This is a genomic window from Gluconobacter morbifer G707 (assembly GCF_000234355.1).
Classification (GTDB): domain Bacteria; phylum Pseudomonadota; class Alphaproteobacteria; order Acetobacterales; family Acetobacteraceae; genus Gluconobacter; species Gluconobacter morbifer.
Window position 1 is genome coordinate 229,799 of sequence record NZ_AGQV01000005.1, and the last position, 56,529, is coordinate 286,327.

Sequence of the window (56,529 nt, forward strand, 5' to 3'; positions counted from 1 at the left end):
GCCAGCCGCCCCTGTGACTGGGGACTTCAGCATTTTGCGGTCTATGTCGATGACATTCATGCCGCCTGCCACCGTTTCCGGGAAGCGGGAGGCACCCTTCTGACGGAACCACAGAAACAGCCTTCGCTGGAGGCCGGACCAGGAAACATGTTCTGCTATGGCCGTACCCCCTGGGGCATGATCATCGAACTCCTGTCCACCCCCAGCCAGGAACGGTTCAACGACATTTCCCCTATCGACCGGTACCAGCCGCCCCCACGGACAGGAGAAAACACATGAAACGGTTCATCCTGACGGGAGCATTCGCCCTCGGGCTTGCTTCCGTCACGGCGCACGCCGCCGATCCCACACCTCCGACCGCCTGGTACTGGCACAACTGGACGGACCATAATGGCGTCAGTCACATGACACGCTGTCCGTTCCATAACTACGTTCTGAAAACCATGTCCAAGCCAGCCGGCCCGCAATGGCAGGACCGGCTGAAAGAAGGGAAGGCGCAGGTCATTTCCACGGTGCAGCCCGCGCACTGGGACGGAAGCTGGCATCCTGACCCCAAGGTCCAGTGGATCATCCCCCTTCAAGGCACATGGTATGTGACAGCCATGGACGGCAAGAAAGCCGTCATGGGACCAGGTGAGGTCTCTTTGGGAGAAGATCAGCGCAGCCGCCGGGACGCACAGGGCCACATTGGCCATTTTGCAGGAAATGTCGGGGACGGGCCCGTCACGCTGATGGTGATCCAGACGGATGAGACGCCCACCGTCGATCAGCCCTGCCGCTTCAAATAAGGATCGCCTGACATAAAAAAAGCCGGGGTGAAACGCCCCGGCTTTTTTCGTTCGCAGAACAGGAAGTCGGTCAGGCGTCCTTGCGGACCTTGTGCTCGACCTTGATGTTGTATCCCTTGAGCATGCCGTACCAGTACAGACGCGGGAAGACCTCCGTCTTCAGGAACCAGGCGAAACGGCTCGGCTTGCGCTCATCATAGGGGAAGCTGGGCGCGACCTTGCCACCGTAAAGGAATTCCGCCAGTATGACCTTTCCGTAGGATACCGTCAGCGGGCAGGCACCATACCCGTCGTAGCTGCCCATCTGTGGCCGGCCATCTAGAGAGGCCAGGAGATTCTCGACCACAACCGGCGCCTGCTCACGCGCGGCCGCAGCAGTCTTGGCGTTGCTGGTCCCGATGACGTCTCCCGCGCCAAAGACCGTATCATAGGTCTTGTGACGCAGGGTTGTCGGGTCCACGTCCAGCCAGCCTGCCGGATTGGCCAGCGGGCTTTTCTTCACGAAATCGGGCGCGCTCTGGGGCGGGACGACATGCAGCATGTCGAATTTGCGCGTCACGGTCTCTTCCGTTCCGACAATCTGGAAAGTGGCCTCGCGTTTTGCGCCGTCCACCTTGATCAGGTTTTCCTTCTTGTGGACATCCACACCGTAGTAATCCATCTGGCGCTGGAGGGACGGTACGAAATAAGGCACGCCAAACAGGGCGTCTCCGGCCAGACAGAAATCGACCTTCGTGCGGTGCAGCGAGCCTTCCTTCCGCCAGTGATCACAGGCCAGATAGACGATCTTCTGCGGCGCGCCCGCGCATTTGATCGGCATGGGCGGCTGCGTGAACAGGGCCGTCCCGCCATCAAGATGACGGATGCATTCCCATGTATAGGGCGCGGTCTCGCGAGAGTAGTTGGACGTGACGCCATTGCGGCCGAGCGTCTCGGACAGACCCTCGATCTTGTCCCAGTCAAGCTGGATGCCAGGGGCCACGACCAGGCGGCGATATTCCACCACGCGGCCACTATCGAGCGTCACCGTGTTGGCGTCAGGCTGGAAGGACGCCACAGCCGCGCGCAGCCAGGTCACGTTCGGCGGGATCAAACCGCCTTCCTGCCGCAGCGTTTCAGGCAGCGTCATGACACCGGCGCCCACAAGGGTCCAGCCGGGCTGATATCCATGAACCGTGGACGGCTCAATGATGGCGATGGACAGATTGGCGCGTTTCCGTCTCAACTGGGCCGCAATGGTAATGCCAGCGGCACCGCCGCCAACGATGACAACGGAGAAGCGATCCTCATAGGTGGGTTCTGCCATGTGTGATGCTCCAAAGTCATGACCGGCGGAAGAAGGCTAGGCCAGACGGGCCAGCCTTTCCGTCAGAAGTGAATAGAATACGTCCGGTTCAACGTCATTGATCCACAACGCATTGGGCGTGCGATCGGTTACTTTCCACAGATCAACAACACTCTGCCCCATGCATAGCGGCGCGTCGACCTCGATCTCCACATTACACGCAACCCCATGGAAAAGTTCCGGCCACAGCAGCCAGCCGACTGTCAGCGGATCATGAAGAGCGCCGCCTTCCCAGCCGTATTTCAGCTTTTCGAACCGGTCTTCCGCCCCGATCATCCGCAGGACCATCTCCGAAACAGGCGTTTTCAGATCACGCAGACCAGCCAGACGCGATGGCGTGGCGATGGCACGATGCGTGACATCCAAGGGCAGGAGCGTCAGGGGGACGCCTGCTTCCATGACGATCTGCGCCGCGTGGGGATCGACGTAGAAATTGAATTCGGCGGTCGGGGTGATGTTGCCCCCTTCCCGCTGCGCGCCACCCATCGCCACGATATGCCGGATGCGGGGTGCGATGTCGGGGGCATGGGTCAGCGCGGTGGCGATATTGGTCAGGGGACCAAGACAGACGAGCGTGATGTCACCTGCCGCCCGGGCGCGCAGCACGTCCACGAGATGCGTTGCGGCGTCCATGGCCTGCGCCCGCAGTTTCGGTGCGGGAAGGTTCGCCCCTTCCATGCCGCTCTGACCATGCACATGCTCGGCGCTGACAGGCGGACGATGCAGCGGCCGCGCCGCGCCGGGGAAGACGGGAATATCCGCTCGTCCGGCCAGTTCCAGCAGGGCGCAGGCGTTTTTCGTGGTCTGGGCAACAGGGACATTGCCCGCCACGGTCGTGATGGCTTCGACCTTCAGTTCCGAAGAGGCGAGCGCCAGCAGGATCGCGACCGCATCATCCTGACCGGGGTCCGTGTCGATGATGATGGATCGGGGTGTGCGGCTGGCGTTCATCATCGTCAGGCGTCCTTCTGGTCATCCTTGAACCAGACCTCGACAGGGCCGGAAACCTTCAGCGTCATCGGCCGTCCCTTGCGGTCCAGGGATTTGCCAACCGCCAGACGCACCCATCCTTCACTGATGCAGTATTCCTCGACGGTGGTCCGTTCCTCTCCCTTGAAGCGAACGCCGATGCCGCGCATCAACGCTTCTTCATTGTAATACGGGCTGGTCGGGCTGGCGCAGAGGCGGTCGGGAGGAGTATCGCTCATGGAATCAGTTCCTTCATCTCGTTTGTGCCCCTTCTGTAGCGCCGGAAGCCCCGCGCTCCAAGCCATGCCGCCGGAGACAGCCCCCTGATGCGTTCTCTTTCCACCCGCTTTTCGGGCATTGCCCTTCTGGGCCTTTGCGCCCTGACCGTTCTCCTGACAGGATGCGCCTCGCAGGATGAGGATGATTCCTGGTCCGTCAGCGCGCCTGTGGCAGCGGGACAGGCCATCCGCCTCGATACGGTACCGTCGCATGAACCGGCCCGCGTCTATCGCCTGACCTATCGCAGCACGGACGCCCGCAACGCCCATCAGCTCGTGCGTGTCTCGGCGCAGGTTCTGGTCCCGCGCGGACGCGCGCCAGCCGGGGGCTGGCCGGTCATGGCCTGGGCACACGGGGAAAGCGGCCTTCATCTGACCTGCGCGCCCTCCGTCATGGGCATCGGCACGGTGCAGGCCCGCTTCTATGATGGCTGGCTGCGGCAGGGCTTCGCCATTGTCGCCACGGACTATCCGGGACTGGGTGAGCCGGGCGCGCCTCTCCAGCTCAATGCCCGTTCGGAAGGAATGAGTGTTCTGGACGCCGTGCGGGCGGCCCATGAACGCCTGCCCGAACTGTCCGAAACCGTGCTTCTGAACGGCCACTCACAGGGCGCACAGGCCGTTCTGGCCGCGGCGGGTCTGGCGTCGTCCTACGCACCACAGCTTCATATCATGGGCACGATCGCCGCAGCGCCGCCCTATCTGGACGAAACAGGAATCCAGACTCTTCTGCACCCCCGCAACCCGCACGTCTTCTCGCCTGCGGTTCCCGAACTGCTGACGCTCGGGGCTTCGCTGGCGACGGCCGATCCCTCCTTCAATCCGTCATCCGCCTTCACGCCGCGCGCGCAGAAAATGCTTCAGGACGCCCGCACGAGTTGCAGTTCCGATTTCTTCCCCCTTGTCCGCCGCTCCGGACTGACGCCCGCCACCACACTCCAGCCTGATGCGGAAACAGCGCTGGCCCCCGCCCTGGACTGGACCCATTATCCAACCTTTACCCTGCCAGCCCCCGTCCTGATCGCGACCAGCGGTCAGGATCTGCATACATCGCCCGCGGAACAGAAGCGCCTGACGGCACAGCTCTGCGCAGCGGGAACGAATGTCACGACGTGCTATTATTCCTCCATCTCCCATAACGGAACCCTGACCGCCATGACATCGGACGCCCATGCGTTCGCACAGAAGCTCCTTTCCGGAACCACACCCGTTTCGGAATGCAACCGCTGACAGGAAAAATCCCTTGTTTTCAGCGATTTTTCCCATAGGGGAAACGATCTGATACCGTCCCCGCCATGAAAATCCTCATCACTGGCGCAGCCTCCGGCATTGGCCGCGGGCTGGCCCTGAAACTGTCACGTTCCGGCGTGACCCTCCATCTCGCTGACCGGCATCAGGACGGACTGACGGAAACCGGACAGCAGTGCAGGACGCAGGGCGCCACCGTCATGACACGCTGTCTCGACGTGCGTGACCGCGCTGGCATGGCGGACTGGATCGGGGAAGCAGGCTGGGAGCGGCTGGATCTGGCCTTCCTCTGCGCCGGCATTACCGGCGGTTTGCCCCCTGCCGCCCCGAACGGCACCGCCATCGAACGGGAAGAACACGCCCGCGAGATGATAGACACAAACCTGATCGGCGCGCTCAACACGCTTTTCCCGCTTCTGCAGGTCATGCGGGATCAGACGCCTAAAGGCCCGGAAAATCTCCGGGGCCGCATCTGCGCCATCGCATCGGTCGCGGGGTTTGTCTCCTATCCGGGAACCCCGTCCTATTCCGCCTCCAAGGCGGCGCTGGACCGTTTCGTCGTCGCCCATGCCCGCCAGCTCGAACGCATCGGCATCACCCTGACAAGCGTCTGCTGCGGGTTTGTCGATACGCCCATGGTGCGGGGAAACGGCTTTCCGATGCCGGGGCTGATCTCCACCGAGGACGCCGTCCGTCGCATCCTGTCAGGCACGCTGCGCGCCCGGCGGCGGGTCATATTCCCGCGCTGGCTGGTCATGGGGTCCCGGATGATGGACCTCCTGCCGCCCCGTGTGGCTGAACTCTACTATTGCCGTCAGCCTTCCGCCCAGCCTGCCGGAATGCCGGATTTCTGACGTATCCCGCGGACGGGGCATGACTTTGCGTGTCATAACGGTAATGACAGAAATGGCGAAAAAACGGATAAGCTCGCGTCATGAATTTCTGTCGTCTGTTCATCGACCGCCCCGTTGCAACAACACTGATGTCCGTTGCCATCTTCATGGCAGGGGTCATCTGCTACCCGCTGCTGCCGGTGGCCACGATGCCGGACGCCACGACGACAGACATCATGGTGGTCGCCAGCCAGCCGGGTGCCGATCCACAGCAGATGGCCAGTTCCGTCACGACGCCACTGGAGCGGCGGCTTGGATCCATCGCCGATCTCCAGAGCATTGAATCCGACACCAGTTCGGGACAGGCGCAGATCTTCATGGAGTTCTCGTCTTCCCGCAATATCGACGGCGCCCTGCGCGATACACAGGCGGCCCTGCGCGCGGCACGCAGCGACCTGCCGACCGGGACGCTGGATTCCGATCCACAGGCCTTCAAGCTCGATGGGGGTGGTTTTCCGGTCTATCTCATGAGCCTGACCAGCGATAACGCCTCACAGGCGGAGCTGTATGACGTGGCCAATATCCGCGTCAAACCGCTGCTGGCGCAGGTCAAGGGCGTCGGCCGTGTGGAGGTTGTCGGTTCCAGCGAGCCGGCCGTCCGGGTAGAGATGAATCCCGGTCCACTCTATAAATGGGGCATCGGCTTCGAGGATATCCGCACGGCGCTGGCTTCTGCCAATGCGTTCACACCCAAAGGCTTCATCGACAGCCACGGCACGCGGATGATGCTTTCCACCAATGATCAGGCCATCAATGCCGCCCAGTACCGGGACCTGATCGTCGGATACCGCAACAACATGTATCCCGTCCGCCTCAGTGACGTCGCAACCGTCATCGACAGCGTACAGGACGTTTACCAGACCAGCTACATCAACGGCCATCGGGCCATTACGCTCGTCGTCACGGCGCAGCCCCATGCCAATACGGTGGCGATCGTCGATGGCATCAACGCCAATCTGAGCCATCTGCGGGAAGCTCTCCCCGCCAGAATCAATCTCGTGGTGGGACTCGATACGTCCCGCTCGGTCCGGGCGGCGCTGGAGGATGCGAAGATGACGCTTGTCATTTCCGTCATCCTCGTCGTCCTCGTGATCCTGATGTTCTTCCGGCGCATGATCACGACCCTCATCCCTGCCGTGACCGTCCCCATCGCCCTGTCCGGCACACTGGCGGCCATGGCGGCCTTCAATTTCACACTAGACGTCCTGTCCCTGATGTCCCTGACGATCGCGGTGGGGTTCGTGGTCGATGACGCCATCGTGGTTCTTGAAAACATCGCCCGGCACATCGAGGAAGGCAAAGACCGCTACGAGGCCAGCCTGATCGGATCTGCCGAAATCGGCTTTACGGTCGTGTCCATCAGCGCATCCCTGATCGCGGTGTTCATTCCGCTCCTGTTCCTGCCCGGAACGGCCGGGTCGATCATGTTCGAATTCTGCATGACGATGATTTCCGCCATCGTCATCTCCATGTGGCTGTCCCTGACCCTGACACCCATGATGTGCGCACGCCTGCTTGAGGTCGATCACCCGGATGCACCCCGCCGGGGCCTGACCGGGAAAATCGCCAGCCTCACGGAAATCATCCTGGACCAGACAGGCGAACTCTATGCCCGCTCCATGCGACACTGTCTGCGCCACCCGATCCTGATGGGCCTGACCCTGCCCCTCAGCTTCGTGGTGCTGGTCGGGTCCGTTGTGCTGATGCCCAAGGAATTCATTCCCGAACAGGACATTTCCCTGCTGGAAGCACGCGTCAAGGGTGACGCCACGATGTCCTTTCAGGAAACCGACCGCCGTCTGCGTGAAATCGGTGGGATCGCCCAAACGGACCCGGACGTGATCTCGACCACGATCTTCAGCAATGACAAGCGCTCGGGTCAGATCTTCCTGCACCTGAAGGACAAGGACCAGCGCCCGGCCGCCAGCGTGATCCTTCAGCGCATCCGCAACCGCCTGCCGCATGAAGCCGGCGCGGACGTGTCCTTCTGGAGCGTTGGCGGCAACAGCCAGGGCGGCAACAGTTCCAACAATACGGGCAGTTACCGTTACGTCCTGCGTGGTGAGAATATCGAGGACCTCTACGCCTACATGCCCAGGCTGCTCAGCGCGCTGCGGGCATCGGGAAAGCTGGTGAACATCTCCTCAACGACGGAAGGTCAGTCTCTCGCGGCCTATGTGACTGTGCGCCGTGATACCGAAGCACGTTACGGCGTCACGCCGCAGCTGATCCAGAATACCCTGTATGACGCCTACGGACAGGCCATCGCCTCCACCATCCACCTTCCCACAACGGATCACCGCGTGGTCATGGTCGTGGCGCCGCAGTATCGTGAAAGCGCGGAAATGCTGAAGCAGATGTGGATTTCCACTGCTGCCGGAACCGCCGCTGGCGGTGTGGCCTCCAACCTCATCCGCGCCAGAAGCGATGCCACGACCTCCACCAGTACCTTCACGTCCCTTGCCACGGCATCAATCCAGAATTCCCTCGCCAACCAGATTTCTGGCAATACGTCGAGCGGCTCCGCTGTTTCATCCTCGACCGAAACCATGATCCCGCTGGCAAATGTGGCCTCCGTTCTCTGGAAACCACAGCCGCTCGATATCTCGCATCGCAACGGCTATTATTCTTCCGATATTTCCTTCGATGTCGCCTCGGGCGTGTCTTACAACCAGGCCGTCCAGCTCATCCAGCAGACCATGGCCGACACCCATCCGCCCGATGGCATTCTGGGCGAATTCACTGGAACAGCCGGTAACACAGCCGAAGTCATGAAGAACGGTCTGATCGCTTTCGCGGCGGCCATTGCAGTCATGTATATCGTGCTCGGCATCCTCTATGAGAGCCTGATCCACCCGATCACCATTCTCTCCACCCTCCCGTCCGCCGGGATCGGTGCCGTGCTGGGGCTTTGGATCTGTGGCGAATCCTTCAGCATCATCGCGATCATCGGCATCATCCTGCTGACCGGTATCGTCAAGAAAAACGCCATTCTGGTCATTGATTTCGCCATACAGGCCGAACGCGAACTGAGCATGTCCCCAAAAGACGCCGTTTTCCATGCTTCCGTCACCCGTTTCCGCCCGATCCTGATGACGTCTCTCGCCGCTGCGCTCGGCGCCGTGCCACTCATCTTCAATCACGGTTATGGCAGCGAAATGCGCAAGCCGCTTGGCGTCTCCATCCTCGGAGGCATGATCGTCAGCCAACTTCTGACTCTTTATACGACGCCCGTCGTCTATCTCTGGATGGATGCCATCGGCGCTTGGACGCGTCGAACCATCCAGCGCGCCCTGACGGTCTTCCATCGTCGGGATCGGTCCTCCTCCCTGCCTGAGCAGATCTGACGGTTCTGATCCCGCGCCTGAATGAAGACGGGATGGCTTTCCCGTCAGAGCGTGGGCAGACTGGGCGTCGATGGTCGCTGGCGGCTATCGGCGGAGAGCGGCATGATCCCCGGGATGACGTCCACCTCCGTCCGGTCGAGAACCCGCGCCGTCAGAATCATGCGGCTGTTCGGGTTGTAGACATGCACAGTGTCTCCTTTTCCCGCCGCCTCAAGCACCGTTCCAGACACCGTCAGATGCAGTCCGCCTGAAGTAAAGGAAGCCACGACGGGGCTTCCGCGATGGACAATCTGCGGGTGAACCAGCATGGACGCACCAAGCGCCTGCCCTTCCAGCAGGCCCGTCCGGGCTTCCAGACCCACTCCGTCTTCCGGAGACTGAAGAGCATCTTCCGGAAGCTGCGATGCCCGGATCAATCCCGTCGTAATATCATCCGGCAGGATGAGCTGTCCCGAATGCAGGGCATGACGCAGCACGACGGCACGGACCTCCATCGTCACGGTTCCGTTCACATTGAAAACCGTTGGCTGTCCACCATGCGCGGACGGAATTTCGAGCCGCGCACTGAAATGCTCCGCTCCCCGCTTTGGGGCTTCAAGATGTAGCAGCACAGGAGCGGCCCTGTCCTCCAGAGGAGCGGCAACAGGCCTGAAGCCTGAAAGAGAAATTTCGACATGACCTCCCGGCGGCAGATCCAGCTCCTGCCGGATGACAGGCAGGACATCTTCCTCCGTCACCAAACGGGTCGCGCGCGTCAGAGTTATGGAAACGAGAGGGGAGGCGTCCGGCCAGTCCACGCCAAACTGGGCAGCGATGGCCGTCAGTTGCGGACCACCCACCGCGTAATTTGCGCCCAGCGCCGGGGCATCTCCGATTTCCATATCCTGTCCAGCGCCGAGGCCGGAAAACAGATCGGACAACCGGACGCGGGCATGATCGACCGTGACACCAGTGCGCAGTGTTGCCGCATAGGTGAAAACAGGAAGGCCGGACACCGCCAGCAGGACCACCAGCCCCCCTGCTCCCAGAGTCCGGCGCATGTTCAGCGGCCTGCCAGATTGGTCAGGGTCTGCATCATGTCGTCAGCCGAAGTGATGACCTTGCTGTTCATCTCATAGGCGCGCTGGGCCGTAATGAGGTCGGTGATTTCCGTCACCACATTGACGTTGGAACTCTCGACGAAGCCCTGTTCGATACTGCCATATCCCGTACTCTCCGGCGTGCCCATCATGGCATCACCCGATGCAGTCGTCTGGGTGAAGAGATTCTGCCCCATCGCCGCCAGTCCGTTCTCATTGGTGAACGTCGCAAGCTGAAGCTGTCCCACGATGGTTGAATTGTTCTGCCCCGCGATCGTGACGCTCACCTCTCCGGACTGGTCAATGCTGATGCTCTGGGCGTTGTTGGGGATCGTGATGGTCGGGCTGAGACGATAGCCATCCGCCGTAACGAGCGAGCCGTTATTGTCTATGGAAAACGTGCCATCGCGTGTGTAGGCCAGCTGACCGGAAGGAAGCTGGATCTGGAAATACCCCCGCCCCTGTACGGCGAGATCAAGGGCATTGCTGGTCTGTTCCAGACTGCCCTGCTCGTTGATGCGGTAAATAGCGGCCGTCTTCACACCGAGACCGATCTGCGCGCCGGATGGAACCGTCGTGCCGGTATCGGATGAACTCGTCCCGACGCGGCGCATGTCCTGATACATCAGGTCCTGGAATTCGGCGCGGGAGCGCTTGTATCCCGTCGTGCTCATGTTCGCGATGTTGTTGGATATGGTTTCGACGTTGGTCTGCTGGGCCTGCATGCCCGTTCCGGCGATGTCGAGTGCGCGCATGGGAATTTATCCTTGTGTCCCGTCAGGCGGAGACCTGAACGATCTTGTCTATGGCGTTCTGCTGGCGTGTCGCCTCGGCATCGACGAACTGGGCCATGAACTGGAAGTTTCTCTGGATATCCAGCATCTTCGTGACCTCGGTCATGGTCTGGACATTGCTGCTTTCGATCATGCCCTGCACGATGTTGGGACGTTCGACCGCACTGGTGGGCTGATCCGATTTCAGGAGACGGCTGCCCTCGGCGTGCAACTGGTTATCGTCCTGTGCCGTCACGATCCCGATCTGTCCCTGTTCCCCCGTTTCGGTGGAAATGACGCCATCCGAGGAAATGGTGATCCGGTGATCGTTCGGAGGCAGGACGAGAGGCTGGCCATCCTGCCCCAGAAGCGGGTTTCCGGCTTCATCGACAATGGTGCCGTCCCGTTCCTCCGCAAAAGTGCCGGCCCGTGTCAGGCGGACACCACCAGCCGTGCGGACCTGAAAATATCCCGCCCCGCCCAGAGCCAGATCGAGCGGATTGCCCGTCTGCTGCATGTCGCCCTGGTCATAGTTGCGATAGGTGGCACGATCCTGCGTGTAGGATTCCGTCTCCGCCCCATCCGGCTGCTGACTGCCATGCTGATGGGACAGATAGTCCGTGAAGAGGACATTCTCGCGCTTGTAACCGGCTGTCGAACTGTTGGCCATGTTGTTGGCCACGACGTCCATGGCGCGCTGCTGCGCGTCCATGCGCGAAAGGGCGATATAGGTGCTGTTCTCCACGGCCAGGGCTCCGGTCCATCCCGATTTCGGATGGCATCCTACCCGTTCAACACTTTCCCAATCGTTAACCTGCCCGGATCATACCACTGGCAGTCATTCCGATTCATCCCTGCGATAGGGCGACAGGGTGGACAGGGCGTCCGCTTCCTGTTCCATCGCCCTGCGTTCTTCATCCAGGAAACCGGAGACGGCCCGTCGCAGCCCCGGATCGAGCAGGGCATGGGCCGAATGCGTGAAGGACGGCAGGTAGCCGCGCTGGATCTTGTGTTCACCCTGCGCGCCCGCCTCCACCCGTGAGAGACCATGCGCAATGGCGAAATCGATGGCCTGATAATAGCAGAGTTCGAAATGCAGGAAGGGCCAGTTCCCCTCACACCCCCAGTTACGGCCATATAAAGTATCGGCACCCATCAGGTTCAGCGCGCCAGCGACTAACCTGCCGTCCTGCTCCGCCAGCATCAGGACAACGCGGTCTCCCAGTCTCTCCGAAAGAAGCGGGAAAAAGGCGGGTGTCAGATAGGCGCTGCCCCATTTCCGGTCCACCGTGGACTGATAGAAACGGTAAAATGCCTCCCAGTCCGCAGCGGAAATATCCCTACCGCGACGAGTCACGAATGACAGCCCACTGTCCTGCGCCGCGCGGCGTTCCTTTCGGATAGCCTTGCGCTTGCGGGATGCCAGTGCGTTCAGAAAATCATCGAAAGAGCAGTATCCGTGATTGTGCCAGTGGTACTGGATGCCCGTGCGGTGCAGATAACCCGCGGCCTCGAAGGCTCTCAGGGACGGTGCGTCACAGAAATTGGCATGGAGGGAAGACAGATCCATCTGGGCAGTGGCCTGAACCAGTGCCTCCGCTAGAGCCACGGCGGTTGCCGCCGGATCAGGCAGACCGGGCCGCAGCAGGAGACGCGGTCCCGGAACCGGAGAAAACGGAACAGCACAGACGAATTTGGGATAATACCGTCCGCCTGCCGCCTCATAGGCACGGGCCCAGGACTGATCGAACACGTATTCGCCCCAGGAATGGGCTTTTCCGTAAAGCGGTGCCAGCGCGGCGATCCGGCCTTCCGGATCGCGCAGGGCGGCGTGGCGGACCAGCCAGCCCGTCCCGTCCGCCACGGAGCCGCTGTCTTCCAGTGCGGACAGAAACCCGAAGGAGACGAACGGGTTGCCATCTCCCGCGCACTGATCCCATGCCTCAGGTCCGATTTCATGGATCGAGGCATGGAGGGTCAGGGTCCAGTCGGAAGAGGGCGGGGATGTATCGATCTCTTCCATCTGAGTCTTTATTCCACTTCGAACAGGGCTTCGACCTCGACCGGCGCATTCACCGGCAGGCTCGGAACGCCGATCGTGGAGCGGGCATGACGTCCGGCATCACCAAACACCTCGACGGCCAGATCGGATGCGCCGTTCATGACGACGGCATGGTTTGTGAATTCCGGTGTACAGGCAATGAAGCCCCCAAGACGAACGACACGCCTGATCCGCGACAGATCACCACCCAGAGCGGCCTTTGCCTGTGCCAGCACATTGATCAGGCAGGCGCGCGCGCAGGCAACGCCCGCATGTTCGGACACATCTTCACCCAGCTTGCCGCTGATGAGCAGCTTTCCATCCACGAGGGGAAGCTGACCGGAGACGACAAGCTGGTTTCCAGTACGGACCGTCGTAACGTAATTGGCGACCGGAGCCGCGGCTTCCGGCAGAGTGATTTCAAGCTCGGCAAGACGGGTTTCGGGGGTATTGGCCACGGAAAATCTCCAGTCACTGAAACGGAAAGGTCAGGAAAGGGACGTTACCGCGCCAGGCGGGGAATGTCATGTCGGGAAGCTCTCCTCACCCGCCAGGGTCCGACGGCTCCGTTCCAGTTCCTCGGCATAGCGCCGGAGGGCATGCTGTTCCGTCAGCGTGCCGACCACCTGCCGGGATTCACGGTCTTCCACCACCACCAAAGCATCAGCTTCGGCCTTTGCGAACAGTTCGATCGCCTCGCGGATGCTCATGAGCGGGGTCAGCATCGCATTCTGGAAATGGGCAAGCGCCGTGACCGGCGTTGCCGTGGCGGGAGCGGCATGAAGATCCGCGAGTTGAACCATGCCGGCATAACGCCCGTCACGGTCCAGCAGGACCAGACGCTGCGCCGAGCCGAGTGGAAAAAGACGCTGCGCCCGGTTGACCGGCGTGTCGAACGGTAACGTCCGGACCTGTTCGCGCATCATGCGGCGGACATTGAGGGAGCGCATCCACCCGATATCGACAGCCGACCGGATGGATTCCCCGCGCAGATGGAAACGCCATGTCGCGAAGCTGTATCCGAAGAGACGACGGACCGTCAGGAGCGACAGAACCGCCGCCGCCAGTGTTGCGCCACTCATGGAAACGCTGCCCGTCAGTTCCAGCAGCAGACAGATCATGGTCATGGGACTGCCGATGATGGCGACGGCCATGGCGGTCATGCCGATCAGGGCACAGGCCGTGCTGGAATCCGGCGCAAGGCCCATTGGCTCCAGCATTGCGCCATACAGGATCCCCGCCAGCGTCCCGAGATAGAGCGAGGCGAAAAAAAGTCCTCCGCGAAACCCTGCCCCGATGGAAACAGTGGAGGCCAGTGCCTTGAGCAGCAACAGCCCGAAGGCAACGCGGGGCAGGATTTTGCCCGCGAAAACGGCCCGCATGGCGTCATGCCCGGCGGAAAGGGCGGAGGGATGGATCATGGCCAGCCCACCAACCAGCAGCCCCCCGACAGCGGGCCGGAGCCATGCCGGCCCCGGCAGCCGACGGAAAAGACCTTCTGTCTGGGTGACGGCATACATGAGGCCGATGGCGGTCAGCGCCGTCAGGATTCCGATAATCATGGCGCCTGCCGTTCCTTCCCAGGACAGCAGACCTGGATTCGGAATCACGAGCGGTATCGGTGCGCATCCCAGAAAGCGCGTGGTTCCCACCCCTGCCAGCGCCGCCACGGCGACAGGAGAAAGGCTGCACAGCGAGTAGGATCCGATCACCAGTTCGAAGGCATAGAACGCGCCCGCAACCGGCGCATCAAAAGCCGCGCCGATGGCTGCACCCGCCGCAGCGCCTACCAGAACCCGCAGGTCTTCCCGCCGGACCCGGAAAGACCGTCCGATCTGCGAACCGAAAGCAGAAGCGATCTGCGTGAAACCGGCCTCCAGCCCGATGGAGGCGCCCACGCCATTGGACAGGATATTCTGTGTGACCAGCACCACACTGTCCGCAACGGACATGCGCCCGCCATGCAGGGCGTTTGCCTCGATCGGATCAACCGGGCGGCGCGGAGACAGTCTGGCCGCCAGTATCCCGAACAATCCGACAGCCACGCCCCCCAGTGTCAGGACCAGCATGGTCCGGACAGGCGGAAGGGTGGACAGGCCCGAAAGGCGGCCATCGCGTGTGGTTGCCTGCCCGAACAGGAGAAGATGCAGATCAAGGGTCAGCCAGGTGACCGCCACCACACACAGTCCGGACAGCACACCGACCAGCGCCGCCAGGACCGTCAGCCAGATCTCATCACTCCGGACCATGGCGCGCAGGCTGCCGGGCGCCTGTCTCCGGTCATGGAACAGACGATTCAGGAACCGGACGGGAGCATCGAAGCGGTCAGGACGGGTGGACAAGTCATCTCCCGGGCACGCAGGTATAGTCCTGTTTGGCGGGAAGACCGCTTCCGATCAACTACCGTCACGGAAGGATCACGCATGAAACTGAACGTCATCGAGCGCGGACATGGCGCGCAAACCGTCATCTTCCTGCATGGACTGTTCGGACGGGCCCGTAATCTGGGGTTCCTTCAGCGTGAAGCGGCAACCCGGTTCCATACCGTGGCGATCGACCTGCGCAACCATGGGGCCAGCCCGCACGGTCCGGTCAGCTATCCCGCCATGACACAGGATGTTCTGGAGACGCTTGACGGACTGGGGATAAAAAAATTCGCGGTCGTGGGCCATTCCATGGGCGGCAAGGTCGCGATGATGCTGGCGCTCCGTGCACCTGATCGGGTGACGAAGCTTCTCGTGGCGGACATGGCCCCCGCTGCGATGCAGCATGGACATGCAGACATGATTGCACAGCTTGAAAGCGTTGTTTTTCCACCATCCCTGAACCGTCGGGGTGGACTTGACCTGCTGGAGCCGGTGACGAAGAACCGGGCCGTGGCGGAGCTTCTGCTTCAGAATGTCCGGATGGACGGAGTGCCTGGCTGGTCCATCGGACTGGAACCGCTCTCACAGGGCATCCGCATGATCGAAGGATGGCCCGACCTTCGGTTTGCCCCCTATGAAGGTCCGGCACTGTTCCTGCGCGGCGGCGATTCTCCCTATGTGCGACCGGAGCATCATGAGACGATTCGGCGCCTTTTCCCGCAGGCCCGCATCCATGCCCTTCCGGGCGCCGGTCACTGGCTCCATGCCGAACAGCCAAAACTTTTTCTTTCCGAAATGATGGCGTTTCTCGAAGAAAAACCCTGAGATTTCATTTTCACGCAAACCGGTCCGGCGCTTCCGAACTGGAAAGAACTGTCTTCTTACCCCATAATAATTACGATACAAAAACATAATAAAAACAAACATATTAATATTTCGTTAATATAATAAAACTCAATTATAATTAAAGTAAAAAGCTTATGTTTCCAAGAATTTAACGAATAAAAAGGAATTGCCATGCGGCAAAAACACAAACCAGCCTCAGGATTACGCGAATGTACGCCCTACTTTTTTCGGAACCACTGGTAAACAGATCCGAGATGCGCGTCTTTACACGCGAAAAAATCTATTCTTCAGCATTGGCCCGTGGCGCTGCGCATGGAGACAAGGAGACTATTCGTTCCATGATGATCGGATGGTGGCCTTTTATTCAGGCATTTGAACGCGCTATTGACGTGCGCGTCGGTCACCTGCCGATCAAGCCGCTCGTCCAGCGTTTCGGCCAGAGCCGCGTCAAAGCGTTCTTCTCGGAAGCACGGGAAGCCGTTCGCGAAATGAAGGAAGAGGAAGGATCACACGCCGTTCTGTGGGCCGATGGTGCGCGCGAATTCGGTGTGGACCTCTATAAAGACCACTACCCCGTTCTCCCCAGCGTCCAGACCCTGATTGCCAATGCGGACAGCGAAGACCCGGTCCTGTTCTTCTCTTGGCTGGCAGCCGTGGAATACATTGCAGAAGAACTGGCGGCCTATCTGTGCCATGCGCCGGAATTCACCAGTCTTTTCGCCAAAAAGAAATGGACCTGGGGTCTGGCGCATGACGAGCATGAGCATGACGGCCCGTCCCATCTGGAAATCGACGAGGATCTGGCCCGCGCCTATTTCCCCTCGACCGATCCGGACATCACGCGCGCAGCTCTGACCGCCAACATGCATGAGTGCATCCGGCTTTTCGAGAAAGCCAGTCAGGACATCTACGCCATGACACCCGAAGTCGCCCACTGAGGGGACGCCACCGCTCCTGAATGCAAAACCATTCGGGAGCGGCCCCGACCGGTAAACTTTTTATTCTCCGGCAAGAACTGGTTCAGAAAATCCTGTCATCGTTGAACCCTGATCCTGTATGAGACAAGGGTTCATGATCACTTCATCCGTCCCTTCATCCGCATCAGCAGAACAGATCCTTCTGAAGAAGGGTTCGTGACACGATGCCTCTGACGCGATGGCAGAAACTTCTTCACAGGGTCCGGATGATCCGCCAGGCGGTGTCCAATCAGGATTTCCCGCCGGACGCCCGGGAGACCATTCAGGCATCCCGCGCACAGGCGCTGCGGTGGCTCAATCTTTTCCATATCGTGGCACAGGGAAGCGCGGCACCGATCGCCCTGCTCTGCCTCAAGGGCAATTATCCCTTCTATGGTCCCCTGCTAGGCGGCACGGTCCTGTTCCTTCTGGCGGTCTACAACCTTCTTTTCTACAGTATCCCCGCGCAGAAACGCATCGTCCGTCCGTATGCCTGTCTCCTCAAAACCCTGAACATCTGTTTCGGACTGTGCTGGAGCAGCCTGCCCATCATCGTTTTCCCGCAGGGTGATGCGAATGACAGGGTTGTGGTGGCGGGCCTTCTCGTCGGACTGACGTCTACGACGATCACCCTCCTGCCACTGATTGGCGTTGGCGAATTCATCGCCACCATGCTGATCGGGTCCTGTTTCGTGGCGCTCTGGATATCATGGAACCAGAATCATGACCTGTTCTATGTCTATGTCGGGCTGGAACTCGCGATCTATCTGTTTTTTGTCCTGACCCTGTGCCTGACCGTCCGGCTGCTGTTCACGGCCTTCCTTCTGAACCGCCAGTCCCTTGAGCAACGGAACAGCATTGTCAGCCTGCTGCTGCGCAATGCCGACGATGAAGCCGGTGACTGGCTGTGGGAAACCACCATGGATGGCCGTCTTCAGCATGTTTCAGCCACCCTCGCCTCCGCGCTTGGGCAGAGCAGGGAACAGCTTGAGCAGAGCCGCCTGACCGATATTCTGTCCGAGCGGTCTTCTTCCCACGGCCTGTCCATCGATGAGGCCGGACTTGACCGCTTGAGGCAGTGCCTCGATCACCGCATCTTCTTTCGCGATGTCGTGATCCGGGGTGACCTGCATGGTGAGCAGCGCTTCTGGTCCCTGAGCGGACGACCCATTTTCAGAAACCGGATTTTTATTGGCTACAAGGGCGTCGGGACGGATGTAACCCGCACCCATGAAGCTCAGGAAAGCGCCTCGTTCAGGGCGCGCCACGATCTCCTGACCAGCCTACCCAACCGGGCAGCTTTTCTGGAGGACATGGAACGCTATCTGATCGAGGCCGAGGAAAAGAGCGAGCCTTTTGCCCTGCTGAATCTCGATCTTGACGGGTTCAAGCAGATCAATGACCGCTTCGGCCACCATTGTGGCGACCAGATGCTGAAGAAAGTAGCCATTACGCTGAGCCATACGCTGGAAGCACAGCAGCGGCTCTATCGCTTCGGAGGCGATGAATTCATTCTTCTTGAGCGTGGCGCTTCCATGACGGAAGCCGCCAGAACGGCCGATCATCTGGTCAACCTTCTCACACAGGCCCCGATCCGGCTTTCGGAAGGCATGGTCTGCCCGATCGGGCTGAGCGTGGGGATTGTCGTGTCCTGCGGTGGCGTGGAGCGGGTCAGCAGCCTTCTGGAAGCCAGTGACCTGGCTCTTTACGAAGCCAAGAGCCTCGGGGGCCATACATTCCGTTTCTACAATCCAGAGCTTCTGACCGTCGCCCGGCGCAACCGCGACCTGATCCGCGCCCTGCCCACGGCCCTTGAGAAAGGCCAGCTGGATATTGTCTATCAGCCTTTCTTCAATGCCCAGAGCCAGAAGCTCTGCGGGTTCGAAGCGCTGATCCGCTGGACACATCCGGAATATGGCCGCGTTCCGGCCGAGCGGATCATCCAGCTTGCGGAAGAGGCCGGACTGATCCACCGGCTGGGAGTGTATGTCATGGAGCGGGCATGCCGGGAAGCGCACGGCTGGGGCGGGGATCTTGTCCTATCCGTCAATGTCTCGGTCGGTCAGCTGGAAGCGCCGGCGTTCCTTGAAGACACGTTCCGCATTCTCAGGGAGACCGGACTGTCCCCCACCCGTCTTCAGATTGAAATGACGGAAAGCATCTTCATGGAGCCGGATGCCGCCACGTTCAGTCTGCTGCACAAGCTCCAGACGGCGGGCATTTCCATTGCGCTGGATGATTTCGGAAAGGGCTTTTCCTCCCTAGGCTATCTGCGCTTCTTTCCCTTCTCCAAAATCAAGCTGGACAGCCTGTTCGTCCGGGACATGCTGCGCGAGCCCCGGGCCGCATCCATCGTGCGCGCCGTCATCGAACTGGCCATTGATCTCGGTGTAGCCGTCACGGCAGAAGGGGTGGAAAACAGGGAGCAGCTGGCTTATCTGCGGCGCCTCGGCTGCACGGAAATTCAGGGATACCTGCTCTCACGTCCCCTGACACCGGAAGCCACCAGCCATTTCCTGAAGGTGGACCATTCACTCCTGAGCCAGACCTGACCGGACCGGTCAGCCTGTCAGCGGATTGGGACCACTCTTCTTCCCTTCTTCGGAAACACGCCAGCAATACCAGGCCAGCGTGGAGCGCCATGGCGCGAAACACTCCGTTTCGGCTTTCAGAAGCCGTGGTTTCGGCGCATCCACTCGCCCCTTGATCCGCCGCCATCCTTCACGCGCCCCGAAATCATCCACCGGCATGACATCGGGCCGGTTTAGCGTGAAGATCAGCAGCATTTCCACCGTCCATCGCCCGATCCCGCGCAGGGTGGTCAGACGTGCAATCAGATCCGCATCCGACAGCAGCGCGGCTTCATCCCGGCTGGGTACAAGGCCGTCCAGACGCGCCCGGGCCACACCGCGCATGGCAGTCTGTTTGCTGGCCGAGAGGCCACAGGCCCGAAGTGTCTCCTCCGGCAGGGCCAGCAGCGTTTCGGGCGCGGGTGGAGGACCATCCTGCAGGCCCGAGGGACCCAGCGCCCGGACACGGCCGAAGATCTTCCGAGCCGCGGCGCCATGAAGCTGCTGCCCCGCGATGGCCCGCAACAGAGCATCATAAGGCTCCTGCCCGTCATCGCCACGCAGACCACACGGGCCAATCCGCGCAATGGCAGCGGCAACATCGGGATCAGCACAAAGACAGGCGGCAGCCTCCCTGCTCACCATCGGGCACTCCGTTCTCTTCTGCCGGCATCGGGAAACATTGCGGTTTTCATCTTTCGTGAATAGCCCATTACTGCCATGATACGCGAAGAAACGCCCACCCCCAGCCCCGGATACCAGCCCGCCGGATGACAACCCCGACCGCCCTGGTGCAAAAGGACTGGCGATGACGCGCCGCCTCCTTTCACTTCCTGTCTCCCCGCGCCGTCCATGAGCGACAAAGTGCCCTCTTCCGGCAAGCCGCAGAGACGCGAGCCCCGACTATTTGCGCCTTCGCGTCGCACGAAACAGGCTGCCCCACAGCACGCACCGGCCGGAACACGTACCCGGCTGAGGGATTACGTTCCGCCCGCCCTGCCCGTCCGGCCGGTGCTGACGCCGATGATGCGTCCACAGACCATCGTCGATCCGGGACCGACTGTTCCTTTCCTGATTTCGGCGGGGATTCATCTGGCCGTCCTGGCCGTCCTGCTGACCCAGCATCATCACATGCACGGCTCCCCGACAGGGCAGGAGCCGCAGGTGGAGATGGTCTTTGACCAGCCCCCCTCAAAAAGCAGCATGCAGGGACCGCGCGCCCGGGAAGAAGGTGGCGCGCCGCCGCCGCCCTCCTCCCAGAGCACGGAAGAAACCCAGAACGAACAGCAGCAGCCGGAGCAGGAACAGTCTGCCCCCACGCCTGCCGTCCCGACGCCCGAAACGCCGGCGGCCCCGCCCGTCCCGCAGGAGCCCTCCGCCGAACTGCCGAAAACCGCACCGACCCCGGCACCTGTCACACCCGGCACGGCCCCCAGCCAGCGCCATCAGCAGACAACGCCGCACAGCCACCGTGCCCATCGTTCCGTGCGGTCGGATAACAACAATCCATTCGCCCATCCGATGGACCTGTCTTTCGGCGAGGCGCCGTCGCCCTATCGTCGCCGTCGGGGACGCCCGGCGGGCTCAGGTGGCCCGATCGACATGTCCCTCGGGCCGCTCAGCATGAACGGCGCCATCAACGCGCCATACCAGACCCGCAACAGTGTCCGCGGTGTCAGCGAGGATTACGGCAGCGAGATCGACCAGTGGATCCGGCGACACATGTATTACCCTGAGGAAGCCGCCCGTGCTGGCGAGGACGGTCCATCTTCCGTACACGTCGTCCTCGACCGCTCCGGGCACGTGAAAGCCGTGCGTCTGACGGGCCAATCCGGCTCCTACTCGCTGGATGCCGCCACGACCGGCATGTTCCAGGGCGCGCATCTGCCGCCCGTGCCGCCGGACATGAAAGGCGATCATTTCGATATTGATGTGACGATCAACTACATTCTTCTCCACCGTTGAGCGTCCTTTCGACATTGGTGGCGTGATCCCATAGAGTTCGCACCATCGTTCCATAGGTCTGGAGCCCTGATGCGCCGTTTTCTGCCCATCCTTCTGCCACTCTGTCTGGGCGGCTGTTTTTCCATGCCGCACCCTTTCGCCGATCCCGGACCCCAGGCACGTCATCTGGCCGTGGCGAATCTGCCGCCGGCGCGCCTTGCCGTTCCCACGCCAACTGCCTCCCTGCTTTCGGATGACGCCGCGAAGCTCTGGGCCCATGACGTGGCCGAAGCCATGGTTGGGCAATCCGTCCCGGCCATCGCCCAGCCGAAAAAACCCGGTGACTGGTGGCTTCAGCTCAGCGCAACGGTCAAGGCGGGCGCGGTTGTCCCGCATTACGTCATCATGACGCCACAGGGCAAAGCCCGCGCCGAAGCGGACGGAGCAGCAATCGACATGGCGGGATGGAGCGCGGGAGACGTGACAGCGCTCAAGGGCGCCGCCACGCAGGAAGCACCGGAACTGGCCAACCTGCTGACCGGTATCCAGGCCGACACCATGCGGCAGGACCCCCACAGCCTGATGCACAGGGCGGCAAAAGTCTATTTTGCCGGCGTGACCGGGGCGCCCGGAGATGGCAATACCTCACTTTCCCGGGCCTTCTATTCCTCCCTGCCTGACAAGATCAATTCCATCCAGACCACTGCAAAAGGGGCGGATTATACCGTCCGCGGGACAGTCAAACTGACATCCGCACCTCCGGGCAAGGTTGGCATGACGGTGCAGCATATCGAGATCGTCTGGCACGTCCTGACACCTGACGGGAAGGAAGCGGGCGCCGCTACACAGTTACACGACATCCCGGCGCACTCCCTGGATGGAGCATGGGGCGATACGGCGGCCATGGCGGCCGAAGAGGCGGCAGACGGGGTTCGGACCATCATCACCAATTACTCGGGACGGGAACACAAGCCGCTTCCCCCACCCGGCAAGGATACGAAAGCACCTCCTGCAGCGACACAAAGTAGCCCGGATGTCCTGAACAGTCCGGATCATTCCGCCAGCGGAAGCCCCACGCAGACTGTTACTCCAACGGCACAGTCCGGAACGAATGTAGCTTCCGCCCCGCCCGCAAAGTAACGAAACGTATCTTTCCGGAAACCGGTTTCCTACAAGGCTTCGGAAACAATCCTTCCGGAGCCCTTGATGCGTTTTTCTGCCCGCCTTCTTCCGTTTTGTGCCGCCTTTGCAGGCTCGTTCGGAGGAATCCAGCCTGCCTTCGCAGATCCGGCCCCGGTCGTGACCGTCAACCGGGAAGTGGGTCTGTCCATTACAGGCGGGTTTGAAAACGCCGTAAATGCCGCGACCAACATAGTGACATCGTCAGGGACAAACTGGAAATCATCCTCCTACAGCCATGAGCGTTTCCAGCGTGTGGGCTGGACACCCGGGTTCCAGGCGGAAGCATCCGTCATGTTCGACGCTTTTGGCATCCGGAATCTGTACGCATCCGGCCAGTTTGTCCTTCAGGACGGCCAGCGCAACGCCAAATACGCCTATCGCAGCGCCTCTGACGGATGGAACAGTTCGGGTCGCTTCGGTGGTAACGATGCCTCCAAGTCCACGATGACGCATGGCGAAATCGGCAAGGGATTTCTACTGGTGTCGGATTCGTTTCTCGTCACACCCTTTGCCCAGGGCGGCTATCTTTCCACGGGTGGCGACAGTTTCGGAGGATACGGGAGCGCTTTCTTTGTCGGCGCCGGACTGAAGGCGGATTATGCCCTGACACCTCGCCTCGTCCTGCGAGGACGTTTCGGCTGGGCTCAGCTTCTGGAACATGACCCCGGCTATTACAGGACGGAACATTATTCCCGTCCGATGTGGGAAGGCGGTCTGAGCATGGACTATCGCCTGACACATCATCTGCACATGACGGCCGGTGGAAACTATACGTATATTTCCGACCATCACGGTCACGATGGTACCGGCCTTGTCCTCGTCTCCAATTCTGCTGTTCCGAATTCCGTGACGGCGTCCACCAGCAGCAGCTCCTTCGTGAACGGTGCCACCCTGCATCTTGGACTGGCCTACGCGTTCTGAATATCCGATCGAACATCGGGGAGCCTGTTATCTCCCCGGTATGACAGACCCTGCGGACAGGCCAGACATGCACATCAGACCGCCAGAAGAATGACCTCCAGCAGATGACAGCGCAGGATCACGCTGTTAGAAGGCCCCATCTTCTCCTGCCGGATACCGAACGAGGCCGTTTTCATGAAGATCGTCGCTTGCAACAGTAACCTGCCGCTGGCCCGCGCGGTCGCCCATGAACTGCGCATGCCCTTGTGCAAGACCATCGTGAAGCGCTTTGCAGACGGGGAGGTCTTCGTCGAGATCCAGGAAAACGTCCGGGGTGAAGACGTCTTCGTGATCCAGAGCACCTGCATGCCGACGAACGATCACCTCATGGAATTGCTGGTGATGCTGGATGCGCTACGCCGCGGGTCCGCCCGTCGCGTGACGGCTGTCATGCCATATTTCGGCTATGCCCGTCAGGATCGCAAATCCGGTCCCCGTACCCCCATCAGCGCCAAGCTGGTGGCCAATCTGCTGACGGAAGCCGGAGCCAACCGCATTCTGACGATGGATCTGCATGCCATGCAGATCCAGGGTTTTTTTGACATCCCAACCGACAATCTCTATGCCGCGCCGCTCTTCGTGCGGGATCTCAAGACACGCCTGCCGGACCGGGACGTGATGATCGTTTCCCCCGATGTGGGCGGTGTGGTCCGGGCGCGGCAGCTCGCCCAGCGGCTGAACACGGATCTGGCCATCATCGACAAACGCCGCGAACGCGCGGGTGTATCGGAAGTCATGAACGTCATTGGCGATGTGGCGGGCCGTTACTGCGTGCTGGTGGACGACATCGTGGACAGTGGCGGCTCCCTCTGCAACGCGGCCAATGCCCTCATGAGCCGCGGTGCGGAAGGTGTTGAAGCCTACGTGACTCACGGCGTTCTGACTGGCAATGCCTGCCAGCGCGTGAAAGACAGTCCGTTGAACATGCTCACCCTGACGGACAGCATCCCGGCAACGGAGGCACTGCTCGAAACACCGAACATCCGCCAGATCACAACGGCCAACCTGCTGGCGCGCGCCATGAGTGCGGTCGCTGACGAAAGCTCGGTCTCCTCCCTGTTCGACTGAGCTTTCCGCCGGCCTGACACAGGATTTCACCATGCCGAAGCTCATTGCCAAATCCTACTGGTACCTCCGCCACGGTGAAACCGACTGGAACCGGCGCGGCCTGTCGCAGGGCCGTACCGATATTCCCCTGAACGAGACCGGCCTCATGCAGGCCCAGCGGGCGGGCGCCGCACTGGCGTCCCTCTTCCAGAAAGGCCAGAAACCGTTCGACCGGATTGTCGCTTCCCCCCTGACACGCGCACTCGTCACAGCGGAATATACCCGCAACGCCATCCGCGAGCAGGCCGAGATCACGCTTCCCCTGAGCGTAGACGGAGACCTCGAGGAGGTCTGCTTTGGCGTAAAAGAAGGCGAACCCATGGGAGACTGGTACGATCCCTGGATCGAAGAAGGTTACACCCCCGAAGGCGCAGAAAGCTTCACCGAGCTCACGACACGCGCCATCAACACCATTAACCACGAACTGCAGAAACCCGGAACACCGCTGGTAGTTGCCCACGGCGCCCTCTTCCGCGGATTACGTGCCGCAATGGGTCTGCCGGTAAATGTCCGTCTGGCCAATGCCATACCGATGCATCTGGTGCCTGAAAAAGACCGGTGGCACATTGATGTGCAGGATCTCTGAGACGCTCTGCACAACGATCAAACAGATCAGAAATACGGGCGGGCAGCAGCAGCCTTCATATCAACAAACACACAGACTGCCTCGCCCACAGACTCCTGAAATTTTTCCTGCATTCCTGATTTCCGGATCGCACAGCAATCTGACTGCAGATGACAGAACGGTCATGGATGGAAACCGCCCTTGTCGCACAGGGACAAGACCTTTACGCCAAAAAAGATTTTGATCCTTTAATGGAACATACCCAATGACACGTCTGCGTCTTCTGATCGCACTGACAGCATTCACAAGTCTGGTTTCCCCGGCCCTTGCACAGCCGCAGCCCGAATTCGTACCTTTACCACCGCAGATCGCGCCCCCGCAGGACCGGCCTTTTCCCGGCAGCCTGAACGTATCGGTCGATGCGACCGATACGGCTCATCACATCATGTCCATTCATGAAACGGTGCCGGTTCCGCAGGATGCCATGCAGAAGGGAGAGATGATCCTCCTCTATCCCATGTGGATTCCGGGCGATCATTCCCCTACGGGTGTGATTTCACAGCTGGGCAGCCTGAATGTGTCCGCTGGCGGCAAAACGGTTGCCTGGAAACGTGATCCCGTGGAGGTCGCAGCCTTCCACATTCCAGTCTCCGCCGCCACGCCGGTCCTGGACGTCCACTTCCAGCTTCTGTCGCCCGTAACCCCTGATGAAGGCCGCGTCGTCATGACGCCCTCCATCGTCAACGTGCAATGGGATCAGGTTTCCCTGTATCCGGCAGGCTATTACACCCGTGACATCCGGGTTCTGCCCAGCGTGCGTGTTCCTCATGGCTGGCAGATCGGTTCGGCGCTTCGGGCGGCGACATATGGAGACAGCACACAGTTCAATGCCACGACCTACAACACGCTGGTCGACTCCCCGATCTATGCGGGCCGTTATTTCCGCAAATTCGATCTGACCGGTCCGGATCATGTCCCGGTTTCTCTGGATGTCGTCGCTGATGACGCAGATTCCCTGAATGCCACGCCTGCACAGATCGAGGCGCACCGGAATCTTGTGAAACAGGCCACGACCCTGTTCGGCTCGCACCACTACGATCACTATGATTTCCTGCTCGCCCTGACGGAAGAACTCGGCATGATCGGACTGGAGCATCATCAGTCCAGCGAAAACGCCGCCGATCCGGGCTATTTCACGGAATGGGACAAGACATTTCCCGAGCGTGATCTCCTGGCGCATGAATACACCCATTCCTGGAACGGCAAGTACCGCCGGCCGGCGGATCTTTGGGCGCCGAACTTCAACACACCGCAGCGCGGGTCCATGCTCTGGGTCTATGAAGGCCAGACGCAGTACTGGGGGAACGTGCTGGCGGCCCGGTCCGGCCTCGTGACAAAAGAGCAGGGCTTCGAGGCGCTCGCCTACATGGCAGCGGCCTATGACAATCAGACGGGCCGCCAGTGGCGCCCGCTCGAAGACACGACCAACGATCCGGTCATCGCCCAGCGAGCGCCGCTCTCATGGCGCGACTGGCAGCGGTCCGAGGATTATTACGTCGAAGGGCAGCTCATCTGGCTGGATGCTGATACGCTGATCCGCAAGCTCTCCGGGGGCAGAAAGTCCCTTGATGATTTCGCGCGGGCGTTCTTTGCATCCAACAATGGCAGCTTCATCACGAACCCTTATGAATTCAGCGCCGTCGTCTCCGCCCTGAACACCGTCCAGCCCTATGACTGGGCGAAGTTCCTGCATGACCGTCTTGACGCCATCCGCCTCCATGCCCCGCTGGATGGACTGACAAATGGCGGATACCGGCTGGTCTATACCGCCGAGCCGACCTCTTTCATCAAGGCCAGCGAAGGACGGCGCCACACCACGGATCTGTCCTTCTCGCTTGGCATGACGGTCACGAAGACCGGCACCATGCGGCGCGTCCACTGGCAGAGCCCGGCCTTCAAGGCTGGTCTGACCTCGGGTGAAACCATTGTCGCTGTCAACGACATGACCTATTCACCCGAACGCCTGATCCACGCCATCAAGGACGCGCAGAAGGACCCGAAGCAGCCGATCCGTCTGCTCGTGAAGTCCGCAGAGCATGTCCTGACGGTCTCGATCCCGTATCATGACGGTCTGCGTTATCCCCATCTGGCACGCGTGGACGGAACCCCGGATTATCTGGGCGCGATCTATACGCCCCGCCCGTAAGGGAAGCATCACTCCGATGTGAAAAACGGCCTGTTTCCTCACCGGAACAGGCCGTTTTCATGTCCCGCCGAGGTCAGGGCGCGGGGTTGGAATGGACCTGATGGATGGCGTTGATCCGGCGTTCCAGCTCATCCGTGATGTCCACGCTGACGGAGCCCAGAATGGTCTGAAGCTGTGCCACACTGGTTGCGCCAATAATGTTGGACGTCACAAACGGGCGGGACGTCACGAAGGCAACGGCAAGCTGGACAGGGTCGATTCCTTCTTCCCGGGCCAGCGCATGATAGGCGGTGATCGCCTCGTCCACGCCAGGCTTCTCATAACGCTGTCCCCGGTTGAACAGGGTCGTGCGGGCGCCGGCCGGGCGGACGCCGTTGAGGTACTTGCCCGTCAGATATCCCTGGGCTAGCGGGGAATAGGCCAGAAGCCCGACCTTTTCCTGAAGCGCCATCTCCGCCAGCCCGATCTCGAACGTCCGGTTGATCAGGTTATAGGCATTCTGGATGGAGGCGATGCGTGGCAGACCGGTTTTCGAAACCTCCAGAAATTTCGAGACCCCCCATGCCGTTTCATTGGACACACCGACGTGCCGGATCTTGCCTTCATTGACCAGATCTCCCAGCACACCAAGCGTTTCCTCGATCGGGACGGAGGAACCCTGCGGCAGATCGCGGAAAGTGGTTCCATCCGCACCAAATGTGCTGATCTGACGGTCCGGCCAGTGCAGCTGGTACAGATCGATGTAATCCGTTCCGAGACGCCGGAGAGACCCTTCGAGAGCATAGCGGATCTGCCGGGGGGTCAGGCGAGCTTCCTCGCCGTCCGGGCGGAACCAGGGAGAAGACGTCCGGCCTACCACCTTGCTGGCGATGACGAGACGTTCCCGTCCGCCGCGGTTGCGGAGCCAGCTTCCGATGATGGTCTCGGTCGCGCCATAGGTCTCTGCGCGGGGCGGGATGGCGTAAAGCTCGGCTGTGTCGATGAAGTTGATGCCATGATCGAGGGCCAGATCAAGCTGGGCGTGCCCTTCGGCTTCCGTGTTCTGCTGGCCGAAGGTCATTGTGCCAAGGCAGATTTCACTCACCGGGATTCCGGTGCGTCCAAGTTCACGTTGCTTCATGGTGATGGCCTGTTGAAAAAGCGTTCAGGGAAAGGAAGGGCGCCATCATGGAGGTACTCCCATCCCTGTTCAAGGCGGCAGCCCCGCAGGTCACGCAAGGTTTCCGGCTTTACCAAGGCAGAAGGGATGTCCCGAGGTTTTTCTGCTGCGCAGGGGTCATGCCGAGGTCGTTGCGGTGCCACCAGCCGCCGCCAAGGGACTGGAACAGACCCACACTGTCCGAAAAGCGCGCGCCTTCAGCCTGCACATAGGCCAGCCGGGCCTGAGCGGTTGTCTGCTGGGCCTGAAGGAGAGTCAGCTCGCTGACATCCCCCAGCCGCAGCCGTCCCTGTGCGATGCGCAGGTTGTTTTCGGCAGCTTCAAGATTGGTGCTGTCCGCTTCCAGCGCGTCGGCATCGAACGTCACTGCATGGATGCTGTCGGCCACATCCTGAATGGCACTCAGGACCGTCGCCTCGTACATCTCGTTCGCCTGGAGAAGGTTGTCCCGCGCCTGCCGCTGCGCATGGAGCAGGGAGCCACCCTGGAAAATGGGCTGCATGATGGTCGCGCCGATGGTCCAGTTCCCGAAGCCCGGCTTGAAAAACTCCTGCATGTCATTGACGATCTGCCCCGGCGTCGCGCTCAGCTGAAGGTTGGGCAGGCGGTTGGCAATCGCAACACCGATCTGCGCGGCGGCGGAGTGGATCTGTTCCTGTGCCGCGCGGACGTCCGGCCGCTGGTTCAGCAGATCGGACGGAAAGGAGACCGGAAGGGTTGCAGGGAGCATGAACTGCTCCAGCCGGAATTCCGGCAGGGGCGTGCTGGGCGGAACACCCATGAAAGTTGCGATCTGGTCCCGCGTCTGGGCAAGCTGACTCTCCAGAGACGGGAGCGAGGCCTCAAGCTGAGCCAGGGCGCTCTGCTGCCCGGCGACATCCTGCATCGAGGCGTCTCCCAGCTTATGCTGGCCCTGAAGGGTCAGCAGGACGCCGCGTTCACTCATGACGGAAGTACGGATCGCATCGATCTGCCCGCGGATCTCTGCTTCCTGGATTGTCGCCTCGACCAGATTCGTGATCAGCGTAAGCGCCGTCGCTTCAAGCTGGAATTTCTGGATTTCAGCCTGCGCCCCGGCGGCCTCGATGGCCCGCCGCCGGCCACCCCACAGGTCAGGAACGTAGCTAACGTTCAGCTGCGCCGTATGCAGGTTGTAGAGCCATTCATCAGCCATGGGCACGTTGGAAAGGGAACGGGCGGTCTTGTTCCGTGTCGGATTGAATTCTGCCGACAGGGTCGGATAAAGCCCCGCGCCTTCGATACGCCGCTGCTCCCATGCGGATTTCAGCCCCTGCTGCATGGCCTTGAGGGACTGGTTGTGAGCCAGAGCCTGTTCGACCAGCGCGTTCAGGGTCGGGTTATGGAAAATTTCCCACCAGCGGCCGGGAATATCCACGCCCATCTGGAAAGACTGTGAAATCCGTGCCCCCACCACGCCATGACCGGATGTCGGCGTCAGGGGAGTGGCCTGATAGGACGCGCCCGCAGGAGCGGGCGGACGATGAAAGTCAGGTCCAACGGCGCAGCCCGCCAGGGCAGAAAGCGCCAGCAGGAGGAAGCCTTTCCGGCAGCGGGATCGGGTAGGAAAATGCGTCACGGGGCTCATGTCCGGGCCTCGCTTTCTTCCTTGCGGGGCGGACGTTTTGCGTTGCGGCGCTCAACCCACATTTCGAGCTCGCTGAAATAGACCGGCAGGGCGAAGAGTGTCAGCAAGGTTGCAATGCCTAGGCCGCCAACCACGACCGTCGCAAGACCGCGCTGCACGTCCGTTCCCACACCTGTCGCCATGGCAGCGGGCAACATGCCCGCGCTGGCCACCGTGGCCGTCATGAGGACTGGACGGAAGCGCTCCGCCGCCCCGGCGATCGTGGCGTCACGGACATTCAGTCCTTCCGCCCGGTGGCGGTTGATGCTGGCGACCATGATGATGCCGTTCTGGACCGCCACGCCGAACAGGGCGATGAACCCGACCGCCGTGGCGATATTCAGTGTCTCGCCCCGGACATGCAGCGCGATCAGTCCCCCCAGCGTAGCCAGCGGGACAACGCTGAGGATCAGGAGCGCCTGACGGATCTTGCCAAATTCGGCAAAGAGCAGAACGAGCATCGCGGCGAACATGATGGCGAGCGCCACGATCAGACGCTTCTGTGCCCGTTCTTCCTGCTGGAAGGTTCCGGCCCATTCGAGCGTATATTTCTGCTTGTCGTAATGAACAGAGTCTTCGATCCGCTTCTGGGCATCGGCCAGATACTGCGACAGCGGTCTCTGGCCGTTATCGACGCGAATGGTGATCTGACGATGACTCTGCTCATGGGCGATGTTGCTTTCCCCCATCCGCAATCCCACTTCCGCGACCTGCGACAGCGGAATATGCGCACCTTCCGCATCAAGCAGGGGCAGCTGGGCCAGCGCCTGAAGATCCTGCGCGTCCTTGCGGCGGATATGAAGAGTCGCATTGTAATAGCGGTCATCCTCATAGACGGTCGTAATAGCCGCATCCCCGATGGCGTTGCTCACAAGATTGGAAATATCCGAAACGCTGATCCCATACCGGGCCGCAGCGACGCGGTCTGTAATGACATCCACCTGCGGAATGCGTGGCTCCTGGAAGATCGAAGCTTCAGCCGTTCCTGGAACCTGATGGAGAATGGTGACGATCTGCTGTCCAATCCGGCGCAGTTCCCTGAAGTCATTGCCATAGACGCGCAGGACGAGCGGACTGTGCGCGCCGCCCACCAGATCGCTCATATTGTCCTGGATCGGCTGACTGATCCCGAAATCAATGCCCGGAATCCTGGACAGGCGCGCGCGCAGGCGCTGGATGAACCGTGCTTTCGTTTCTCCGGATGGCCACTGGTCATACGGCGTCAGTCCGACAGGCATTTCAATATGGGAAGGCGTCCACGGATCGGTCCCGTCATCCGAACGGCCAAGCTGCGTGATGGCATAGGATGTCTCGGGAAATTCGCGGATGGCACGGCGGATTTCATTGGCCGTGATTTCTCCCTTTTCCAAGGAAATACCCGTCGGGAGCTGGACCTGAAGCCAGAGGGATCCTTCGTCGAGATCCGGGAGGAATTCACGTCCGATCGTCGCGCCAAGGAAAATCACCGCCACCAGCGCGCCTGCCCCGCCGCAATAGGCGATCAGGGGACGATCGATGAAATGGCCGAGCCAATGCTCGTAACGCCCATGCAGCCATTCCAGCGGACGATTGTGCCAGAGATGCTTGGGTTTGCGCAGAGCCATGAAGCTCAGCGACGGGATCAGCGCCAGCGCGCAGAGCAGCGCTCCAAGAAGGGCGAAGCTCACCGTATAGGCCATCGGGCGGAACAGCTTGCCCTCGCTACCTTCGAAGGCAAAGAGCGGGCTGTAGGCCACGATGATGACAAGCGTGGCGGAGAAAATGGCGTGTCCTGCCCTCTGCGCAACCGTGAGCACTTCGTCGGCATTCAGCGGCTCGGTCGGTCGCTCCTCGCGGATGCGCAGGATGGTCTCGGTAATGACGATGGCGCCATCCACGATCACACCGAAATCAATGGCGCCAAGCGAAAACAGATTTGCCGCCATTCCAAAGGCATGCATCAGCACGAACACGACCGACAGCGCCAGCGGGATGGTCACGGCCGTCACGATGGCGCTGCGTGGACTTCCCAGGAACAGGGTCAGAATCACACCGACAAGCAGGATGCCCTCGATCATCGTTTCCGTGACCTTGTGGGTCGTAGCGAGAACGAGATTGTCGCGGTCCATGTAGGCCACGACGCGAACATGCTGGGGTTCAAGCTGGTGATTCAGTTTGGCGACCGTCTCGTGCAGGTTGTCGAGCACCACGGAGGGATTTTCCCCGCTCAGCATCGTCACCGTACCGGCGATGGTGTCCGGGTTGGTGTCCTTGCCCAGGATCCCTTCGCGCACCTGATGACCAAACTGGATGATGCCGAGATCCTTCAGGAAGACCGGAACACCATTATGATGCGTTACGACGATGTTACCCATATCCGCGAGCGAACGGATCATGCCCACGCCGCGCACGATATAGGACTGTTCTCCACGCGTGATGCGACCACCGCCCGCGTTGATGTTGTTGTTACGAATGGCGGACAGGACGTCCTCAAGGCCAATATTATACTGGATCAGACTCTGTGGCTCGAGAACAAGCTGATATTCCCGCGTGAAACCGCCAAAATTGTCAACGCTGACCACCCCGGGTACATGCTGGAGCGCAGGCACGACGATCCATTTCTGGATGTCGGACATCTGCATCAGGTTCTTGTCACTGGATTCCAGCGTGTAGCGGTAGATTTCACCAGCAGGTCCGGAAATCGGCCCCAGTGTCGGCTGGGCGCCATTGGGCAGGGGATTGCTGGCGAGCTGCGTCTCAACCTGCTGACGTGCCCAGTAAACATCCGTTCCTTCCCGGAAGATCAGGGTAATGAGCGACAGGCCGAACGTGCTTGTGGAGCGGCTGTCGGCCACGCCGGGAACGCTGGCCAGTGACCGTTCGAGCGGGATTGTAACCTGCTGCTCCATTTCCTCCGCAGCGAGGCCGGCCTGCTGCGTCGTAACGGAGACGCTGACCGCCCCGAGATCGGGATAGGCTTCGACCGGGAGGACACGCCAGGAGACAGCCCCCATGATCGCCAAGATGCCGACGGCAAAGAACACGATATGCCGGTGCCGGAAGCACCAGGCGATGAAACGTTCGATCATCAGGAAAGCGCCACCGGATCAGTCATCATTCAGGAGAACGGCGCCTGTGGTCACTATACGCTCCCCGGCCGAAAGGCCGGACAGGACCCGGACGTTATCTCCCTCGTCGTAACTGATGTTGATATAGCGCCGGCGGAATGTGCGCGGTGTGGTTTCCACGAAGACCGAGACCTGGTCATTGTTCATCAGCAGGGCAGTCTTCGGAACAACAATGGTATCCGGATCAGGCACATTCAGGTTTACGTCCGCATACATGCCGGGACGCAGAAGACCATCCGGATTCGGGCAGGCCAGGTAAAGGTTCAGCCGTCGCGTATCGGAGTGCAGGGCGGCATCCCGCGTTGTGATCGGGCCGGAACAGGTTTTGTCCGGCAGGGTCCTGAACGTGGCGAAAAGGGTGTTGTCAGGCTGAAGCTGCGCCAGCCGGTTCTCCGGCAACGCAGCCGCAATCCACACTTCCGAGAGGTCCAGAACAGTCATCAGGACAGCCGTGGCATCCGTCACGTTCTGGCTGGGCGCCGTATTGACCGCACCCACCACACCATCGACGGGAGAGACGAGAGGCACTTCACCCTGCGCGGAATACCCTGGGCGGGCGCCAAGGGATTGCAGACGCCGCTGCGTCCGGTCGGCCTCGGCCTCGGCCTGCGCGAGGTCATTGCGGGCGGATTCCAGATCCTTGACGGCATTGCCGCCAATCGTCTGGACGCCTTTTGCCCGCGTATAGGCGCGACGGGCAAAATCCAGGGTTGCCCGCGCCCGGCGGTCATCCGCCCAAGCCTGCGCCAGATCGCCCGCCGCGACTGTTATGAGAAGCTGTCCCCGGTGAACTTTCTGCCCCAGACGGACGTTCACGCTCAGGACACGCCCCGTCACGGGAGAAAGAATGTTCAGCTGATGGTCCGGCTCAGCCATGACCTGTCCCGGCAGGGTAACATCCTGCGCACCCAGCTTTCGCGAAACGGGCGTGACGATCAGTCGCTTTTCAAGCGGAGCCCCACTGCGCAGAACAATACTGCCATTTTCAACAGCGAACATTGGCGGCTCCACCGCCGGGACCGGGGTATGAGCTGCATGATACTTCAGGACAAGAACAGAAAGAGCGGCGGCACAGGACAGGCCAATGACCAGTATGCCAACGCGGGAGATACGCATGTTGATAGAAAACCCCGTAATGGCAGATAGGAACCGCTCCGGCCGGAGAGTGCGGACCGCATCAGTCTCTGGCAACACCTCTATCCATGAATCCGGCTGTTTTCATGGCAGAGAGCTACCTGCCGCATCTGGGGGCTTAAGCCAAGCGCAACAGGGCGCGAAGATAGGGTTTTCACAGGCAGATTGCAAAAGTTTCACTTATTTTTCAAAGCAGGCCTTTTCAAAAAGCAGAAAGGGCGGCCCATAACCGGGCCGCCCTTTCAGACTCTGACAGGCTGTTCTGAAAAATCAGAAACGGTAAGCGATACCGGCAGCCACGAGGGTCGGGTCGAGGGAATCGTGAGCCGTGACGGAGTTTTCACCCGGTACGCCACGATCGTTCGTCCACGCATGGACGCGCATGAACACCTGCTTCACATCGAAGTTAAAGAACCAGTTGCCGACAACCTGATAGTCGAAACCGACGTTAAAGGACGGGCCACCCGTCACGCCGAGATTGACCTTCTGGGCCAGAGGTCCGCCAGCCGGAGAAACGTTATGGAACCAGGCCAGCGTACCACCGACACCCACATATGGGTTGAAGCGTTTATGCGGACGGAAATGCCAGGCCAGCGTGATGGTCGGCGGCAGGACCCAGGCGCTGCCAACGTCGACCTTGCCCACGCTCGGAATACCCTCGGCAGCAATCTCGTGACGGGTGCTGGCTGCGATCAGGTCAGCAGAGATGTTGTCCGTGAAAAAGTATTCGAACGTCAGTTCCGGCATAACCTGACGGGTGGTCTTCACGCGACCGCCGATGTGATGGCCGTTCAGCCAGAGGGAGCTGTCCCGGTCTTCCGGCAGGACGCCAAGAGCGGACAGACGGATCAGGAAATCGCCCTTGCCAAGACCAATCTTGGTATTGGCGCATGTTTCAAAAATGCCACACCGGCCAGAAGAATTCCTCTGGGGTGCCTGAATGTTCACCATCGGAACAGGCGCCGCCGTCATGGGCGCGCTGACCGTGGCCTGCGGCGCAACCGGCGTCACAGCCGGAGCAGGCGCGGTTGTCTGGGAAAAAGCCGGCGTGGCCATCAGGCCGACGGCGGCTGCAAGCGCGTATGCGGAAATCTTCATGAGGTGTTGTTCCATCAACAATCGTTGAGCCTCACAAAGCATTCCTCCCCAGACGCCACCTTGACCTGGATCAAGTCCATTCAATTATGTGCTACAGTGAAGCCAAGTTGCCACACCCGTTGTCCCAGCCCGGAGATACGCTTCCATCATGTCCTCGTCACGCTCCACGGAAGATATCCACGACCGCTGCTCACACTGTGTGGGTCGTCGCCATAGTATATGCAGCGCCATTGACGATTGTGATCTTGCCATTCTGGCAAGGGAATCTTCACGCATGACCGTTTCGGACGGGCGTTCCTTTATCGAAGAAGGCTCTCCCGCCAATGATTTCTTCGTGGTCACGGAAGGGCGGGTCAAACTGTTCACCCTCCTCCCGGACGGACGGCGCCAGATCACCGGATTTGCGGAGGGTGGAGATTTTCTGGGGCTGGCTGCCTCCAGAAGTTATGCTTTCGGCGCCGAAGCTTTGGGAACGGTCACATTGTGCCGGTTTCCCCATGCCGGCATGAGCCGTCTGACGCACCGTTTTCCGAATCTTGAACACCGCCTTCGGGAAGAAGCCTCGCGCGAACTCATCCTGATGCAGGCCCGGATGACCCTTCTGGGACGCAAGACAGCCCGCGAGCGAGTCGCCACCTTCCTGATAGAACGGGCCCGCCTGCTTCACGGTCCGGACACCGAACAGATGGCAGAAACAATTGAACTCGACTTGCCCATGCCGCGTAGTGACATTGCAGACTATCTCGGTCTGACGATTGAAACAGTCAGCAGGATCTTCAGCGCATTCAAAAAAGAAGGCCTCATCAATATCCGCGCGATTACACACATCTCATTACTGGCCCCGGAGCGGATTTCCCTCATTGCCGAAGGGGCCGAGTAGCGATCCTGTTGTCCGGGCCACATTCCCGCCATTAAATCGTGCTTCATGATTATTAAATCTGTCACAGGAGATTACCATGTCGTCATCCATCTTCATTCGTTCGCTTCTTTCTGCTGCCGTGATCGCCGGGGCCGTGGCAGCAGCCCCGCTGGCCAATGCCGATGACAGTTCGACCTCCACATGCAACCAGACGGGCAGCACCGACATGGTGGGTCGTCTGACACGCCGTGAAGACTGCCTGAACGACCGTGTGCGCAAATATCAGGAAAACTCCCAGAAAGCGCAGCAGGAACGGGAGCAGCGGATCCAGAACCTGAAGGACAAGTATGCGAATGCGCCGGCCCGTGAGCGCGAGCGCCTTCAGAACCAGATCAATGGCGAGCAGTCCAAACTCAACACCATGCGCAACCAGCAGACGCAGCGGATCGACCAGTTCCGCAATGCCGGCCAGCAGAACCGTCAGGAACTGAACAACCTCGGCAGTAAGACACGTGGCGACGTGAACAACCTGCTGAACGGCGGTCTCTGACCCGCTCTCCTTCCGGTCCGTCATTTGCTGCGGACCGGAAGATTTTCATTTCTTTCAGAGACTGCGGAAAGTCACCAGGGCGCGGCTTCGCCCCTCGGCCAGATCCACGATGGGATGCGGATAGGTCTTTCCAAGCGTGACACCTGCGGCATGCAGATCTTCCGCCTGTGCCTTCCAGGGTTCCACAAGGGCTTTGCCCGAGAGCTTCGCGAGTTCAGGCACCCATCGCCGGATATAATCACCGTCCGGATCGAATTTCTCCGCCTGCCGACTGGGATTGAACACCCTGAAGAACGGTGCGGCGTCGATGCCCGTTCCCGCGACCCACTGCCAGTTCATGGTATTGTTGGCCCGGTCCGCATCCACCAGTGTATCCCAGAACCAGGCTTCTCCCTCCCGCCAGTCCACCAGAAGATGCTTGGTCAGAAACGAGCCGACGATCATGCGGGCCCGGTTATGCATCCATCCGGTCTGCCAGAGCTGGCGCATCGCGGCATCCACGACGGGAATCCCCGTCTGCCCCTTCTGCCAGGCTCGAAGATCCTCTGGCGCCCGGCGCCAGGAGAGCGCATCGAATTTCCGGTTCAGGTTGCGCTCGCAAAGCTGCGGAAAATGATAGAGCGTATAGCGTGCGAATTCCCGCCAGCCGATTTCAGACCGGAAAATCCGTGCGTCCTCCCCGTTCAGGCCATGTTCGCCCACCGTGGCCCAGACCTGCCGCGGCGAAATGGCACCGGATGCGAGATAAGGTGACAGACGGGATGTCCCCTCTTCCGCCATGAGATCCCGGCCCCGACCATAGTGATCGACTTCATGATGCAGGAAATCCGTCAAATGTTCATGAGCTTCCCGTTCACCCGGTTCCCAGGTGGAGCGCAGACCACCGGCCCAGTCGGGGTGACGAGGCAGCAGTGCGGCTTCATCCAGCCTGTCGGTTTTCATCAGCGAGGGAGCCACCCTGAAGAACGGAAAATCTGACGGCAGGTCCAGTGGCTCTGGCACCGCCTGCCCCTGAAGGGCTTTCCAGAAGGATGTGTAAACCCGGTAGAACCCGCCCTCTTTCGTACGGATCCGTTCAGGATCGAGAAGCACGCTCCCCCACTGCGCCCGGACTTCCACGCCTTTGTGATTCAGCGTCCTGATGAGACGTTCATCCTGCTGCCGCTCTTTTTCATGGAGCCTGTGATGCCAGTAGATGCACCGGGCGTTCGTTTCCTCCGCCAGCCGGGGCAGGATTTTTTCCAGCGGCCCGCCCAGTGTCAGAAGGGTCCCTCCCCGCTTTTCCAGCGCGCCCCTCAGATCGGCCAGAGTGCCATGCAGCCACCAGCGGCTGGCGGCACCCGGTGGGGGGAGATCCGACGTCTCATCGTCCAGAACATATACACACAGAACAGGTGCTCCCGAGGCTGCAGCTTCATGCAATGCAGGATGATCAGCCATGCGCAGATCGTCGCGGAAACACACAATGACAGGACGGGAAAGGGAAGAAGCGGGAGACATGAAACCTCTTTTTTCAAACTCTGGTCTGGGTTTCCTAGCGTTTCGGCCGGGAAATCGTTCATGACTTGAGATTTCAGGTCCAGTCACCCGTCTTGTCTTGTTACACTCCGGAGCATCAGAAACGGGATAATAAAAACCTGCCTGCAAACTTTGGAATTCGCCTGGCGTTCCACGATCAGAATGCTCTCTAGGAGTCTATACCATGATCAGGACTTCCATCGCCCGCCTTGCTCTTTCCCTTGTCCTGCTGTCAGGCGCAGCCGTAACCCTTTCCGCCTGCAACACGATGCGTGGTGCCGGACAGGATGTCAGTTCCGTCGGGCATAATGTTTCCCGCGGCGCCAATGCCACACAAGGCGCCATCACACGCAGCACCAGCGCATCCCCCAACTGAATGTGACCATTCAGGCTGCCCGTCGGACCGTGGCAGCCTGTTTCCCGCCCCGGGAACTGAATGAACGGGCAGGATGCCGTTCTGCTCAAGGCAGCGATGACGGATTTTTGCTTGTCATCATCGGTCGGAACGGCCCATAATTACGGCTGAACATGACGTTCTCGGGGCGGGGTGAAATTCCCCACCGGCGGTAATGATGGATTTCGGTCCATCTCAGCCCGCGAGCGCCTTCTTCCTTTCAGGGAGAAGGGTCAAGCAGATCCGGTGAGATTCCGGAGCCGACGGTCACAGTCCGGATGAGAGAGAACGCAATCCCCGTCCGGGTGTGGAGGGCAGTCATTCGTGCTGCGCTTTCTGCCTCGGAAGAGGGTGGCGTGCGCCCTGTGAGCGTCCCAACTGTCTGGGACTTCTGACGCCGTCTTGTCTGATCTGTCTGCCTCTCCTGCTCTGCCATCTCACGCGATGATCCGCGAAGGCTTTCGCGCGGCCATCTCGAAGGCGGTCGATACCTTGGGTGCGACCGCGCCCAACCCGTCTGTGGGCTGTGCGCTTCTGGACGCAGAAGGACGACTCCTGACAGTGGGTGTCCACCCGCATGCGGGCCAGCCCCACGCCGAAGCCATGGCCCTGAAACAGGCGCGAGAAACTGGTGTGCTGGAGCAGGCCAGAGTGGCGCTCGTCACGCTGGAGCCCTGCAACCACACAGGGCGCACACCTCCCTGTAGTGAAGCCCTGCGCAACAGTCCGGTCCGCACGGTCTGGATCGGTGCGTCCGATCCGAACCCGCAGGCTGCGGGGGGGGCGGCGCGACTTCGTGAGGAACCGGGCGGCAAAACTGTCATCCTGCTGAACACCCTTCCGGACATGACCGATCTTGCCCGTGACTGTCAGGCCCTGCTCGCGCCATTCGCCAGCCGGGTTATGCGCGGACGTCCCTGGATCAGTGTCAAGCAGGCCCTGGACATTCATGGCTCCATGATCCCGCCAGCCGGGCAGAAAACCTTTACATCCCATTCCTCCCTGCTGCTGGCGCACCGTCTGCGTCGTGCGACGGATGCGATCATCACGGGCGCAGGAACGGTTCTGGCGGATCGTCCGCGCTTTACGGTGCGGCATGTGGCGGATCATTCCGAACGGAAACCACGCATGCTGGTGGTCTGTGACCGGCAGGGGCGCCTCCCCGATGACTGGCGGCGGGATATGACGCAGGCCGGTTTCGAGGTTCTGGTCAGCCGCGACCTGCTGTCCGTTCCCGCCATGCTGGCGGAACGGGGCGCCAACTGGGCGATGGTCGAAGGCGGTCCGGCGCTGCTGGACGCCGTGGCTGAGGCCGGACTGTGGGATGACTGGCTGACCATCCGGAAAGAGACGGACGGACCGGATTGCATCACATTGAGATCACGCGGGGAAAGCCCGCTGCGACTGTTGAGGGAAAACGCATGTTCTCTGGAATCATAGAACGTCTGGGCAAGGTCCGGGGTGTCTCCCTGCGGGACAGGGCCATGGACCTGACGATCGAGACCGGACTGCCCGACCTTGAACTGGGCGAAAGCATCGCCGTGAACGGTGTCTGTCTGACCGTGGCCTCCTTCACGCCAGACGGCATGGCGGACTTCCACCTGAGCGGCGAAACCCTCTCCCGGACCGCGCTGAACCGTCTGGAAACCGGATCGCGGGTCAATCTGGAACGGGCCGTCGCGGCCAGCACCCGCCTGTCCGGCCATATCGTGCAGGGGCATGTGGATACGGTCGGAAGACTGGTCAGCATCGAGAAGGCCGGTGACTCCTTTGCATTGCGGATCTTCGTTCCGCAGGCCCTGCGCCGTTACGTGGTGGAAAAGGGATCGATCACCTTTGATGGCATCAGCCTGACCGTGAATGAACTTCATGACGGCGTGACAGATGGAAACGAGACGGGTTTTACCGTCGGCCTCACCATCATCCCCCATACCTGGGAGCATACGGACCTTTCCACCCTCGCCGTGGGCGACCGGGTGAATATGGAGGTCGATGTTCTCTCCAAATATGTCGAGAACCTGCTGCGGTTTTCGCCGGAACTTGCAAAGGCTGCATCATGAAACCGTCCCTGAAGTCCGCGATCGAAGCCATTCGCGCGGGTGGCATGGTCATCATGGTCGATGACGAAAACCGCGAAAACGAAGGCGATCTTGTCATGGCGGCGCAGTTCGCCACGCCGGAAGCCATCAACTTCATGGTCCGCGAGGCCCGCGGCCTGGTCTGTCTGCCGCTGGAAGCCGCACACGCAGACCGTCTTGGCCTGCCTCCCATGGTCACCCGCAACCGTGACCCGCGAGGCACGGCCTTCACCGTCTCGATTGAGGCCGCAACAGGCGTGACGACCGGCATTTCCGCTGCTGACCGCGCCCGCACCATTGTTGTGGCCGCCAACCCGGACGCAAAGCCGGAGGATGTGATCTCGCCGGGGCATATCTTCCCGCTCCGTGCCCATCCGGACGGGGTCCTGGGGCGCAATGGCCATACGGAAGGGTCCATCGACATTGCCCGGCTGGCAGGACTGGAACCGGCCGGGGTGATCTGCGAAATCATGGCAGATGACGGCAGCATGATGCGCCTTCCGGAACTCCGGCAGTACGGAAAGAAGCATGGCCTGCCGATCGTCAGCATTGCCGACCTTCAGGACTGGTGCCGCGAACACGGGCGCGGTCCGGTCGATGATACCCAACTCATCAGTACACCGGTTCCGGCCACCGGAGAGATGGTGGCGGAAGCCGCCCTGCCGAGCATTTTCGGCGGTCATGACCTGAGGGTCCATGCGTTCCGGGCCGTGGACGGCGTGGAGCATGTAGCGCTGGTCAAGGGAGACCCCTCGGCAACGGTTCCGCTCGTCAGGCTGCATTCCGAATGTGTGACGGGAGATGCCCTGGGTTCCCTGCGTTGTGACTGCGGGGCGCAGTTGCGGGAAGCACTGGAACGGATTTCCGCCACCGAATCCGGCGTTCTGATCTATCTGCGCGGGCATGAGGGCCGGGGGATCGGTCTGGCCAACAAGATCCGCGCCTATGAGCTTCAGGATGACGGCATGGATACAGTCGAGGCCAACAGGGCGCTCGGTTTCCCGGCGGACGCCCGGGAGTGGGATGCGGCCGCTGACATCCTGCACCATCTCGGCGTGACATCCCTGCGCCTTCTGACCAACAACCCGGACAAGGAATCCAGTCTTGTCCGTTTCGGATTCGACGTTCAGTCCCGCGAGCGGCTGGAAATCGAGGCCAATCCTTTCAATCGCGCCTATCTCGCCACGAAACGCACGCGGATGGGGCATTTTCTCCAGGAACAGCCTGCATGAGCAAACATATCCCCGTCGCACCTGATCTGCGTCTGACTCCTGCGCCGAAGCTGGCCATCATCGTTAGCCGTTTCAACACGGAGATTACCGGAGGCCTGAAAAACGGCGCGCTGGAATGGCTGGAAGAACGCGACATTACGGACGTGGATGTTTACGACGCACCCGGCGCATTCGAACTTCCCCTGCTGGCGCAACGCCTGGCCAAATCGAGCCGGTATGAAGGGGTGATCTGCCTTGGCTGCGTCATCAAGGGCGATACGGCGCATTTCGAGTTCATTTCCCTCGGTGCGACCATCGGTATCATGCAGGCTCAGCTTGCGACGGAAGTCCCGGTCGCATTCGGTGTCCTGACAACCTACACGGAAGTCCAGGCGATCAGCCGGTCCCGCAAGGACGCGGAAAACAAGGGCCGTGAAGCCGCAGCAGCCTGCGTGGAAAGTGTCGCGTTCCTGCGCAATGTTCCCGGCCAGCCGTAACCACCCATTGCCTGTCTGGAAGTCTCGCGGCGTTCAGACAGGCCGGTTGCCCCTGCCCGACCGACACTGAATCTCATTGACCAGACGATATGTTCGGCGCGATGCCACCACGACTGAGATTAAGCGTGGCCGACGTGACGACTACGCCAGAAAGAAAAATTGCGGCCGCGCGAACAATCAAAATCTACGACTGAGGTAGAGCAGACATCTACATCAGATTTAGGTTTCCGCCACGGAAGCACTCCTTGTGAGGGTCGCTCATCCGTCGCTTCCGTCTGTCTGCCTGTTGCGTCCTGTGATCTCCGCAAGAGTGCGGCCAGAGGTATCTTTCCACTCCACCCAGCCGTTAGCTACGCGGGCTAAAAGAAAAACAGCACCAGGACTGGGAGATGTAAAAAGCATATCTCGGGTAAATGTTATGGTATCGCAGCTCATCGAGAGGATACCTGCATCAATCATTTCCTGGCGCTTGGTATAGTAGTTGTGTTTGTAGAATGACGCACCGCCTTCCACTCGTCCCCGCGATCCCCGGAGTACCACTAATCCTTCTTCAGTATAACGGGCGCGCCCGTCTACGCCATCGGCAGTCTTTAATTCATGTTCGATCGAATTGTCCGTGAGTTGAACAACCTCCGGTGCGTCATTGATCATCGGCTTCTCGATAACCGGAAACTGGTTATTATTACGCGGCACAAGCGACTTAAATATTGGAAAGCCTAGCGTCGTCAGCAGTATATCAACCGTCTCAAATATCTCGCGACACTCGGCCTCCATTGGCGCAGGCGTGTGCGGTTTGCTCCCCACTGTGCCGTTTTCGAGGCTGTAGCGCCCTGTCTCTGTCGCGCGGCTGATCGCCAGCCATTCCAGATAGTGCGCATGGGTGACAGTCAGGCTACGCGTCAGGGAAAATGCTACAAGCGCGCGATTCCAAAAGTCTTTCTTTTCATGGTGTTGCTTTAGCCGCACGCCGAGATTGCCAGTCTGACCAATATAAGCCTTCGCCGCTCCCGTGTCGTCATCCTCGCCGAAAAGCATGTAAAATCCAACATAAGAAGCCTCGGGCATGGCCAGAAAATCATCAAGGCGCACACGAGGGACTTCAATTACTTGCACAATCCGGGTCGTGATCGCTGCCACCCGGATGCCCTGCGGATCGCCATCCGGGAGAAATATTTGAATGGTCTGCGGATGGACCATTCAAATGGCTTCCTTCAATATTTTCTGCTGCTGACTCCCGAAACTTTGTTGCAGATTGATTGCCTGGAGCCAAGCCATCATCATGAAACGATGGAGTATGCCGCGAAGATAGCCGAGATGGGATGCACCGCGCATGAGAGTGCTGCGGTAACGGGGCAAAGGTCTCTGAAAGAGGGTTCAGCGCTACATGTATGCAGCCGATCAGAAGCGTCTGGCAGAGCATGCATTTACCCTGGCCATAGATGGCGGAATATTCCACTCGACAGTCAAAAATGACCCGTAGGGCAGAAGCGCCATTTAAAACATTGATTTTAATGGGAAAAATGGAATGGTGCCCAAGGGCGGGATCGAACCACCGACACTGCGATTTTCAGTCGCATGCTCTACCAACTGAGCTACTTGGGCACCGGGCTTCAGGTATTTACCCGTTGCGGAAATGGGGTGTAGCCCATGATTCGGACGGGATCAACCCTTCTGCTCAGGATATTCCGCAGCATCTTCATCATTGTCCTGACGAAAGGATGGAACGCGGTAATTTCCGTTGAACCAGCGTCCCAGATCGACATCCGCGCAATGTCTGGAACAGAAGGGACGGAAAGCCGGATCGGTGGGACGATGACAGATGGGACAGGTGGCGGTCATGACAGGCTCCAGCTTGCAGGCGGCGCATCAGGGTTCAGGACAATCTCTATCGGGGCGGCACGGCGGGACATGAAATCCTCCAGCGCCAGCGGGTCGCTCTCCAGAGCCCTAGCCAGAGGAATGGAAGCTGTCAGTGTGCGGCCCGGGCGGTTCTCACGCAGGATCTGCCGCAGGAGGGAGAGCGCTTTTCCATGTAGGGAAGACAGAAGCTCATGCAAGGGGGGCCGTCGCCGGGGGCGGGTCAGTTCCAGCAGACCCGATGGTGTGGCACCCAGGACCTGCGGTGTCAGCGGATCATCTTTCAGGGCATCCTGAAGAAAACCTGCCAGCGCGGGGCGTTTGCGTGTCTTGACCCCCGCAGGATCGACCAGCAGCGTTCCGGAGAGGTTCCGCAGACGGATCTGCCGCGCGAGCTCCGGGAAACTGGCGACATTCCCCTTGAAATCAGGGTTCCCGGAGCTGTCAAGATCAATGGCCACCAAAGCGGGTGTCGGGAAGATACTGGCTGTCAGAAGACCGAGATCGGCCTCAGGACTCTCCAGCGCTTCGAAATCTGCTTCCAGCGCGCCGTCGAAGGCCTGCTGGCACCGCCTGAGACGGGATCTCAGGCGGGAAGGCAGACGGGCGGCCATGCCGGGATCATCCACAAAGATGGGAGAATCAGGATACCGGTCGGCCAGTTCCTCCAGCGGGGACGGGCCACGCTCCAGCAGGATCGGCCCCATCACCCCATCCAGAGGCAGCGTAACGGGCCGCAGTCGGAGGCCCTTGCCGTTCTGGGCAGACCGTGTGACCTGCGCACCGGCCAGTGCCCCCTGGACGAGAGGCTGCCGGGTGGACAGAAATCCGCTCTCACCACCAGCCAGCAGAACGAACGCGCCCCCCAGTGCGGGAGCGACCGTCTGGACACGCACGACATGGCGGTCTTCAAATCCGTCCGGAATACCGGGGCGCCAGAGCGCGGCATCCAGCAGGACATCATGGTCGATCACGGCAATCCGCATTTCGCCCGGAGAACAGGCGGCGCGGATCTCGATCAGATCACCCATCCACCCTGCCGTTTCGGCTGGCCCCGCAGGAGCTGTGCCGTTTCGAAAAGGGGAAGGCCCACCACGGAGGAGTAGCTTCCTCCGATCTGGCGGATATGGGAGGCGGCGGCGCCCTGTATGGCATATCCCCCTGCCTTGCCCTGCCAGTCCCCAAAGGCAATCAGGGCGTCAATCTGCTCGGGCGTCAGGCGATGGAACGTAACGGCGGTTTCCACCACGCGCTCGTGGGACACCCCTTTCGGCCATGCCCCTGTCGGACGCAGCGCAACCGCCGTAATGACCTTGTGCCGCCGCCCGGACAGCAGGCGCAGACAGGCCCGCGCGGTCTTTTCATCCTCAGCCTTGGGAAGAATGCGCCGCCCGACGGCCACGACCGTATCGGCTCCCAGCACAAGGGCCGGCTCGTTCAGCCCAATGGCAATGCGTTCGGCCTTTTCCGCAGCAAGACGCTGGGCCAGAGGGCGGGGCAATTCCCCGGGACGCGGCTCCTCATCCACATCGGCGGCAAGAATGCCGTCGGGAACAATGCCGATCTGGCCCAGAAGGCTCAGACGACGGGGAGAAGCAGACGCCAAGACGAAGGCAGGCCGTTCGGGGGTTCCGGCCTGTCCGGTCACCGTCCGTCCGACAGAAGCGGGAGAGGAGGACTCCATCTACGCGGATCTTACTTGAAGCGGAACGTGATCCGGCCTTTGGTCAGGTCATACGGGGTCATCTCGACGTTCACGCGGTCACCGGCCAGAACGCGGATCCGGTTCTTGCGCATCTTGCCACTCGTATGCGCCAGAATGGTATGTTCGTTATCAAGCGTGACGCGGAACATGGCGTTCGGCAGCAGTTCCGTGACGGTACCAGTAAATTCAATCAGGTCTTCTTTGGACATGGGAATCCTTGCTTCAGGGACAGGGTCATGATCTGCGCGGGGCAGCGGCTCCGGATCGAAGCCTGAAAATCCAGTTCCGCTATGTGCGGACTACAGGGGCAAACGTCAAGCGCAACGCGGATTTTCAGCGCTTTTCCACCCTGATCTTTCCTGTTCCTGAAGAAGATGTCCGACTTTCAGGATGAAGGGCCGATTTTTTCCAGCCGCGCCGAGAGGCTCAGCGCATGGGCATCGAGTCCCTCCGCCGTGGCCAGCGCCACCCCGGCCGGCCCGATCCGCCGCAGGCCCGCGGCATCCGCCTGGATGGTCGTGGTGCGCTTGATGAAGTCGTACACGGACAGGCCGGACGCGAAACGCGCCGTGCGACTGGTCGGCAGGACATGATTGGGGCCACCTACGTAATCACCGACCGCTTCCGGGCAGTACCGCCCCAGGAAAATGGCCCCGGCATGACGGATGAGCGCGCTGAAACCGCGCGGATCATCCAACAGGACTTCCAGATGTTCCGGCGCCAGCGCGTTCACGACATCCGCGGCTTCGTCCAGACTGCGGACAACGATGACAGCCCCATGATCGTCCCAGCTTTTCGAGGCAATGGCCGCCCGGGGCAACGTCTCGAGTTCCACACGGACAGCCTCGGCTACGGCGTCCCCAAATCCGGCATCGGTCGTGACGAGAATGGCCTGTGCCTGCTCGTCATGCTCCGCCTGCGCCAGAAGGTCGATGGCGACCAGCCGGGGATCGTTCTTCCCGTCCGCCACCACCACGACTTCAGACGGACCGGCGATGCTATCGATCCCGACATGTCCGAAAACCTGCCGCTTGGCTTCCGCCACGAAGGCGTTTCCAGGCCCGACGATACGGTCCACGGGCGCAATAAGGTCCGTGCCATAAGCCATGGCACCCACGGCCTGCGCCCCGCCAATCCGGTAGATTTCCTCCACGCCGCAAAGCTGCGCGGCGGCCAGGACCAGCGGATTCAGCACACCATCAGGCGACGGCACGCACATGGCCACGCGCCCGACGCCGGCCACGCGCGCTGGCAGGGCGTTCATCAGGACGGAGGATGGATAGGCAGCCTTGCCACCGGGGACATACAATCCCACCGCATCCAGAGCTGTCCATCGCATGCCGAGGCGGATTCCATCTTCGTCGGTGAAGTCCAGATCCTTCGGCATCTGCGCGACGTGAAACGCTTCGATCCGGCGGGCAGCGACCCGCAGAGCCTCCATCAGCCCGGCCGGAACCAGAGCGGCCTGTTCCGCAATTTCCTCCGCACCGATACGGAGTTTTTCCGGTGGCAGGGTCAGGCGGTCGAAACGAGCGGTGTAATCACACAGGGCAGCGTCACCGCGTTTACGGACATCAGCAAGAATGGCCCGGACGGGTTCGGCAACACTGCGCTCCTCGCTCCCGCGATCGGACAGAAGAGTAGCGAACGCACTGCTGAAACCGGAGCTGGTCGTATCGAGGCGCTTCATGCTGCGATTTCCTGAGCCAGGGCCGCGCGGAAACGCTCGATCAGGGCGCCGATTTCCTCAGGTTGCGTCTTGAGCGCCACGCGATTGACGATCAGGCGGCTGGTGACGTGCGCTATGGTTTCCGTCTCCATCAGGCCATTGGCGCGAAGGGTGGAACCGGTATCCACCAGATCCACGATCACGCTGGCCAGATCCAGCGTGGGAGCCAGTTCCATGGCGCCGTTGAGATGGACGATTTCCGCATTGATGGCGCGGGAGGCGAAGTGCCGCCGTGCAATGGTCGGATATTTCGTAGCCACGCGCAGGCGGGACTGTCCTTTCGTCGGGTCTTCCGTCATCGACTTCGGACGCGCTACCGAAATCCGGCATCCTCCAATGCCGAGATCGAGCGGGGCGTAAATGTCCGGATAATCGAATTCCATCAGCACATCCGCACCACAGACACCGATCTGCGCTCCGCCATAGGCCACAAAAGTGGCGACGTCGAAAGAGCGCACACGCACGACATCCAGGTTCGGGTCCGAGGTGCCAAAACGAAGACGGCGGCTGCTCTCTTCAAGGCAGTCCCGGTCCGGAGCAATGCCGGTGCGTTGCAGAACCGGGCTCAACGCCTTGAGGATGCGTCCTTTTGGCAGAGCAAGGATCAGGGGGGAATGGTTTGCGGCAGACGTCTCGGCTCCGGTGATCTGAGGCGCTGTCATGGCATTCTGTCCTTGCTGGTCCGCGGCATTCTTCGAACCGCAGCGCATATCACGAAGCAGGATTCTTCCAAAATTTCCTGACCGGGCGTCAGAAAACCTTCATTACGCAACGGCGTGACTGTCAGCGGTTGAAACTGGCGACCATGTCGAGAAGGTTCCGCTGGCGCCGCGTGACGAGGCGCGCCGCCGTCAGGATGGAACGGGCCTGCGAGATGGCGGTGTCGAGATCCGAATTGATGATCGTGTGATCAAACTCGGCCCAGTGGGAAATCTCGTCCAGCGCGGCCTTCATGCGCTTGGCAATTTCCGCCGGGTCATCCGAGGCACGCTTGTTGAGACGCCGCTCCAGCTCCTCCAGCGAAGGAGGAAGAACGAACAGGCTCACCACATCATCCGGCAGGGCGGCACGCAGCAGGCGATGGCCCTGCCAGTCGATGTCGAACACCATGTCATACCCGGCGTTCAGTGCCTCCTCGACGGGTGCGCGCGGAGTTCCGTAACCACGACCGAATACCTCTGCCCATTCCAGAAGCTCACCGTCAGCCGCCATGCGGCGGAACGTTTCCATATCCCGGAAATGGTAATGCATCCCTTCGACCTCTCCCGGCCGCGGAGAGCGGGTCGTGACGGAAACCGAATGCCGCAGGGAGGGCTCGGAAGCCCGAAGGGCATTGGCGATCGTCGATTTTCCTGCCCCTGAAGGCGCCGAGATCACCAGACAGACACCGCGGCGGGACTGGGGGGTCATGGAAATCTCCTTGGTCTGGATGCGTGGGACAGGACGTTTTCTGCCGCTGCCTCTAGCCTGAAACCCCTCCATCTGGCCAGATTTTCCTTCCCGCTGTCAGGAAAGCTTCATCCCGGAACCGCCCAGATCGCTGATGTTTCTTACGGTTCGGACTGGAGCTGGGCCGCAAGGGCACTGCTCAGGGGGGAGCGCCGCTGGGGGCCACCAAGAATATGGCCCAGTGGCGCCAGCATCTCGATATGGTCACAGACAATCTTGAAAACGGCGAGCATCGGGACCGACAGAAAGGCACCGGGAATGCCCCACATCCAGTCCCAGAACAGCAGCGATCCCATGACGAAGACGGGATTGAGCGTGAAATGACGGGCCAGCAGCATGGGCGTGATGGTCTCGCCTTCCAGGATGTGGATCAGCAGATAGATCGCCGGAGGCAGCAGCGCATAGAACAGGGAAGAAAAACTGAAAAGCCCGACGATGAAATAGACCACCACACCTGTCAGGGGACCGATGATGGGAATGTAGTTCAGCAAAAACGCCAGAACCCCCCAGAGCAGCGGATTGGGCATTCCGGTCGCCCAGCACTGGATCATGTTCGCCAGCCCTACGAGCAGATTCATCAGGGTGATGGTCACCAGGTAGAGGGAAACATTCCGCTCGATCTGAGCCGTCATCTGCACGAGGCGGCGCTTCTTGGTGAAGGTCGGCATGATTTCCACGATGCGCCTCAGCAGCGTGTCGCCTTCCGTCATCAGAAAGAACAGCATCAGCAGCATCGAGAAGAATCCACCGGCCACTTCCCGCGTGCCTGCCAGCACGGATGATCCGAGGCGGCTGAGTGTATCGTCCGAACCGGAAACCGGCCGGGAATACCGGCTGCCGATCGCAGGGCGCGATCCGCTGAACATGGCTGAAAGACGCGCGTAGTCACGCTGCGCAGCCTGGATCGGGTCCTGCAGAAGGGCCAGCTTGTGCTGAAGGGCCGGCAGGGCCTGTGGTGCACGGGAGATCCACCCCGCGGCCGGCACGGAAATGGTGGTGGCGATTCCCCCGACCATTCCGAACATCACGACAATCAGCAGCAGGGCGGCAAGATGCCGCGGGAAGCGGAGCGTCTGGGTCAGGAAGCGCATCGGCGTGATCATCAGCAGATTGACGATCAGCGCGAACACGAAAGGCAGGAGGATCGGCGCCGTGAAGTAAAGGGAATAGAAGACCGCCAGAATCGTGAGAATCAGGACGCACATGTCCCGGATGTTCAGATGCTGGCGCAGCATGTTCCGGTCCAGCGTCGGGTCCGGAAGATCTTCATCGCTGCCATAGGCCCAGGCACGGTCGCCATGCCCGGAAGAGCTGGAATCTGGGGAAGAATCGGTCATGCGGCCGGACATTGGACATGCCTGAAACGAGAAGGGAATGGACAGACCCGAAGGCCCGGCGGTGGACACAGTTCCGTGTTCTGCCCAAAAACCCTCTTGAACTCCAGTAGCCGTAGGTCACTAAATGCTGAACAGGATCAGCGGGGCATCCCTGCTGGCGAACCTAGATTAGGAGATCCGTCATGGCCTGGAACACGCCAAAAGTCACTGAAATCCCGCTGGGTGCAGAGATCAACTCTTACGTCTGCGGCGAAAAGAAGTAAGAATTTTCCCGTGCGGGGAAATATGCGGCCGCTCCCACTCGGAGCGGCCGTTTCTGTTTTCACCCGGGACCAAGATAAAGACGGTATTTCGAAAACATGATTGATGTGATCGTGCTCGGCGCAGGAGCCGGGGGTGGATTCCCGCAGTGGAATTCCGCCGCCCCCGGATGCGTCGCCGCCCGCACGCGGCAGGGCGCAAAGCCCCGCACACAGGCGTCCCTCGCCGTCAGTGCGGATGGGGAACACTGGTTCATCCTCAACGCCTCCCCCGATCTGCGGCAGCAGATCATCGATACACCCGCCCTCCATCATCACGGCAGCCTGCGGGGCACACCCATCCAAGGCGTCATCCTCAGCAACGGCGAAATCGACGCCGTAACAGGGCTGCTGACACTGCGGGAGCGCGAACCCTTCACGCTGATGGCCAGCGATTCCACACTTGAACAGCTCGCAGCCAATCCGATCTTCGGCGCACTCGATCCGGCCATCGTACCGCGCGTGCCGCTGATCCTGAACGAAGCCACCTCCCTGCTGCTCAGGGACGGCACACCCTCCGGGCTGCTGCTGACGCCTTTCGCCGTCCCCGGAAAAGCGCCGCTCTACGCGGAAGCCGGAGGATCGAAACCCGATGAGACCCTGGGCCTGTCCATCACCGATGGCCATCAGACAGTGCTGTTCGTGCCCGGATGCGCACACATCACTCCGGAACTGGTGGCGCGCGCCGAGAAGGCAGACCTGCTGTTCTTCGATGGAACACTCTGGCGGGATGATGAAATGATCCGCGCCGGGCTGGGGCAGAAGACCGGACAGCGGATGGGTCATGTTTCCGTCAATGACGCCGGCGGCCCCATGGAGGCTTTCGCCTCCTGTTCAAAACCCCGCAAGATCCTGATTCACATCAACAACTCCAACCCGATCCTGATGGAAGACAGTCCGGAGCGCCGGGAAACCGAGCGGGGCGGATGGACCGTGGGAGAAGACGGCATGACTTTCAGACTGGGAACACCATGACACTGCTGACACCTGACCAGCTCGAAGCCCGCCTCCGCCAGATCGGGGCGGAACGCTATCACAACCGCCATCCGTTCCATCGCAAGCTGCATGACGGAAAACTCAGCCGCGAACAGGTGCAGGCCTGGGCGCTGAACCGCTATTATTACCAGGCGCGCATCCCCGCGAAGGATGCCACCCTCCTCGCCCGCCTGCCCACGCCCGAGCTGCGCCGCGAATGGCGCCGCCGCATCGAGGACCATGACGGCACGGAGCCCGGGACAGGCGGCGTCGCCCGCTGGCTGGTCCTGACGGACGGACTGGGGCTGGACCGTGACTACGTGGAAAGTCTGGACGGCCTGCTGCCCGCTACGCGCTTTTCCGTTGATGCCTATGTGAATTTCGTGCGGGACCGGTCGATTCTCGCGGCCATCGCCTCTTCCCTGACCGAACTCTTCTCCCCCACGATCATCAGCGAGCGCGTGTCGGGAATGCTGCGGCATTACGATTTCATCTCGGAGAAGACGCTGGCCTATTTCACGCCGCGCCTGACACAGGCCCCGCGGGACTCCGACTTCGCGCTGGCCTATGTCCGCGAGAACGCCCGCACACCCGAACAGCAGAAAGAAGTGCTCGGCGCGCTGGAGTTCAAATGCGCCGTTCTGTGGACGATGCTGGACGCCCTTGATTACGCCTATGTGGACGGCCACATCCCACCCGGCGCCTTTGTTCCAGAAGGCATGAAGGCACCGGCATGAGTGACGCACCCGTTTTCGTGACGGAAAGCTCCGTCCTCGCCTTTGCGCGCGGTTACCGCCTCCAGCATGACCGGGTGCGGGACGTGTGGCTCATTCAGGCGCCGGAAAAGGCTTTCGTGACGGAAGGGACCGCGCCCCATATTCTGCGTCTCGTGGACGGGGAACGTTCGGTCGGCAGTCTCATCGATGAACTGGCCAGACGGTTTTCCGCCCCGCGTGAGATCATCGCCTCCGATGTCCTCGCGCTTCTTTCGGATCTGACGGCAAAGGGCGTCCTGCGCGCATGACACTTCCCTCCCCCCCGATGAGCCTTCTGGCGGAACTGACCCATCGTTGTCCGCTCTCCTGTCCATACTGCTCCAATCCACTGGAACTGGAGCGCAAGGCGGCGGAGCTGGACACGGCGGGATGGCGTTCCGTGCTGGAACAGGCGGCGGAAATGGGCGTGCTTCAGGTTCATTTCTCGGGTGGGGAGCCCATGTCCCGGCCGGATCTGGTGGAGCTTGTGGCTCTGGCCCGCAGTCTGAACCTTTATTCCAACCTCATCACCTCGGGCGTCCTGCTGGACGAAGCGAAACTGGAAGCGCTGGACAAGGCGGGCCTAGACCATATCCAGCTTTCGTTTCAGGACGTCACGGAAGAGGGAGCGGAACGGATCGGCGGCCTGAAAGGCGCGCAGGAACGGAAGCTGAAGGCCGCGCGCCTCATTCAGGCTTCCGGAATTCCACTGACCTTCAATTTCGTGGTGCATCGTGAAAACGTGGCGCGCATCCCGCAGATGTTCGCCCTGGCGCGGGAACTGGGTGCAAGCCGCGTCGAAATCGCCCATACGCAGTATTATGGCTGGGGTCTCGTCAACCGGGACGCCCTGCTGCCCAGCCGGGAACAGCTTGAGGACGCCACCCGTGCGGTGGAAGCCGAGCGCGCGAAAGGTGGTCTGGCGGTGGATTACGTCACTCCGGATTATCACGCCGACCGCCCGAAACCCTGCATGGGCGGCTGGGGCCAGCGCTTCGTGAATGTTTCCCCGTCCGGGCGGGTGCTGCCCTGCCATGCGGCGGAAATCATTCCGGACGTAACGTTCCCGAATGCGCGCGAGGAGTCCCTTGCGGAAATCTGGAATGACTCCCGCCTGTTCAACATGTTCCGCGGGACGGACTGGATGCCGGAGCCCTGCCGCTCCTGTGACCGCAAGGAAATCGACTGGGGCGGATGCCGGTGTCAGGCGCTGGCCCTGACGGGGAATGCCGCCAATACCGATCCGGTCTGTTCCCGTTCGCCCTTCCACGAGAAGGTGGAAGAGGCTGTCAGGCAGGCGGAAACGGCGGAACTGGTCTATCGTCGGTTCTGACCTTTTCCTGCCGTGAGACCTTTTCATGACTGTTCCGGATATTGATCCGTTCCATGCCATTTCCATCAGCGCCCTGTCTCACAGGCTGGCGGCGGAAGGGCGCAGCATCATTCACATGGAATTCGGCCAGCCCTCCACCGGCGCCCCGAAAGCAGCCCTGGAACGCGCCCACCACGTGCTGGACACGGACCCGATGGGATACTGGGAAAGCCAGCCCCTGAAAGAACGGATTGCCCGGCATTATCTGGAAACCTATGGCGTCAGGATCAGCCCCGATCAGGTCATTCTGACGAATGGCGCGTCTCTGGCACTGATTCTGGCGCTGCTGAGCTGTTTCACGCCCGGCGCCCGGGTGGCTCTGGCGCGGCCGGGCTATGTGGCGTATCGTAATTCTCTCCGGACACTGCACATGGTGCCGCTGGAAATACCGTGCGGCGAAGCCGAACGCTTCCAGCTGACGGCGGAGGCTGTCGCGGCCCTTGATCCCGCACCGGACGGCCTCATCATCGCCAGCCCCGCCAACCCGACCGGCACGATCCTGTCCGCTCCGGAGCTACAGGCCATCATGGATGTCTGTCAGGCGCGGGGAATCCGGGTTATTTCCGACGAAATCTATCACGGCCTGTCTTATGCAGACGCCACACACACAGCGTTCTGGATTATGATTCCTCCGCGCTGGTAGTAAACAGCTTCTCCAAATATTTCAGCATGGCACCCTGGCGTCTGGGCTGGCTGATTGTCCCGTCTGACCTGATTGACGTAGCGCGGGCACGGATGGGCAATCTTTTCCTGACGCCTCCCGCACTGAGCCAGCATGCCGGACTGGTGGCCCTTGACTGCAAGACAGAACTGGACGGCCATGTCGAAACCTATCGGCGCAACCGGGATCTGCTTCTGGCCGCCCTTCCGGAACTGGGACTGAACCATATCGCCCCTCCCGATGGCGCATTCTACATCTACGCCGATATCAGCCATCTGACGGATGACAGCCTCTCGTTCTGCAGACAGCTTCTGCTCGATACGGGCGTGGCCACGGCGCCAGGAATCGATTTCGATCCGGTGAATGGGCGGCATTTCATGCGTTTCAGCTTCGCAGTTTCCACACCCTTGGTCGAAGACGCAATCAGACGCATGATTCCATGGTTCCGGAAAAGAAACGAGAATAAATTAGTTGCGTATTAAAAACATAAGTCAATTTTTTTTAAATCGTATCGTTCACTGACTACGTTTCGATTTCGGATCTTTATATGTTCTTTCCAGAAGAGCATCTCAATCAGAACGGCCTTGGAAATCCTGGGCCGTTTTTTATTAAAACAATTGCGTAATATGTCAGAGTGCAGGGAAATGTCGTTCCTGCCCTGACTGGGAAATACATGAAACCAATATTCTGTTTTCTGGTCGCTTTCATTGTCTTCGCCTCAGCAAGAGCCGATGACAACCTGGTCGTCCGGGGTGTGAATGAGCATGAAATCCAGCAACTGACGCAGCAACTGATCAGGCCAGCCTCCACATTTTCGTTTAACAACGACAACCATATCGCCCGATGGATGAACCCGGTCTGCGTTGACATCATGGGACTGCCCGAGGCCGAAAAGCAGAAATTGCAAAGCTATCTTTTTGCGGCCTTTACGTATTTCAACATCGATTTCAGAAAACGCTGCATCCTGGCCAACACCTATATTTTCGTCACACCGGATTCTGACACCCTGATGTCCAGGATACTGAAACGCGAACCACATCTCAGCCAGGGCATTGATGCCGATGAACGGTTCAGGGACAATTTCATCCCACCTTCCGACGCACTCATCAGCAATCTGAAAAAACCCTGACCCGTCCGATGGTTCTCCGCATCGAGCCGGAGAAACGCTGCGGATCTGCCACCAGAGTTCATCACCCTGGCCTCTCTAGGAACATATTTCGCAGATGTTCATCAGGATGCATCCGCTCTCGGCGGAGAAACAAAGACGGCGCTCACGCAATCCGTCATCATCGTTGATACCAGACGGATAGAAGGCACATCATGGGATTCGCTTTTTCCCTATCTCGCGATGGTCATCATGGTGAATCCGGAACTGAAAAAATATTCCGGACAGGGCAGCATCATCACTGATTATGTCCATGACGGACAGGCCGTGCCCGGCAGCATGACGTTTTCGCTTTACGATGAAGCTCTTGTCAGAGCGCTCTATGCAAGCGAGCCCTCCGATGACCTCCAGAGCGCACTGACGGATATCAACGGGAAAATCCTCGATTTTCTCAGAACACACCAGACGCAGATGCCCTGAATATCTTTAATGCCCAAAGAACGCTCCTCTGTCACCGGATAACGCGCCTGCAAAACGCCTGCCGAAAGCCTCAGGGAGATGTCATGCGATCC

54 protein-coding genes, 1 tRNA gene, 1 pseudogene and 1 riboswitch (2 of these 57 only partly in view) are annotated in these 56,529 nt (G+C 60.5%); of the genes and pseudogenes, 29 read left to right on the forward strand and 27 right to left on the reverse strand.

Features of this window, described 5'->3' with window-relative positions; genetic code table 11:
* Together GMO_RS08575 and GMO_RS08580 are read left to right on the forward strand one after the other, a co-directional pair.
* A protein-coding gene (locus tag GMO_RS08575) for a VOC family protein (protein WP_008851970.1) crosses the window boundary here: on the forward strand, positions 1–279 show its 3' portion. Its footprint begins 273 nt before the window's first position; 279 of the gene's 552 nt are visible here — the last part of the coding sequence; its start codon lies off the left edge, out of view; the stop codon is at positions 277–279.
* Entirely contained in the window at positions 276–788 is a 513-nt protein-coding gene (locus tag GMO_RS08580) for a cupin domain-containing protein (RefSeq protein ID WP_008851971.1), read from the forward strand. The genes GMO_RS08575 and GMO_RS08580 overlap by 4 nt, the downstream gene beginning before the upstream one ends.
* 70 nt (positions 789–858) lie before the next feature.
* Here GMO_RS08580 and GMO_RS08585 read toward each other — a convergent pair whose 3' ends face one another.
* From GMO_RS08585 to GMO_RS08595, 3 genes are read right to left on the reverse strand one after another with little or no spacing between them, the layout of a single operon-like run.
* The gene (locus GMO_RS08585) at positions 859–2,094 is read right to left on the reverse strand and encodes an NAD(P)/FAD-dependent oxidoreductase (RefSeq protein WP_008851972.1); all 1,236 of its coding nucleotides are present in this window, start codon (positions 2,092–2,094) and stop codon (positions 859–861) included.
* Positions 2,095–2,130: 36 nt separating this feature from the next.
* Positions 2,131–3,087, reverse strand: a complete 957-nt coding sequence (locus tag GMO_RS08590; RefSeq protein ID WP_008851973.1) for a nucleoside hydrolase — start codon at positions 3,085–3,087, stop codon at positions 2,131–2,133.
* A 2-nt stretch (positions 3,088–3,089) separates the two neighbouring features.
* Positions 3,090–3,341 (reverse strand): DUF3297 family protein, encoded by a 252-nt coding sequence (locus GMO_RS08595; protein WP_008851974.1) that lies wholly within the window; start codon positions 3,339–3,341, stop codon positions 3,090–3,092.
* Between the two features lie 87 nt (positions 3,342–3,428).
* On the opposite strand from GMO_RS08595, the gene GMO_RS08600 reads away from it, so the two are divergent.
* From GMO_RS08600 to GMO_RS08610, 3 genes are all read left to right on the forward strand, one after another.
* Complete coding sequence (locus GMO_RS08600) at positions 3,429–4,610, forward strand: lipase family protein (RefSeq protein WP_008851975.1); 1,182 nt, start codon at positions 3,429–3,431, stop codon at positions 4,608–4,610.
* A 65-nt stretch (positions 4,611–4,675) separates the two neighbouring features.
* Positions 4,676–5,482 (forward strand): SDR family NAD(P)-dependent oxidoreductase, encoded by an 807-nt coding sequence (locus GMO_RS08605; RefSeq protein WP_008851976.1) that lies wholly within the window; start codon positions 4,676–4,678, stop codon positions 5,480–5,482.
* An 80-nt stretch (positions 5,483–5,562) separates the two neighbouring features.
* Positions 5,563–8,868 carry an efflux RND transporter permease subunit gene (locus tag GMO_RS08610; RefSeq protein ID WP_008851977.1) on the forward strand — a complete coding sequence of 1,102 codons (3,306 nt, stop codon included), beginning with the start codon at positions 5,563–5,565 and terminating at the stop codon, positions 8,866–8,868.
* 44 nt (positions 8,869–8,912) lie between these two features.
* On the opposite strand, the gene flgA is transcribed toward GMO_RS08610, so the two are convergent.
* The 6 genes from flgA to GMO_RS08640 all read right to left on the reverse strand — a co-directional run bounded on the left by flgA (position 8,913) and on the right by GMO_RS08640 (position 15,010).
* A complete protein-coding gene (flgA, locus tag GMO_RS08615) occupies positions 8,913–9,908 on the reverse strand; it encodes a flagellar basal body P-ring formation chaperone FlgA (protein ID WP_008851978.1) in 996 nt (331 codons plus the stop codon).
* A gap of 2 nt (positions 9,909–9,910) precedes the next feature.
* A complete protein-coding gene (flgG, locus tag GMO_RS08620) occupies positions 9,911–10,702 on the reverse strand; it encodes a flagellar basal-body rod protein FlgG (RefSeq protein ID WP_008851979.1) in 792 nt (263 codons plus the stop codon).
* A gap of 22 nt (positions 10,703–10,724) precedes the next feature.
* Positions 10,725–11,465 carry a flagellar basal-body rod protein FlgF gene (gene flgF, locus GMO_RS08625; RefSeq protein ID WP_008851980.1) on the reverse strand — a complete coding sequence of 247 codons (741 nt, stop codon included), beginning with the start codon at positions 11,463–11,465 and terminating at the stop codon, positions 10,725–10,727.
* A 93-nt stretch (positions 11,466–11,558) separates the two neighbouring features.
* A complete protein-coding gene (locus GMO_RS08630) occupies positions 11,559–12,743 on the reverse strand; it encodes a GNAT family N-acetyltransferase (RefSeq protein WP_008851981.1) in 1,185 nt (394 codons plus the stop codon).
* Between the two features lie 8 nt (positions 12,744–12,751).
* Positions 12,752–13,219 carry a RidA family protein gene (locus GMO_RS08635; RefSeq protein ID WP_008851982.1) on the reverse strand — a complete coding sequence of 156 codons (468 nt, stop codon included), beginning with the start codon at positions 13,217–13,219 and terminating at the stop codon, positions 12,752–12,754.
* A 66-nt stretch (positions 13,220–13,285) separates the two neighbouring features.
* Positions 13,286–15,010 (reverse strand): chloride channel protein, encoded by a 1,725-nt coding sequence (locus GMO_RS08640; protein ID WP_050801450.1) that lies wholly within the window; start codon positions 15,008–15,010, stop codon positions 13,286–13,288.
* Positions 15,011–15,184: 174 nt separating this feature from the next.
* On the opposite strand from GMO_RS08640, the gene GMO_RS08645 reads away from it, so the two are divergent.
* From GMO_RS08645 to GMO_RS08655, 3 genes are all read left to right on the forward strand, one after another.
* The gene (locus tag GMO_RS08645) at positions 15,185–15,952 is read left to right on the forward strand and encodes an alpha/beta fold hydrolase (RefSeq protein ID WP_008851984.1); all 768 of its coding nucleotides are present in this window, start codon (positions 15,185–15,187) and stop codon (positions 15,950–15,952) included.
* Positions 15,953–16,311: 359 nt separating this feature from the next.
* Positions 16,312–16,911 (forward strand): hypothetical protein, encoded by a 600-nt coding sequence (locus GMO_RS08650; protein WP_245528466.1) that lies wholly within the window; start codon positions 16,312–16,314, stop codon positions 16,909–16,911.
* 245 nt (positions 16,912–17,156) lie between these two features.
* Positions 17,157–19,481 carry a putative bifunctional diguanylate cyclase/phosphodiesterase gene (locus tag GMO_RS08655; protein ID WP_139064417.1) on the forward strand — a complete coding sequence of 775 codons (2,325 nt, stop codon included), beginning with the start codon at positions 17,157–17,159 and terminating at the stop codon, positions 19,479–19,481.
* Between the two features lie 9 nt (positions 19,482–19,490).
* Here the strand turns inward: GMO_RS08655 and GMO_RS08660 are convergent, their stop codons facing one another.
* Positions 19,491–20,144, reverse strand: a complete 654-nt coding sequence (locus tag GMO_RS08660) for a DNA-3-methyladenine glycosylase family protein (RefSeq protein WP_008851987.1) — start codon at positions 20,142–20,144, stop codon at positions 19,491–19,493.
* A 207-nt stretch (positions 20,145–20,351) separates the two neighbouring features.
* Between GMO_RS08660 and GMO_RS08665 the strand changes: the two genes are divergently transcribed.
* From GMO_RS08665 to GMO_RS08690, 6 genes are all read left to right on the forward strand, one after another.
* Positions 20,352–21,464: an energy transducer TonB gene (locus GMO_RS08665; protein WP_040508753.1), complete on the forward strand. Its 1,113-nt coding sequence runs from the start codon at positions 20,352–20,354 to the stop codon at positions 21,462–21,464.
* A 69-nt stretch (positions 21,465–21,533) separates the two neighbouring features.
* A complete protein-coding gene (locus tag GMO_RS08670; protein ID WP_008851989.1) occupies positions 21,534–22,583 on the forward strand; it encodes a hypothetical protein in 1,050 nt (349 codons plus the stop codon).
* Between the two features lie 66 nt (positions 22,584–22,649).
* The gene (locus tag GMO_RS08675) at positions 22,650–23,546 is read left to right on the forward strand and encodes a hypothetical protein (protein ID WP_008851990.1); all 897 of its coding nucleotides are present in this window, start codon (positions 22,650–22,652) and stop codon (positions 23,544–23,546) included.
* 174 nt (positions 23,547–23,720) lie between these two features.
* Positions 23,721–24,653 (forward strand): ribose-phosphate pyrophosphokinase, encoded by a 933-nt coding sequence (locus tag GMO_RS08680; protein WP_008851991.1) that lies wholly within the window; start codon positions 23,721–23,723, stop codon positions 24,651–24,653.
* 31 nt (positions 24,654–24,684) lie between these two features.
* Positions 24,685–25,278 carry a histidine phosphatase family protein gene (locus tag GMO_RS08685; protein WP_008851993.1) on the forward strand — a complete coding sequence of 198 codons (594 nt, stop codon included), beginning with the start codon at positions 24,685–24,687 and terminating at the stop codon, positions 25,276–25,278.
* A 244-nt stretch (positions 25,279–25,522) separates the two neighbouring features.
* Entirely contained in the window at positions 25,523–27,463 is a 1,941-nt protein-coding gene (locus tag GMO_RS08690) for a M61 family metallopeptidase (protein WP_008851994.1), read from the forward strand.
* Between the two features lie 73 nt (positions 27,464–27,536).
* Here the strand turns inward: GMO_RS08690 and GMO_RS08695 are convergent, their stop codons facing one another.
* The 5 genes from GMO_RS08695 to GMO_RS08715 all read right to left on the reverse strand — a co-directional run bounded on the left by GMO_RS08695 (position 27,537) and on the right by GMO_RS08715 (position 35,606).
* Entirely contained in the window at positions 27,537–28,583 is a 1,047-nt protein-coding gene (locus GMO_RS08695; protein WP_040508755.1) for an aldo/keto reductase, read from the reverse strand.
* Positions 28,584–28,692: 109 nt separating this feature from the next.
* A complete protein-coding gene (locus GMO_RS08700) occupies positions 28,693–30,228 on the reverse strand; it encodes an efflux transporter outer membrane subunit (RefSeq protein WP_008851997.1) in 1,536 nt (511 codons plus the stop codon).
* Entirely contained in the window at positions 30,225–33,335 is a 3,111-nt protein-coding gene (locus GMO_RS08705) for an efflux RND transporter permease subunit (protein WP_008851998.1), read from the reverse strand. Before GMO_RS08705 ends, GMO_RS08700 begins: the two co-directional genes overlap by 4 nt.
* 18 nt (positions 33,336–33,353) lie before the next feature.
* The gene (locus GMO_RS08710) at positions 33,354–34,490 is read right to left on the reverse strand and encodes an efflux RND transporter periplasmic adaptor subunit (RefSeq protein ID WP_040508757.1); all 1,137 of its coding nucleotides are present in this window, start codon (positions 34,488–34,490) and stop codon (positions 33,354–33,356) included.
* A 288-nt stretch (positions 34,491–34,778) separates the two neighbouring features.
* Positions 34,779–35,606 (reverse strand): OmpW/AlkL family protein, encoded by an 828-nt coding sequence (locus GMO_RS08715; RefSeq protein WP_008852000.1) that lies wholly within the window; start codon positions 35,604–35,606, stop codon positions 34,779–34,781.
* A 274-nt stretch (positions 35,607–35,880) separates the two neighbouring features.
* On the opposite strand from GMO_RS08715, the gene GMO_RS08720 reads away from it, so the two are divergent.
* Both GMO_RS08720 and GMO_RS08725 read left to right on the forward strand, forming a co-directional pair.
* Complete coding sequence (locus GMO_RS08720; protein ID WP_008852002.1) at positions 35,881–36,486, forward strand: Crp/Fnr family transcriptional regulator; 606 nt, start codon at positions 35,881–35,883, stop codon at positions 36,484–36,486.
* Positions 36,487–36,562: 76 nt separating this feature from the next.
* Entirely contained in the window at positions 36,563–37,015 is a 453-nt protein-coding gene (locus GMO_RS08725) for a hypothetical protein (RefSeq protein ID WP_008852003.1), read from the forward strand.
* Positions 37,016–37,069: 54 nt separating this feature from the next.
* Here GMO_RS08725 and GMO_RS08730 read toward each other — a convergent pair whose 3' ends face one another.
* On the reverse strand, positions 37,070–38,515 hold the full coding sequence (locus GMO_RS08730) for a cryptochrome/photolyase family protein (protein WP_008852004.1): 1,446 nt from the start codon (positions 38,513–38,515) through the stop codon (positions 37,070–37,072).
* 202 nt (positions 38,516–38,717) lie between these two features.
* On the opposite strand from GMO_RS08730, the gene GMO_RS08735 reads away from it, so the two are divergent.
* The 5 genes from GMO_RS08735 to ribH all read left to right on the forward strand — a co-directional run bounded on the left by GMO_RS08735 (position 38,718) and on the right by ribH (position 42,713).
* Positions 38,718–38,909, forward strand: a complete 192-nt coding sequence (locus GMO_RS08735) for an entericidin A/B family lipoprotein (RefSeq protein ID WP_008852005.1) — start codon at positions 38,718–38,720, stop codon at positions 38,907–38,909.
* Positions 38,910–39,062: 153 nt separating this feature from the next.
* Positions 39,063–39,221, forward strand: a riboswitch (FMN riboswitch).
* Between the two features lie 150 nt (positions 39,222–39,371).
* Entirely contained in the window at positions 39,372–40,367 is a 996-nt protein-coding gene (ribD, locus tag GMO_RS08740) for a bifunctional diaminohydroxyphosphoribosylaminopyrimidine deaminase/5-amino-6-(5-phosphoribosylamino)uracil reductase RibD (protein ID WP_050801444.1), read from the forward strand.
* Positions 40,349–40,987, forward strand: a complete 639-nt coding sequence (locus GMO_RS08745) for a riboflavin synthase (protein ID WP_008852009.1) — start codon at positions 40,349–40,351, stop codon at positions 40,985–40,987. Before ribD ends, GMO_RS08745 begins: the two co-directional genes overlap by 19 nt.
* Positions 40,984–42,237, forward strand: a complete 1,254-nt coding sequence (locus GMO_RS08750; protein WP_008852010.1) for a bifunctional 3,4-dihydroxy-2-butanone-4-phosphate synthase/GTP cyclohydrolase II — start codon at positions 40,984–40,986, stop codon at positions 42,235–42,237. The genes GMO_RS08745 and GMO_RS08750 overlap by 4 nt, the downstream gene beginning before the upstream one ends.
* The gene (ribH, locus tag GMO_RS08755) at positions 42,234–42,713 is read left to right on the forward strand and encodes a 6,7-dimethyl-8-ribityllumazine synthase (protein WP_008852011.1); all 480 of its coding nucleotides are present in this window, start codon (positions 42,234–42,236) and stop codon (positions 42,711–42,713) included. Before GMO_RS08750 ends, ribH begins: the two co-directional genes overlap by 4 nt.
* A gap of 258 nt (positions 42,714–42,971) precedes the next feature.
* Here the strand turns inward: ribH and GMO_RS08760 are convergent, their stop codons facing one another.
* From GMO_RS08760 to GMO_RS08805, 10 genes are all read right to left on the reverse strand, one after another.
* Positions 42,972–43,910, reverse strand: a complete 939-nt coding sequence (locus GMO_RS08760; protein ID WP_008852012.1) for a GIY-YIG nuclease family protein — start codon at positions 43,908–43,910, stop codon at positions 42,972–42,974.
* A 329-nt stretch (positions 43,911–44,239) separates the two neighbouring features.
* A tRNA-Phe gene (locus GMO_RS08765) sits at positions 44,240–44,315 on the reverse strand.
* Between the two features lie 60 nt (positions 44,316–44,375).
* On the reverse strand, positions 44,376–44,552 hold the full coding sequence (locus tag GMO_RS08770) for a DNA gyrase inhibitor YacG (protein ID WP_008852014.1): 177 nt from the start codon (positions 44,550–44,552) through the stop codon (positions 44,376–44,378).
* Positions 44,549–45,601, reverse strand: coding sequence for a ribonuclease E/G (locus GMO_RS08775; RefSeq protein WP_008852015.1), 1,053 nt, complete (start codon positions 45,599–45,601; stop codon positions 44,549–44,551). Before GMO_RS08775 ends, GMO_RS08770 begins: the two co-directional genes overlap by 4 nt.
* The gene (locus tag GMO_RS08780; protein WP_008852016.1) at positions 45,589–46,254 is read right to left on the reverse strand and encodes a Maf family protein; all 666 of its coding nucleotides are present in this window, start codon (positions 46,252–46,254) and stop codon (positions 45,589–45,591) included. Before GMO_RS08780 ends, GMO_RS08775 begins: the two co-directional genes overlap by 13 nt.
* 11 nt (positions 46,255–46,265) lie before the next feature.
* The gene (gene infA / locus GMO_RS08785; RefSeq protein WP_008852017.1) at positions 46,266–46,484 is read right to left on the reverse strand and encodes a translation initiation factor IF-1; all 219 of its coding nucleotides are present in this window, start codon (positions 46,482–46,484) and stop codon (positions 46,266–46,268) included.
* Positions 46,485–46,660: 176 nt separating this feature from the next.
* On the reverse strand, positions 46,661–47,965 hold the full coding sequence (gene hisD / locus GMO_RS08790; protein ID WP_008852019.1) for a histidinol dehydrogenase: 1,305 nt from the start codon (positions 47,963–47,965) through the stop codon (positions 46,661–46,663).
* Positions 47,962–48,666 (reverse strand): ATP phosphoribosyltransferase, encoded by a 705-nt coding sequence (gene hisG, locus GMO_RS08795; RefSeq protein WP_040508861.1) that lies wholly within the window; start codon positions 48,664–48,666, stop codon positions 47,962–47,964. The genes hisD and hisG overlap by 4 nt, the downstream gene beginning before the upstream one ends.
* Before the next feature lie 121 nt (positions 48,667–48,787).
* Positions 48,788–49,414: a guanylate kinase gene (gene gmk / locus GMO_RS08800; protein WP_008852021.1), complete on the reverse strand. Its 627-nt coding sequence runs from the start codon at positions 49,412–49,414 to the stop codon at positions 48,788–48,790.
* A 140-nt stretch (positions 49,415–49,554) separates the two neighbouring features.
* Positions 49,555–50,802, reverse strand: a complete 1,248-nt coding sequence (locus GMO_RS08805; protein ID WP_008852022.1) for an AI-2E family transporter — start codon at positions 50,800–50,802, stop codon at positions 49,555–49,557.
* Positions 50,803–50,972: 170 nt separating this feature from the next.
* On the opposite strand from GMO_RS08805, the gene pqqA reads away from it, so the two are divergent.
* The 8 genes and pseudogenes from pqqA to GMO_RS08840 all read left to right on the forward strand — a co-directional run bounded on the left by pqqA (position 50,973) and on the right by GMO_RS08840 (position 56,437).
* Entirely contained in the window at positions 50,973–51,053 is an 81-nt protein-coding gene (gene pqqA / locus GMO_RS13915) for a pyrroloquinoline quinone precursor peptide PqqA (RefSeq protein ID WP_010502998.1), read from the forward strand.
* Positions 51,054–51,149: 96 nt separating this feature from the next.
* Positions 51,150–52,064, forward strand: coding sequence for a pyrroloquinoline quinone biosynthesis protein PqqB (gene pqqB, locus GMO_RS08810; RefSeq protein ID WP_008852023.1), 915 nt, complete (start codon positions 51,150–51,152; stop codon positions 52,062–52,064).
* The gene (pqqC, locus tag GMO_RS08815; RefSeq protein ID WP_008852024.1) at positions 52,061–52,801 is read left to right on the forward strand and encodes a pyrroloquinoline-quinone synthase PqqC; all 741 of its coding nucleotides are present in this window, start codon (positions 52,061–52,063) and stop codon (positions 52,799–52,801) included. Before pqqB ends, pqqC begins: the two co-directional genes overlap by 4 nt.
* Entirely contained in the window at positions 52,798–53,088 is a 291-nt protein-coding gene (gene pqqD, locus GMO_RS08820) for a pyrroloquinoline quinone biosynthesis peptide chaperone PqqD (protein ID WP_008852025.1), read from the forward strand. Before pqqC ends, pqqD begins: the two co-directional genes overlap by 4 nt.
* Entirely contained in the window at positions 53,085–54,152 is a 1,068-nt protein-coding gene (pqqE, locus tag GMO_RS08825; protein ID WP_040508759.1) for a pyrroloquinoline quinone biosynthesis protein PqqE, read from the forward strand. The genes pqqD and pqqE overlap by 4 nt, the downstream gene beginning before the upstream one ends.
* Positions 54,153–54,177: 25 nt before the next feature.
* Positions 54,178–55,334: pseudogene (locus tag GMO_RS08830) on the forward strand (pyridoxal phosphate-dependent aminotransferase).
* A gap of 191 nt (positions 55,335–55,525) precedes the next feature.
* Positions 55,526–55,981, forward strand: a complete 456-nt coding sequence (locus GMO_RS08835; RefSeq protein WP_040508761.1) for a hypothetical protein — start codon at positions 55,526–55,528, stop codon at positions 55,979–55,981.
* Positions 55,982–56,209: 228 nt separating this feature from the next.
* Entirely contained in the window at positions 56,210–56,437 is a 228-nt protein-coding gene (locus GMO_RS08840) for a hypothetical protein (RefSeq protein ID WP_139064418.1), read from the forward strand.
* A 70-nt stretch (positions 56,438–56,507) separates the two neighbouring features.
* Here the strand turns inward: GMO_RS08840 and GMO_RS08845 are convergent, their stop codons facing one another.
* Positions 56,508–56,529 carry the final stretch of a glycoside hydrolase family 32 protein gene (locus GMO_RS08845; protein ID WP_083813646.1) on the reverse strand. The gene runs 1,907 nt beyond the window's last position, so only the last 22 of its 1,929 coding nucleotides appear in the window; its start codon lies off the right edge, out of view — the gene reads right to left on this strand; its stop codon occupies positions 56,508–56,510.

Coding starts and splice junctions, on each gene's coding strand:
- GMO_RS08610 (WP_008851977.1), top strand. CDS start 5,563: ATGAATTTCTGTCGTCTGTTCATCGACCGCCCCGTTGCAACAACACTG.
- pqqD (WP_008852025.1), top strand. CDS start 52,798: ATGAGTGACGCACCCGTTTTCGTGACGGAAAGCTCCGTCCTCGCCTTT.
- GMO_RS08840 (WP_139064418.1), top strand. CDS start 56,210: ATGGTGAATCCGGAACTGAAAAAATATTCCGGACAGGGCAGCATCATC.
- GMO_RS08775 (WP_008852015.1), bottom strand. CDS start 45,601: ATGGGTGATCTGATCGAGATCCGCGCCGCCTGTTCTCCGGGCGAAATG.
- hisG (WP_040508861.1), bottom strand. CDS start 48,666: ATGACAGCGCCTCAGATCACCGGAGCCGAGACGTCTGCCGCAAACCAT.
- GMO_RS08655 (WP_139064417.1), top strand. CDS start 17,157: ATGATCCGCCAGGCGGTGTCCAATCAGGATTTCCCGCCGGACGCCCGG.
- GMO_RS08725 (WP_008852003.1), top strand. CDS start 36,563: ATGTCGTCATCCATCTTCATTCGTTCGCTTCTTTCTGCTGCCGTGATC.
- GMO_RS08675 (WP_008851990.1), top strand. CDS start 22,650: ATGCGTTTTTCTGCCCGCCTTCTTCCGTTTTGTGCCGCCTTTGCAGGC.
- GMO_RS08670 (WP_008851989.1), top strand. CDS start 21,534: ATGCGCCGTTTTCTGCCCATCCTTCTGCCACTCTGTCTGGGCGGCTGT.
- GMO_RS08730 (WP_008852004.1), bottom strand. CDS start 38,515: ATGTCTCCCGCTTCTTCCCTTTCCCGTCCTGTCATTGTGTGTTTCCGC.
- GMO_RS08590 (WP_008851973.1), bottom strand. CDS start 3,087: ATGATGAACGCCAGCCGCACACCCCGATCCATCATCATCGACACGGAC.
- GMO_RS08700 (WP_008851997.1), bottom strand. CDS start 30,228: ATGAGCCCCGTGACGCATTTTCCTACCCGATCCCGCTGCCGGAAAGGC.
- GMO_RS08770 (WP_008852014.1), bottom strand. CDS start 44,552: ATGACCGCCACCTGTCCCATCTGTCATCGTCCCACCGATCCGGCTTTC.
- GMO_RS08690 (WP_008851994.1), top strand. CDS start 25,523: ATGACACGTCTGCGTCTTCTGATCGCACTGACAGCATTCACAAGTCTG.
- GMO_RS08735 (WP_008852005.1), top strand. CDS start 38,718: ATGATCAGGACTTCCATCGCCCGCCTTGCTCTTTCCCTTGTCCTGCTG.
- GMO_RS08760 (WP_008852012.1), bottom strand. CDS start 43,910: ATGGTCCATCCGCAGACCATTCAAATATTTCTCCCGGATGGCGATCCG.
- GMO_RS08715 (WP_008852000.1), bottom strand. CDS start 35,606: ATGAAGATTTCCGCATACGCGCTTGCAGCCGCCGTCGGCCTGATGGCC.
- hisD (WP_008852019.1), bottom strand. CDS start 47,965: ATGAAGCGCCTCGATACGACCAGCTCCGGTTTCAGCAGTGCGTTCGCT.
- ribH (WP_008852011.1), top strand. CDS start 42,234: ATGAGCAAACATATCCCCGTCGCACCTGATCTGCGTCTGACTCCTGCG.
- GMO_RS08660 (WP_008851987.1), bottom strand. CDS start 20,144: ATGGTGAGCAGGGAGGCTGCCGCCTGTCTTTGTGCTGATCCCGATGTT.
- gmk (WP_008852021.1), bottom strand. CDS start 49,414: ATGACCCCCCAGTCCCGCCGCGGTGTCTGTCTGGTGATCTCGGCGCCT.
- GMO_RS08710 (WP_040508757.1), bottom strand. CDS start 34,490: ATGCGTATCTCCCGCGTTGGCATACTGGTCATTGGCCTGTCCTGTGCC.
- GMO_RS08585 (WP_008851972.1), bottom strand. CDS start 2,094: ATGGCAGAACCCACCTATGAGGATCGCTTCTCCGTTGTCATCGTTGGC.
- GMO_RS08650 (WP_245528466.1), top strand. CDS start 16,312: ATGATGATCGGATGGTGGCCTTTTATTCAGGCATTTGAACGCGCTATT.
- GMO_RS08750 (WP_008852010.1), top strand. CDS start 40,984: ATGAAACCGTCCCTGAAGTCCGCGATCGAAGCCATTCGCGCGGGTGGC.
- GMO_RS08600 (WP_008851975.1), top strand. CDS start 3,429: ATGCGTTCTCTTTCCACCCGCTTTTCGGGCATTGCCCTTCTGGGCCTT.
- GMO_RS08720 (WP_008852002.1), top strand. CDS start 35,881: ATGACCGTTTCGGACGGGCGTTCCTTTATCGAAGAAGGCTCTCCCGCC.
- GMO_RS08805 (WP_008852022.1), bottom strand. CDS start 50,802: ATGTCCGGCCGCATGACCGATTCTTCCCCAGATTCCAGCTCTTCCGGG.
- GMO_RS08695 (WP_040508755.1), bottom strand. CDS start 28,583: ATGAAGCAACGTGAACTTGGACGCACCGGAATCCCGGTGAGTGAAATC.
- GMO_RS08580 (WP_008851971.1), top strand. CDS start 276: ATGAAACGGTTCATCCTGACGGGAGCATTCGCCCTCGGGCTTGCTTCC.
- infA (WP_008852017.1), bottom strand. CDS start 46,484: ATGTCCAAAGAAGACCTGATTGAATTTACTGGTACCGTCACGGAACTG.
- GMO_RS08630 (WP_008851981.1), bottom strand. CDS start 12,743: ATGGAAGAGATCGATACATCCCCGCCCTCTTCCGACTGGACCCTGACC.
- flgG (WP_008851979.1), bottom strand. CDS start 10,702: ATGCGCGCACTCGACATCGCCGGAACGGGCATGCAGGCCCAGCAGACC.
- GMO_RS08705 (WP_008851998.1), bottom strand. CDS start 33,335: ATGATCGAACGTTTCATCGCCTGGTGCTTCCGGCACCGGCATATCGTG.
- GMO_RS08685 (WP_008851993.1), top strand. CDS start 24,685: ATGCCGAAGCTCATTGCCAAATCCTACTGGTACCTCCGCCACGGTGAA.
- GMO_RS08665 (WP_040508753.1), top strand. CDS start 20,352: ATGAGCGACAAAGTGCCCTCTTCCGGCAAGCCGCAGAGACGCGAGCCC.
- GMO_RS08680 (WP_008851991.1), top strand. CDS start 23,721: ATGAAGATCGTCGCTTGCAACAGTAACCTGCCGCTGGCCCGCGCGGTC.
- GMO_RS08595 (WP_008851974.1), bottom strand. CDS start 3,341: ATGAGCGATACTCCTCCCGACCGCCTCTGCGCCAGCCCGACCAGCCCG.
- GMO_RS08645 (WP_008851984.1), top strand. CDS start 15,185: ATGAAACTGAACGTCATCGAGCGCGGACATGGCGCGCAAACCGTCATC.
- GMO_RS08640 (WP_050801450.1), bottom strand. CDS start 15,010: ATGGTCCGGAGTGATGAGATCTGGCTGACGGTCCTGGCGGCGCTGGTC.
- pqqB (WP_008852023.1), top strand. CDS start 51,150: ATGATTGATGTGATCGTGCTCGGCGCAGGAGCCGGGGGTGGATTCCCG.
- pqqE (WP_040508759.1), top strand. CDS start 53,085: ATGACACTTCCCTCCCCCCCGATGAGCCTTCTGGCGGAACTGACCCAT.
- flgA (WP_008851978.1), bottom strand. CDS start 9,908: ATGCGCCGGACTCTGGGAGCAGGGGGGCTGGTGGTCCTGCTGGCGGTG.
- pqqC (WP_008852024.1), top strand. CDS start 52,061: ATGACACTGCTGACACCTGACCAGCTCGAAGCCCGCCTCCGCCAGATC.
- GMO_RS08780 (WP_008852016.1), bottom strand. CDS start 46,254: ATGGAGTCCTCCTCTCCCGCTTCTGTCGGACGGACGGTGACCGGACAG.
- GMO_RS08745 (WP_008852009.1), top strand. CDS start 40,349: ATGTTCTCTGGAATCATAGAACGTCTGGGCAAGGTCCGGGGTGTCTCC.
- pqqA (WP_010502998.1), top strand. CDS start 50,973: ATGGCCTGGAACACGCCAAAAGTCACTGAAATCCCGCTGGGTGCAGAG.
- GMO_RS08835 (WP_040508761.1), top strand. CDS start 55,526: ATGAAACCAATATTCTGTTTTCTGGTCGCTTTCATTGTCTTCGCCTCA.
- GMO_RS08605 (WP_008851976.1), top strand. CDS start 4,676: ATGAAAATCCTCATCACTGGCGCAGCCTCCGGCATTGGCCGCGGGCTG.
- ribD (WP_050801444.1), top strand. CDS start 39,372: ATGATCCGCGAAGGCTTTCGCGCGGCCATCTCGAAGGCGGTCGATACC.